Origin of the sequence: Mesorhizobium sp. M0047, from assembly GCF_040323315.1 — a bacterium.
GTDB lineage: Bacteria > Pseudomonadota > Alphaproteobacteria > Rhizobiales > Rhizobiaceae > Mesorhizobium.
Map to the genome: position 1 here is coordinate 1 of NZ_JAMYUW010000007.1, position 57,671 is coordinate 57,671.

A 57,671-nucleotide genomic window follows, 5' to 3' on the forward strand; every position below is an offset into this window, starting at 1 on the left:
TCCCGCTCAGCCACAAACGACTCAAGGCACGATGGGCCGATCAAAACCTGCTTAGCCTCTTTACTCATATGCGATAGCCCTGCCCTTGTGGGGAGGGTTAGGGTGGGGCCCTCTTCGCAAGAAATCCGTGTCCTACCCCGCTCTCAGTCCTTCCCATGCCGTGAATACCGAGACCGCAACCAGGAGCAGTCCGGCTGCCCGGCCGGCAAAGGCGGTCGCCTGGGGATTGGCGACCAGCAGATTTCGGCTGCGGCCGGCGGTGACGGCGAGCCCGCCATAGACGGTAAACTGCATGGTGATCGTCATCAATCCCATGATGGACGCCTGGATCCAGATCGGACCGTAGGCCGGCTTCAGAAATTGCGGATAGACCGCGAAGACGAAGAGATAGGCCTTTGGATTGATCAGGCAGATCACCAGCCCCTGGCGAAACGCCTTCCATGCGGAACGGCTGCCGGCAGGCCCCGCAGCGCCGACCTTGATCGAGCTGCGCATCAGCGACAGGCCTATGAAGGCCATGTAGGCGGCGCCGGCAATCAGCAGCGGATTGTAGAGGATCGGCACGAAATGCATCAGCAGGCCGACGCCGAGCGCGCCGTTCAGCGTGTGTACCATGCCGCCCAGCATGATACCGCCGGTCGCGGCAAGTCCCCTGTTGCCGCCACCGGTCAACGCATTGGCAAGCACGAAAAGCATGTCCATGCCCGGCACGATGATGATGCCGAACAGGAGGAGACAGAAGAGCCAGAGATTTGCCGCGTAATCCATGTCAGTTGCCTGTCGCTTCGCCGGCTAGGCCGCAGCGGAATGTGTTGATTCTCAACCCGATAGGCGCTCCTATAGAACAGCCCAACTGACGATGGTGTGTCAGTTGTCATCGGAAACCCGGGTGAAAAATGCGAAAGGCGTCACGCCTGTTCGAGATCATCCAGATCATGCGGTTGGCGCGGCAGCCGGTAACGGCGGCGACGATTGCCGAGCGGTTGGAAGTCGCGGTGCGCTCGATCTATCGCGATATCGCGGCACTTCAGGCGATGCGCGTGCCGATCGAGGGCGGGCGTGGCATCGGCTATATACTGCGCCCCGGCTTCGACCTGCCGCCGCTGATGTTCTCGATCGAGGAGATGGAGGCGATCGTCCTGTCGCTGGCGCTGCTGGAGCGAACAGGGGACAGCGAGCTCAAGCAGGCGGCCAAGCGTGTCAGTGCCAAGATCGCCGGTGCGGTGCCGCCACCCTTGCGCCAGGCGTTCGATGCCAATGCGCTGCATGCGTGGGGGTTCGCCGCGCCTTCGACCGGCGCGATCGATCTGGCCCTGGTGCGCCGCGCCATCCGCGACGAGGAGAAGCTCGACATCTCCTATCGAGACGAAATGGGCCGCGCCTCCGAGCGGCTCGTCCGCCCGATCGCCCTGATCTACTACGCCGAGACCGCCAATATCGTCGCCTGGTGCGAATTGCGCCAGGCGATCCGCAATTTCCGCAGCGACCGGATCGAGGATTGCCAGGCGACGGGGCTACGGTTCAAGGGCGAAGGCGACCGGTTGCGGCAGGTCTGGGTAGACGGGTGGGAGACGAATGCCTCGAACGCTGGCTAAAAGCGGCCAACGCAAAGCGAATGCCAGAAGCGGACCTACCTCACATCCACCCAGCGCTTTTCCTCGAACGAGCGCGCCATCGCGTGCACGGTGCGCTCGATCTCCAGTCCTTCGGCGAATTCGATGAGCCGCGCCGGCTTGCCGGCAAGCCGCGTCAGCAATTCGTGGCACTCGATGATCTTGAGATCGTTGAAGCCGAGGCCATGGCCTGGCGCCGGCAGGAAGGCGTCGTAGGGCTTGTGGTGCGGCGCCACAAGGATGGTGCGATAGCCTTGCTCGGTCGGGCGGTCGGCGGTGACATAAAGCTGGATTTCATTCATCCGCTCCTGATCGAACAGGATCGACCCCTTCGATCCGAATATCTGGATGGCGATGCGACCCTTGCGGCCCCAGGCCGATCGGTTGACCAGCAACGTGCCGGCGATGCCGTTCTCCAGATGCATCAGCACGCTGGCAATGTCGTAGGTCTCCACCACACGGCGGCCGCCGCTGGCCACCTTGCGATCGGCATAGGGTTTGGCCATGTCGCAAATGACGCTGGCGACACGGCCGAACAGGGCGGAAACTAGCGACAGTGGGTGCACGGCGAAATCGTCAAGCGCACCATAGCCGGAAGCCGCTTCGTGCTTCCAGAAAAACAGCGCTTCGGGATCGGCCATGAAATCCTCGTCCATCTCGATGCGCAGATGGTTGACCTCGCCGATGATCTTCTCGTCGAGCAGCGTGCCGATGTGGCGGATGGACGGGCTCTGGATGTAATTGTAGCCGAGGGCCGCGACCTTGCCGGACTTTTTCGCCGCCGCCGCCATCGCTTCGGCCTCGGCAAAACCTGGCGCCATCGGCTTCTCGCACCACAGATGTTTGCCGGCTTCCAGGATGGCGATGGCCATTTCCGGGTGGAACTGGTTGGGCGTGGTCAGCGAGACGATGTCGACCTCCGGGTCGTTGACGACGGCGCGCCAGTCGCCGGAGGCTTTGGCGAAGCCGAACTCGCCCGCCTTGCGCTGGGCAAGCTCTTCATTGACTTCGCCGAGATGGACCAGCCGCGGCTTGGCAACATCGGGAAAGACGGCGCCGACGGCGCTCCATGCGATGGCGTGACACTTGCCCATGAAACCCGTGCCGATGAGACCGACGCCGACCATTTTCCGTTTCTCCACTGCCTCAAGCGCTGCGTGGATGAATTAATCCATTTTCTCTTGGAATGGAATGTCTGCCTCATTTTTTATGGCATTCTTGCGCAGGCTCACTATGATGAGGCACAGAGGGACGCTTCACGCATGAGCTTGGACAGAGCGACGATGGACGAACGGGTACCTCGCGACTTCGAGACGCTACGCGCAACGATCCTCGATCGGCGCGAAAGCCTGCCCAGGCGCATCGCCCAGATCGCCGCCTATGCGCTCGACAATCCCGACGACATTGCCTTCGGCACCGCCGCAAGCATCGCCGCTTCGGCCGGCGTGCAGCCGTCTACCCTGATCCGCTTTGCCCAGCAGCTCGGCTTCGACGGGTTCACCAGCCTGCAGCAGGTATTCCGCGAGCGGCTGCGCGAGCGCAATTCGTCCTACGACGAAAGGCTGCAAGCCTTGCGCGCCAAGGCCGAAGGCGCCGCGGGCCACCGGGCGATCTTCGACGGCTTCGTCGCCGCCGCCAGCACCTCGCTCAACGACATCTCGCGCACGCTGGACGACACGCATCTGGAAGACGCAATTTCGCTGCTGGCAAGGGCGGAGACAATCTACGTGCTGGCCAAACGCCGCTCCTATCCGGTGGCGTCCTACATCGCCTATGCGCTGGGCAAACTGAAGATCCGCAACCAGCTGATCGAATCAGCCGCCGGCCTGAATGCCGAGATGATCGGTTTCGCCACGCCGGCGGATGCCGTCATCGCCATCTCCTTCTCGCCCTATGCGCCGGCCACCATCGAGGAGGCGCGCAGCATTTCGGAACGGGGCGTGCCTATCGTCGCCATCACCGATAGCTCGTTTTCGCCGCTCGCCCAGTTCGCCAAGGTCTGGTTCGAGGTTGCCGAGGCCGATTTCGCCGGCTTCCGCTCGCTGTCGGCGACGATGGCGCTGGCCATGGCGCTGACCGTCGGCGTCGGCGAGAAGCGACGCGACACGGGCCGCAAGCGCAAAGGTTAGAGGACCTCTACAGGCGCCTCGCCTGCCGCCAAAAGCCGGGCTGCGTCGCGCGCAGGCGGCGAGCCGAACTGGCGGACATACTCCCGGCTGAACTGGGAAGCACTCTCGTAGCCGACGGCGAAGGCGACGCTCGCAACGTTGCCTGGCTGGGCAGCCAGCAAATGGCGGGCTTCCAAGAGCCGGATTTGTTTTTGATACTGGATCGGGCTCATGGCCGTTGCCGCCTTGAAGTGGCGGTAAAATGCAGCGTTGCTCATATGGGCGATTTGGGCCAGGTCGCTGACCCGGACCGGCTGATGGCAATGTGACCGGATCCACGCAATCGCCTGGCCAATCCGGGATAGATGGCCGTCGGCGCGCGCAAGGTGGCGAAGCTTTGCGCCCTGGGGACCTTGCAGCAGCCGAAACAACATCTCGCGTTCGAGCATGACCGACAGCACGGGAATCTCACTTGGCCGGTCGAGCAGCCGCATTATTCGCCGCAATGCGTCGAGCAGATCCTCATTGACGGGCGAGGTGGAGAAATTGTCTCCGCCGAGTGCCGGCTCGTGCTCGACGAGAAGGGCGGCAATGGCCTGCAGATCGAGGGTAAAGCCGATTGCCAGGTAGGGATGTCTGGGGCTGGCTGCCACCAACTGGCTGATGGTGGGCGTGTCGACGGTGTAGATGAAATAGCTGGCGGGATTATAGCGGAGGGTCCGGTCTCCGATCAGAACCGTTTTCGCGCCCTGCAGCACGAACAGGATCCCCGACCCCCATACCCCCGCCATTGGTGCCGTAGCGACTTCGCTGCGGCCGATCGAAACGCGGGGAATCGCCGTTGTCGTTCGTCGCCCGCGCGCATGACGGCCGGCGATATCGATCAGCTCCTGCAGTGCCTCGCTCATGGCATCAGTTTCGCGCGTCCATCGTGGCCGCGCAACCCATATGAGAGGATTAGGCAAGAGCCGAAGAGTTTTCGGCGCGCGGCATTCCTCATAGGGCGCCATCTCTGGGTCTTCGACATGGAGAGATGGAGAACCCAAATGACGAAATCGAAAACCGCCGTGGTGACAGGCGCCAACAAGGGCATCGGCCGCGAGATTGCCCGGCGTTTGGCGACGATGGGCTTCAAGGTGTGGCTTGGCGCCAGGAATGCCGAGCGCGGCATGGCGGCAGCGCAGGAATTGTGCAGCGAAGGCCTGGATGTTCAATGGCTTGCGCTGGATGTCACACAGGACGAAAGCGTCGCGGCGGCCGCCAGAACTGTCGAGGCGGAAAGCCCTTGTCTCGACGTGCTGGTGAACAATGCCGGCGTCGCCATCAACTACGAGCTGCCGCCGAGCCAGCAGCAGCTTCCCGATGTCAGGGCGACCTATGACGTCAATGTCTTCGGGCCGATCCGCGTGACCCAGGCTTTCCTGCCGCTGCTGCTTGCAGCGCCGGCCGCCCGCATCGTGACGGTGAGCAGTTCCACGGGATCCATCGGGCGCGCGCTCGATTCGGGCACGCCGAACCAGTCGGTCAACCTGATGGGTTATGGCAGTTCCAAGACGGCCCTGAATGCCATCACCGTCGCCTTCGCCCGCGAACTTGCGCCACAAGGCATCAAGGTCAATGCAGCGGCGCCCGGCTATACCGCCACCGACCTGAATGGATTTAGAGGCCACCGCACCGTGCAGCAGGCGGCCGAGATCGTCATACACCTGGCGACCCTGGATGCCGATGGTCCGAACGCCGGGTACTTCAACGACGATGGCCCGCTGCCATGGTGAGCGGAGCCAGGCCGGCCAAAGTGTCTTCCCGAACGCGACACCTGGTGGCACTTTTCGCCGAAGGAACGCTCATTCCATATTGACTATGGATTGGAATTATTATTTCATATTCCCGGCACCACGCTGCCGCTCGCGCGTGTTACCCAACAATGTTGTTCATGACAACAAGGCCGACGGGAGGTTCCAATGAGCGAAGCCGTGGACGCGAAACAGGCGCCGCTCGACGTGATCACCATCGGTCGCGCGTCCGTCGACCTCTACGGCCAGCAGATCGGCTCGCGGCTGGAGGATATCACCTCCTTCGCCAAGTCGGTCGGCGGCTGCCCGGCCAACATTTCGGTCGGTACGGCCAGGCTCGGCCTGCGTTCTGCGCTGTTGACCCGCGTCGGCGACGAGCAGATGGGCCGCTTCATCCGCGAGCAGCTCAAACGTGAAGGTGTCAATGTCGACGGGCTGAAGACCGACAAGGAGCGGCTGACGGCGCTAGTGCTGCTCTCGGTCGAGGACGAAGGCGTCTCGCCGATGATCTTCTACCGCTCGGACTGCGCCGACATGGCGCTGGCGCCGGAAGACATCGACGAGGCCTTCATCACCTCGGCGCGGGCGATCGTCGTCACCGGCACGCATTTTTCCCGCCCCAACAGTGATGCCGCGCAGCGCAAGGCGATTCGCATCATGAAGGCCAAGGGCGGCAAGGTGGTGTTCGACATCGACTACCGGCCCAATCTCTGGGGTCTTGCCGGTCACGCCGAAGGCTTCGAGCGCTATGTCAAATCGGACCGCGTCTCGGCCCAGCTGAAGACGGTGCTGCCCGATTGCGACCTCATTGTCGGCACCGAGGAAGAGATCATGATCGCGTCGGGGGCCGATGATTGCCTGAGCGCGCTGAAGGCGATCCGCTCGCTGTCGTCCGCCACCATCGTATTGAAGCGCGGCGCCATGGGCTGCATCGTCTATGACGGACCGATCAGCGACGATCTCGAGGACGGCGTCGTCGGCAAGGGGTTCCCGATCGAGATCTACAATGTGCTCGGCGCCGGCGACGCGTTCATGTCCGGCTTCCTGCGCGGCTGGCTGGGGGGCGAAGACCATGCGACGGCGGCGACCTGGGCCAATGCCTGCGGCGCCTTCGCCGTGTCGCGGCTGCTCTGCGCGCCGGAGTATCCGACCTTCGAGGAGCTGCAGTTCTTCCTCAAGCACGGCAGCAAGCATCTGGCCTTGCGCAAGGACGAGGCGATCAACCACATCCATTGGGCGACGACGCGCCGGCGCGACATTCCCTCGCTGATGGCGCTCGCCTGCGACCACCGTGTGCAGCTCGAGGATGTGGCGGCGAAAGCTGGCGCCAATCCGGCGCGGATCGAAGAATTCAAGGTGCTGGCGGTCAAGGCGGCAGCGAAGGTCGCCGCCGGCCGCGACGGCTATGGCATGCTGATCGACGAGAAATACGGCCGCAAGGCGATGTTCGAATTCGCCCGCCATCCCTTCGCCTGGCTCGGGCGGCCGGTCGAACTGCCGGGATCGCGGCCGCTGCGCTTCGAATTCTCGCAGGACATCGGCTCGCAGCTCACCGAATGGCCGGTCGATCACTGTATCAAGTGCCTGTGCTTCTACCATCCCGACGATCCGGCAGCCTTGAAGGAAGAGCAGCAGCAGAAGCTGCGCGCACTGTTCGAAGGCGCGCGGAAAGTAGGCAGAGAACTTCTCATCGAGATCATCGCCGGCAAGCATGGCAAGCTGGACGACACGACGATCCCGCGCGCGCTGGAGGAACTCTATGCGCTCGGCATCAAGCCCGACTGGTGGAAGCTCGAGCCGCAGGCGTCGAGCGGTGCCTGGGCCAAGATCGAAGCCGTCATCCTGAAGCACGATCCGTGGTGCCGCGGCGTCGTGCTGCTTGGGCTGGAAGCGCCGCAGGACGAGCTGGAAGCGGCTTTCGCAGCCACCGCCAAGGCGCCGATCGTCAAGGGTTTTGCCGTCGGCCGCACCATCTTCGTCCATGCGGCCGAACAATGGCTGGCCGGCAAGATGTCGGATGACGAAGCTATCGCCGACATGGCGCAGCGCTTCGAACAGCTGACTGAAGCGTGGCTTGCCGCGCGCGGCCGCAAAGCGGCATAAGAAGCGCGGCACAACGACTGCGGAGGAGACACCATGAGCAAGACAATCCGCCTGACGATGGCGCAGGCGCTGACCCGCTTTCTCAGCAAGCAGATGACCGACATCGACGGCAGGCAAGTCCCGATCTTCGGCGGCGTCTGGGCGATCTTCGGCCACGGCAACGTCGCCGGCATGGGCGAGGCACTTTATCAGGTGCGCGACGAATTGCCGACCTTCCGCGCCCACAATGAGCAGGCGATGGCGCATGCGGCGATCGCCTACGCCAAGGCCAATTTCCGTCGCCGCTTCATGGCCGCGACGTCTTCGATCGGTCCCGGTGCGCTCAACATGGTGACGGCCGCGGCACTCGCCCATGTAAACAGGTTGCCCGTCCTGTTTCTGCCCGGCGATGTCTTCGCCAACCGCATTCCCGACCCCGTGCTGCAGCAGGCCGAGGATTTCTCCGACGGCACGGCGACGGTCAATGACTGCTTCCGTCCGGTGTCGCGCTATTTCGACCGCATCACCCGGCCGGAGCAGATCATCCCGGCGCTGAGCCGCGCCATGGCCGTGCTGACCGATCCGGCCGAATGCGGCCCGGTGACGCTGTCGCTTTGCCAGGACGTGCAGGCCGAGGCCTATGATTATCCCGAAAGCTTCTTTGCCGAGCGGGTCTGGCACCAGCGCCGGCCGCGCCCGGATCGTCACGAACTGGCCGCCGCGGTGGCGGCGCTGAACGGAGCAAAAAAGCCGCTGGTGATTGCCGGTGGCGGCGTCCTCTATTCCCAGGCTTCGGACGAGCTGGCGAAATTCGTGGAGAGCGCCGGCATTCCGGTCTGCGAGACGCAAGGCGGCAAATCCTCGTTGCCGGACGAGCATCCGCTCAACATGGCGGCGGTCGGCGTCACCGGCACCTCGGCCGCCAACCGGCTGGCCGAAGAAGCCGATGTCGTGCTTGCCATCGGCACACGCCTGCAGGATTTCACCACCGGCTCCTGGGCGCTGTTCAAGAACTCCGGCAAGACCATCATCGGGCTCAACGTGCAGCCTTTCGACGCCGGCAAGCACCGCGCGTTGCCGCTGGTCACCGATGCGGCGGAGGGTTTGGCTGAACTGGGTGCAGCGCTTAAAGGTTGGAAGGCGCCGGCGACCTGGACAGACAATGCGGCCACCGGCAAGACGGCCTGGCAGGCCGAGGCCGCCAAGGTGACCGCGTCGACCAATGCCGCCTTCCCGTCGGATGCGCAGGTGATCGGTGCAGTGCAGCGCGCGATGGGCTCAGGCGTGACGCTGTTGCATGCTGCCGGCGGTCTGCCGGGCGAATTGCACAAGCTCTGGCAGGCTGGCGCGCCCGGCTCCTATCACGCCGAATACGGCTTCTCGACCATGGGCTACGAGATTGCCGGCGGGCTGGGCACCAAGATGGCGAAGCCCGACGAGGAGGTCGTTGTCATGATCGGCGACGGCTCCTACCTGATGCTGAATTCCGAGATCGCCACCTCGGTGATGCTTGGCCTGAAGCTGACCATCGTGCTGCTCGACAACAGAGGTTATGGCTGCATCAACCGGCTGCAGATGGCGACCGGCGGCGCCAACTTCAACAACCTCCTGAAGGACGCGCGCCACGAAGTCCTGCCCGACATCGACTTCGCCGCACACGCGGCGAGCATGGGCGCGATCGCGGAGAAAGTGCCGTCCATTGCCGGGCTGGAAAACGCGCTGCAGAAGGCGAAGACAAACAGCCGCACCACTGTGCTGGTCATCGACACCGACCCGCTTGTCTCCACCGATGCCGGCGGCCATTGGTGGGATGTGGCGGTGCCGGAAGTGTCGGCACGGCCGCAGGTCAACGTGGCGCGCAAGGCCTATGACGAAAAGCGGCAGATGCAGAGTGTCGGCGATTGAATTTTTGCGCCGCCAAGCCCTACCTCCCCCTTGTGGGGAGGTCGGACCGAAGGTCCGGGTGGGGGTCCGGCGCCGCACCCCCACCCGCTGCTTCGCAGCGACTTGCCGGGGCGAGCCACGGGTCTCGCCCGTCCTTCGGACCCCCACAAGGGGGAGAGTGAATACGAACTGAAACTGGAGTGACGACTTGAAAGCCAAACTGGGCATGTCCCCCATTGCGTGGTGGAACGACGATCTTGCGGAACTCAGCGATGACGTGTCGCTGGAGGAGTGTTTGCGCCAATCGCGTTCGGCCGGCTTCACCGGCATGGAAATGGGCCGGCGTTTTCCCAATGATCCCGATGTCATGCTGCCGATCCTCAAGGCGGCCGACGTGACGCTGTGCGGCGGCTGGTTCTCCGGCACGCTGGTCGACGGGGAGATGGCCGACAACAAGGATCGCATCCAGCCGATGATCGACCTGTTCAAGGCCGTGAACGGGCCTTGCATCGTCTATGGCGAGGTCGGCCGCTCGATCCAGGGCGACCGTTCGAAGCCGCTGGCAACCAAGCCGAAGCTGTCGGACGACGAGATGAAGGCCTATGCGAAGCGCCTCACCGAATTCGGCGAATGGTGCGCCGAGCAAGGCATGCCGCTGTCCTATCATCACCACATGGCGGCGGTGGTCGAGACCGAGCCGGAGCTCGACGCGTTCATGCGCTATTCGGGCGATGGCATTCCATTGCTGCTCGATGCCGGCCATCTGGCATTCGCCGGCGGCGACGTGCTGCGCGCCATCGACAACCATCACAAGCGCATCAGCCATGTGCATGTGAAGGACGTGCGCATGGGCGTGATCGAGAAACTCGACCGCACGAAACAGTCCTTCCTCGACGCGGTGGCGCTGGGTGCCTTCACGGTACCGGGCGACGGCTCGCTGGATTTCGGCGCCATCGTGCAGCGCTTTGCCGACCATGGCTATGAGGGCTGGTTCGTGGTCGAGGCCGAGCAGGATCCGAAGAAGAACCCGCCGCTCAGGATGGCGCAGGTCGGCTACAAGGAATTGATGCGCGTCATGACCGCCGCCGGCTACACGGTCGAAACGCAAGGCTTTCCAAATGTCTGATCAAGGGAGGCCTGATGCGATGGGTTCCCGGCAAAGCCGATTGCTGTAGATTGGCCCGATGAAAGATTACGAACACCCCTTCTTCCGGCCTTTGTGGCGGCGTGTCGCCGTCGTCGCGGTCTGCGTCATCTGGTCGATCATCGAGTTCGCCACCGGCACGCCGTTCTGGGGCGTCATCGCGCTTGGTTTCGCCGGCTACGCCGTCTGGCAGTTTTTTTACCTCTACACGCCCGCGGACGAGGGCAAGGCCGAGGCCGAACCGAAGGAGTGACAGGGATGTCGAAGCTGCTGGTGAAGGCCGACAAGGGCCATGGCCGCGTCGCCCATGTGACGCCGGAGAACGCAAGCTGGAGCTATGTCGGTTTCGACCTGCATCGGCTGCGGCCCGGCGAGAGCGCTTCCGGAAAAACCGATGATCGCGAAGTCTGCCTGGTGTTCGTCACCGGCAAGGGCAAGGCGAGAGGCGGCGGCAAGGATCTCGGCCTGCTTGGCGAGCGCATGTCGCCCTTCGAGGGCAAGCCGTGGTCGGTCTATGTGCCTGAGGGATCCGACTGGTCGGTGACGGCGGACACCGAGCTGGAACTCGCCGTCTGCTCGGCGCCGGGCCTTGGCGGCGGCCTGCCGGTTCGCGTCATCGCGCCGAACGATCTCGGCCAGGAGGTGCGCGGCAAGGGCACCAACACGCGCTACGTCACCAACATATTGCCGGAGGGCAAGCCGGCCGATTCGCTGCTGGTGGTCGAGGTCATCACGCCCGGCGGCCATACGTCGAGCTATCCGCCGCACAAGCATGACCAGGACAATCTGCCTGAGGAATCCTATCTCGAGGAAACCTACTATCACCGCCTCAACCCGCCGCAGGGCTTTGCCTTTCAGCGCGTCTATACCGACGCCGACAAGCACGGCCATCGCGCGCTCGACGAAGCGATGGCGATCGAGGATGGCGATGTCGTGCTGGTGCCCAAGGGCTATCATCCCTGCGCCGCCTGCCACGGCTACGACCTCTATTATCTCAACGTGATGGCCGGACCGAAGCGGACGTGGAAATTCCACAATGCGCCTGAGCACGAATGGCTGATGAAGGCCTGATCGATCGTCTCTTCCGGGTAAAGCTGTTGGTCCAACCCGGAAAAAACGTCGGCTAAGGACCGGAAGGCTCGATTTGCCTTCGAAAACCCGTCAAAGCTTCGTCAATCCGTCATGGAAATCACCTATGGCAAGGGGCTGACGAGGACTCCTGATGCGCTACGCCCTCTATTTCACCCCACGGCAGGACGAGCCGCTGGCGCGGATCGCCGCCGACTGGCTTGGCCGCGACCCGTTTGGCGGCGCGACAAGGCCGGCCGAGGCAGTGGCCGACCTATCGGCGGCGGAAGTTGCTTTCCACACAGCTTCGGCGCGCCGCTATGGTTTTCACGCGACGCTGAAAGCCCCTTTCCGCCTGGCCGCCAGCGAAATCGAAGCGTCGCTGCGCGCCGCACTCGACCATTTCGCCGAGGCGACGCCGGCGGTGACCATCCCGCGTCTCGTCGTCAGCCAGATCGACGGCTTCTTCGCACTGGTGCCGGAAGGCCCGCTGCCGGTGCTCAACCGCTTCGCCGATGACGTGGTGCTCGGCTTCGACCGGTTTCGTGCGCCGTTGACCGAGGCGGAAATCGAGCGGCGCAGCCCGGATTCGCTGAAGCCGGCCGAGTTCCGCAATCTCTGCCAATGGGGCTATCCCTATGTCTTCGAAACCTTTCGCTTCCACATGACGCTGTCCGGCCGGGCGGGGTCACAGGAAAGCCCTCGTTTGCGCGCAGCAATCGACAGTCTGTTTGCGCAGGTGCTGCAACAGCCGCTGCTGGTGGATGCGCTGACGTTGTTCGTCGAAACCGAACCGGGTGCACCGTTCATGGTGCTTTCGCATCATGCGCTCGGGCGCCGCCCGGCCAGAAAAACTGCCTGACACCCAGCCGGAATAACCCCAGCCGGAATAACCAAGGACTGCCTGAAATGACCGCCGAGACTGTTCTCCACAACGCCCGCATCGTGCTTGCCGACGAGATCGTCGAAGGTTCGCTGGTGCTGCGCGACGGCCTTATCGCCGGCATCGACGTCGGCACCAGCCAAACCAGTGGGAGCATGGCCGGCGAGGATATGGGCGGCGACTACATCATTCCCGGGCTGGTCGAGCTTCACACCGACCATCTCGAAGGCCACTACGCGCCGCGGCCCAAGGTGCGCTGGAATCCGATCGCCGCCGTGCTCGCCCATGACGCGCAAGTGGCGACCGCCGGCATCACCACCGTGCTCGACGCCTTGCGCGTCGGCATGGACGAGGACGCCGACCTGACATCCGCCGATATCCGCAAGCTGGCCGATGCGATCGAGGACAGTGTGCAGCAGGACCGTCTGCGGGCCGACCATTTCATCCATCTGCGCTGCGAGGTTTCGGCGCCGGACTGCCTCAAGGCGTTTGCCAATTTCGACGGCGACGAACGGGTGAAGCTGGCATCGCTGATGGACCATGCGCCTGGCCAGCGCCAGTTCGTCAATCTCGAGACCTATGCCTATTATTACCAGCGCAAGCTGAAGCTGACCGATCGCGACTTCAAACTGTTCTGCGAAAAACGCATGGCGGAATCGGCGCGCAATTCGGTACCGAACCGGGCAGTGATCGCCGCCGCCTGCCACGAGCGCGGCATCGTTTTGGCAAGCCACGACGACGCTACGCTTGGCCATGTCGGCGAGGCGATCGAACAGGGCGTGCGCGTCGCCGAATTCCCCACCACGGAGGAAGCCGCCAGGGCCTCGAAAGAGGCCGGACTCGGCGTGCTGATGGGCGCGCCCAACGTCATGCGCGGCGCCTCGCATTCGGGCAATGTCTCGGCCCGCACGCTGGCCAGCGACGGCCTGCTCGACATCTTGTCGTCCGACTACATCCCCTTCAGCCTTATCCAGTCGGCGTTCTTCCTCGGCGACGTCGTCGACGGCATTTCATTGCCGCAGGCGGTCGCCATGGTCTCGAAAAACCCGGCCGAAGCGATTGGCCTGACCGACCGCGGCGTCATCGAGGAGGGCCGCCGCGCCGACCTCGTGCGCGTGCGCGTCGACGACCATGTCCCGGTGGTACGCACCGTCTGGCGCCAGGGACGCCGGGTCGCATGATGGTCTCGGCGTCGATCGAGCGTGAATTGTCGGCGGAGACGTTTCCGATCCGCGATGGCGTCTTCGTCGCCGTCGTCGGCCCAAGCGGCGCCGGCAAGGACACGGTGATCGGCTTCGCCCGCGCCTGCTTCACTGAAGAGACCCGGCTGGAGTTCATCCGCCGGGTCATCACCAGGCCGAGCGATGCCGCCAGCGAGGATCACGACACGCTGGCCGAGGCCGCTTTCGTGGAAGCCGAAGCCGATGGCGCCTTCGCCATTTCCTGGGAGGCGCACGGCTTGCGCTATGGCATCCCCGTCGATGTCGACTGGTCTGTCGCCAATGGCCGTGTCGCGGTGGCGAATGTGTCGCGCGCGATTATCCCGACGCTGCGCGAGCGCTATGCCAATCTGGCCATCGTCGAGATCACCGCCTCGCCTGAAGTGCTGGCCGAGCGGCTGGCGATGCGCGGCCGCGAGTCACGCGGCGAAGTGCTGGCGCGGCTGGCGCGAAGCGCCAATGTCACTCTGTCCGGCCCTGGCGTCACCTCGATCGACAATAGCGGCCCGCGCGACGCGGCGGGCGAGCGCTTCGCCGAGGTACTGCGCAAGGCGATGGCCTTTTCCGACATGTCGGGGCTGATCTAACCTGCTTCGAGCCGGCCTATTCCGCGGCCGCACCTGCGGCGCTTTTGCGAGTGGCGTCGACCATCAGCCGCCGTTCCCGGAACACGCCCCATTGCTGGTCGACCAGCACACCGATGAGGATGACGCCGCCCATCACCGCGAAGTTGAGCGAGGACGGGATGCCAAGCAGGTTGACGAGGTTCTGCAGCTCCTGCAGCAGCACCGTGCCAAGGATGACGCCGATCAGCGAGCCCTCGCCGCCGCGCAGCGAGAAGCCGCCGAGAACGGCGGCCGCGATGGCGTAGAGTTCGTAGAACTGGCCGTGGCTGGCCGGCGAGATCGAGCGCGTGTACATGGCGAAATAGATCGCCGACAGCGCCGTTAGCACGCCGCAGATGACGTAGGCGGCCATGACGATGCGGCCGGTGCGGATGCCCGAATATTTCGCCGCCTCCTCGTTCTTGCCGATAGCGTAGAGATAGCGGCCGAACACCGAGCGGTGCAGCACCACCCACATGACGATGGCGATGACGATCAGCGCGATGAAGCTGTTGGGAACGCCATATGAACGCCCGGCGGTGAGGAATTCGAGATCCGGAAAGTTCTGGCCGAAGGCAAAGCCGGCGGTGCCGTCGGCGGTATAGAAGCGGGCGACGCCGCGATAGATGAGCAAGCCGCACAGCGTGACGACGAAAGGCTGCAGCTTGAGCCGCGTGATCAGCCAGCCATGCACTAGGCCGATGATGGCACCGAGCAACAAGATCAGCACGAAGGCCAGCGGCCAGCCCACCTCGCGCACGGCGATGAAGTCGATGAACAACGTTCCCAGCAGCGCAACCACCGAGCCGACCGACAGTTCGATGCCGCCGGTGATGATGACGAAGGCCTGGCCGATCGACAGGATTCCGAACAGGCCGATCAGGTTGGAGGTGTTGGCGAGGTTGATCGGCAACAGGAAGCGCGGATTGATGATCGCCACGATGGCGCCGACCACCAGGATCAGGATCAGCAGGCCGAGATCTTTCTTGCTCATCGTCTTCTCCCCATGCTGAGCGGCCCGCGCTTGCGCGAGACCCCGGCAAAACCCTATTTCGGCTGCTTGCCCACCGCCAGCAGCAGCACGTTTTCCTGGCTGAACCGGTCCTTGTCGAGAATGCCCGAGATCTGGCCTTCATGCATGACGGCGATGCGGTCGGACACGCCGATCACCTCCTCCATGTCGGAGGAGATCATCAGCACGGCGACGCCGGCATCGGCCAAAGCGCGCATCAGCCCGTAGATTTCCGCCTTGGCGCCGATGTCGATGCCGCGCGTCGGCTCGTCGAGGATCATTACTTTCGGATTCATGGCCAGCCATTTGCCGAGCACGACCTTTTGCTGGTTACCGCCCGACAGCGTGCCGGTGCGCGTCTGCACGGACGGCGCCTTGATGCCGAGATCCTTCTTCTGCTTCTCGGCGGTGGCAATCTCGGCACTTGTGGACACCAGCGAGCGGCGCGCATGCGCCGGCAGATTGGGCAGCGAAATATTCTGGGCGATCGACAGGTCGAGCAGGATGCCGGTCAGCTTGCGGTCTTCCGGCACCAGGAAGATGCCATGCGCGACGGCGTCGGCCGCCGAGCCCAGCACGAGCGGCTTGCCGTCGAGCTCGAGCGCGCCACCAAGGCTTGAGTCGATGCCGAAAAACACCCGCGCCAGCTCGGTGCGGCCGGAGCCGACAAGGCCGGCAAGGCCGAGGATTTCGCCGCGCCTGACGTCGAGATCGACCGGCCGGCCGGGATAGGCAGGGGTGCGGATGGCCTTGGCCGAGAGGGCGGTGGCGCCGGGCGCGCGCGCGGCCTCGGAGGCCTTTTCGCGCTCCTTCAGCATGCGGCCGATCATCAGCTTGACCATCTGGTCATGGCCGATGTCGCTCTTCGGCAAGGTGCCGGCCAGCATGCCGTCGCGCAGCACGACGACGCGGTCGGCGACGCGCTCGACCTCGTGCAGGCGATGCGAAATGAAGATGACGCTGATGCCGTCTGCCTTCAGCGCCTTGATGACGTCGAGCAATTTGTCGGTCTCGGCGAGCGGCAGGCTCGATGTCGGCTCGTCGAGGATGACCAGCCGCGCCTCGATCGACAGCGCCTTGGCGATCTCGACCATTTGCTGCTGCGCCAGCGACAGGGTCGCAACCGGCGTGTCGGCGGAAAAATTGGCGCCGACGCGCTTCAACAGCGGCGCCACCATGGTGCGCAGTTTTGCGCGGTCGACGAGCTTGAACGGCCCGGCGCGCAACGGCTCGCGGCCGAAGAAAATGTTGGCGGCGACGTCGAGATTTTCGAACAGATTGAGTTCCTGATGGACGAAGGCGATGCCCGAGCCCAGGCTGGCTTCGACCGTCAAGCCCTTGTGGGCGGTGCCGTCGACCGTGATCGTGCCGGTGTCCGGCGTGGTGACGCCGCCGAGGATCTTCATCAATGTCGATTTGCCGGCGCCGTTCTCGCCGACGAGGCCGATGACCTCGCCCGGCCGGACCTCCATGGAGAAGCCATCGAGCGCCACGACGCCCGGATAGGTCTTGCGCACGTTCTCGAGGCTGAGGAACGGGGTGGTCGTAGCGATGGATGTATCGGAATAGTTCATCATGCCTGACAGCAGTTGGCGGGCTGACCTTGTGGCAGACTGACGATCCTCGCGCGGTTCGTCAATGCGAGCAGCCGGCCCAAGCGAAGTTGAGCCGGCTGAACTGCTTCAAGTTTTAGTTTCCAGACATTGCCTTCAGGTTGGCGGCATAGGCGTCGACATCATCCTTGCCGATGATCTTTGTGGGAACGATGATGAGGCCGCCTTCCGGGATGCCCGACTTGTCGCCCTTGAGATAGGAAGCCATCAGCTTCATGCCCTGATAGGCCCATTCGAAGGGCTGCTGCACGACGGTTGCGGCAACGGTGCCTTCCTTGACGCCGCCCAGCGTGATCGGATCGTCATCGAAGCCGACGACGGTGATCGAGCCGAGCTTGCCGGCGTCGCGCAGCGCTTCATAGATGCGCGGCGTGTTGTAGGAGTAGAAGCCGACCATGCAGGTGACGTCGGGGCTGGCGACCAGCGCGTCCTCGACGTTCTTCTTGGCGCGCGCCTGGTCGATATCGTCGCCGCGCACGTCGATCAGCTCGATCTTGGTGCCGGCCAGGCCGTCCTTCATGCCCTGGATGCGCTCCTTGGCATTGTCGGCGCCAAGCAGGCCAACGAAGCCGAGGCACTTGCCGCCATTGGGCATCGCCTTCTTGGCGATTTCAGCCGCCTGCTTGCCGGCATCGACGTTGGACGAGCCGATATAGGCGACGCGCTTGGTCTGCGGGGCGTCGCTGTCCGTGGTAAACAGAGCCGTTTCCGAAGCGATCTTGTTGAGCCCGTCGGTCGAGGTCTTGGGATCGACGGCCGAGACCATGATGCCCTTGACGCCAGCCGTCACCAGATCGTCCATCAGCCGCTGCTGGATGGCGACCGAGGACTGCTCGGGATATTTGAGTTCGAGATTGTAATCCGGCAGCTCGCCTTGCGCCTTCTTGACGCCGGCTTCGGCGGCCTTCCAGAAATCGGAAGCGCCGTTGACGACGAAGGCCAGCGTCGGCTTGTCGTCGGCGCGCGCGATTGCCGTGGCCGACAGGCCGAGCAGCAGCGCCGCGGTGGCCACGGATGCATTTCGTATCAAAGATTTCATGTTCAACCTCCCATTTGGTTTAGTCATCAGACAGACTGGTCTTAGTCACCTGAATTTGCCGTTTGCAGCTTGGACGCCCCTCCTCCTCAAAGGGTTTCCGGCAACGAAAGAATGGCGCCCTTCCAGCCACGATCATGGACCTTAGAGACTCATCTCTCGTTCGTAAATAGTCCGATTTGTCTGACATATCGTATGCCCGAGACAAGGCTCGCGGAGATGATATCCGCTCGCCATCGGCCATTTGCACACACTGCAGCCGGGCCCGGACCCAGGCGGCCCGGACGCGACAGATTGACGGTACAGCGCATTCTTGTATTAGTAAACAGTATTAGTTTCGAGGTGGCATCCGGGACGGGATTGCGGTTTCGCGGCGCATCTGGCGCGAGCAGTCGCCTGGCTGCAACAACGCCCGGACTTTGTGGCGCCTGAGTTGTGAGTTGTCCAGATTCGCATGGCGAGTGGACCTCAAGGTTGCTAATAGATATAAATGGCTTGTCGCGATTTCTATAAGCCGACAACGTCCACGCCATCTTGGCGGCCCGACAGGCCGTCGCCAGACGGGCTGAGGGAGCGACATGAGCGATAGTCCGGCCATCGACAAAGCGAGGCGCCGCAAGGCGCCGGCGAAGGGCGCCAGGGGTCGTGTCACCATGACCGATATCGCCAGGGCGGCCGGATGCTCGCAGGCGACCGTCTCCTTCGTGCTCAACAATTCGCCAGGGATCAAGCTGTCGCAGCAGACCCGCGAACGGGTGATCGAGGCCGCGCGGACCCTTGGCTATACGGCGCCCGCCTTCTCGGCGCTTCACCCGGCGTTGCCTGCCTTCAAGGAGCCCGCCTTCGAAGGACTCGACGGTGTGATCGGCTTCGTCGTTGACCAGCTCGCCACCAGCCCGGAAGCCGTCGTCGCCATCGAGGGCGCGCGGCAGGCCTCGTGGAATGCCGGAAACGTGCTCTTGGTGGCGCAGACGCTGGGCGATGCCGTCATGGAGCCGCGGGCCATCGCGGCACTCACCAAGCGGGGCATTTCGGCGCTGATCTACATGACTATCTTCACCCGGGAGATCACCGCGCCCGATTACCTCTACGGCCTCGATATCCCGGTGATCCTGCTCAACTGCTACACATCGGACTACGCCTTCCCGGCCGTGGTGCCGAGCGAGATCGCCGGCGGCCAGAACTCGACCCGCCATCTGATCAGCCACGGCCACCGCCGCATCGCAACCATCACCGGCGAGCCGTGGATGCAGGCGGCACAAGACCGGCTGAAGGGCTACCGCCGCGCACTCGCCACCGCCGACATCCCGTTCGATCCCGAGCTGGTGGTCGAGGGCGACTGGTCGGCCAGTGCCGGCTATGCCGCGACCGTCAAGCTGTTGGCGCTGAAGGACCGTCCGACCGCCATCTTCTGCCAGAACGATCGCACCGCGATCGGCTGTTACGAAGCGCTGAAGGAAGCCGGCCTGCACATCCCCCAGGACATCTCCGTCGTCGGCTACGACGACGAGGAAATCGCCCGGCACTTGTTCCCGCCGCTGACCACCTCGATCCTGCCGCACATGGCTATGGGCCAATGGGCGATCGAGCAGCTGGAGGCGCCGGCGGTGCCGGGGCGAGGACGGTATCCGATCACCAAGCTGGAGTGCCCGCTGGTGGAGCGGGAGAGCGTGCGGGCCGTGGTGGCGGTGTGATAGAAGATATCGCATCACCGCCGAACCGATCGTTGTTCAGCTGCCTCGCCTTGGCCTTGTCCTTGGTAGGTCGCATGGCTGCCCGCCAACGCGGCTTCTCGGACACGCTGACTACGTAGTTCGTTACCGGTTTGTCGGTCATCGCTTCCCTTGGTGAGTTGATAAAATAAAGCCCGCGCCTCTGGCGGAGAGCGCGGGCCGATCGGGGCTGTCGCCCCAATCTTCAGCAGGCGATGGAGGGCACCGCCTGCCGCACACATCAACATTTAGAAACTGCTAATGTTCCATCGAGGCTGTTTGATCGAAACGAAATCCGCTTCCAATCGCGGTTGTCGCTTCTCGGCATTGTAGCGGAACCCCACGGCCGTACGACCGTTTTTCCACCAGAGAAACGAAGGAGTTCGCCACCATGGACTGGAACCGCGTCGAAGGAAATTGGAAGCAGGTCAAAGGCAAGGTGAAGGAACAGTGGGGCAAGCTCACCGATGATGATCTCGATCGCATCGCCGGCAAGCGCGATCAGCTCGAAGGCAAGATCCAGGAACGCTACGGCTTGGCGAAGGATCGCGTACGCCGAGACATCGACGAATGGTACGGCCGACAAGGCTGGTAGACAGCTTTGAGCCAATCAATTTTGAGGCGTTATGGATTGCGCCGCTTTCGTTGGAGCGATCTCGACGATGCACGCGGTTCTCGACCGCCACGGGTTTGGTCGAGCGCCGTAAATTTTTGCCAGTCGCTGCCTGATTGCCTGCGAGCAGTCGACCACCAAGGGCGCTTCAACTTGCGCCGAGCTTCGCAAATCCACATCGTGGCTAGCGTTCGAAGGGTTCGCCAAGCGAGGCGACGCCGTTCAGCCTGAGCAGGCGGCGGTCCGCCGAGATGATACCGAGCACGACGATCGTAACGAGATAGGGAAGGCTGGAAAGCAGTTGCGACGGCACGTCCAGACCGGTCGCCTGGGCGGCGAGGCTCATCAACGAAACCGCGCCGAAGAGGCAGGCACCCAGGAAGATGCGGCCAGCAAGCCAGGTGCCAAAGACAACGAGTGCGATCGCGATCCAGCCACGTCCGGCAATCATGCCATCCGCCCAAAGGGGCGTGTACACCGCCGCCGCATAGGCGCCGGCAAAACCCGCCATCATGCCACCAAAGGCTATCGCCGCGACACGGATGGCGATGACCGGATAGCCGATGGCGTGGGCAGCCTTGGGATTCTCGCCGATCGCCCTCACGACAAGGCCGACCCTCGTATAGGCAAACATCGCCCAGATCGCGAACGTCGCGGCAAGGGAAAGCCATACGACGACGTCTTCGACAAACAGCCTGCCGATTACCGGGATTTCCGAGAGGCCGGGAAAGGCAAGCTTCGGCAGCCCCTTGACCGTCAGGCTCTCGTAGGTTTTGCCGAATAGCGCCGAAAGGCCCTGGCCGAGGATGCCGATCGCAAGGCCTGTGGCGACCTGGTTTGCCCTGAAACCGAGTGCCAGCACTGCAAAGACGAGGGACAGGACGGCGCTGCCGAGGCCGGCGGCGACGAAGCCTAGCAGGTGTCCACCGCCGTGGTAGACGACGATGAACGCGAGCACCGCGCCGAGGGCCATCAGGCCCTCCACGCCGAGGTTAAGGACGCCGGCGCGCTCGACCACCAGTTCGCCGAGTGCGGCAAGCAGAAAGGGGGTTGCGGCTGCGAGCATGCCCGAAATAATGAACTCGACGGCGTTCATGGCTGGCTCCGGAGATGGGGGCGGCGCCACTCGATGCGGTAGCGCACGAAGGCCACAGCGACGAGATAGGCGAGCAGCAAACTGCCTTGGAAGACGCGGACGGCGGCGATCGGCAGGTTCGCCGACACCATCGCATTGTCGCCGCCGATATAAAGGACGGCCATGAAGAGCCCAGAAAAGATGATGCCGACCGGATGCAAGCCGCCTAGATAGGCGACGATGATGGCCGCATAACCGTAGCCGGTCGAGATCGAGCGCTGCAACTGGCCGAGCGGCCCCGCGACTTCCGCGGCGCCTGCCAGTCCCGCCACGAAGCCGCCGATCAGAAGCGACAGCCAAATCGCACGCGCTTCGCTGAAGCCGGCGTAGCCGGCCGCGCGCGGGGCAAGGCCGCCGACCTGGAGCTTATAACCCATGAAGCTTCGCTGCATGAAAACCCAGGCCGCCAGCGAGAGCGCGAGTGCGATGAGCAGCGAGACGTTGACGCGGGTACCCGCGATCAGGGTCGGCAGCATCGCGTCGTTCTGAAACATCACGGATTGTGGGAAATTGAAGCCGGCCGGGTCCTTCCAGGGGCCGAGCAGCAGGTAGTTGAGGACTTGCGCGGCAACGAGGCTCAGCATCAGGGAGACCAGGATCTCGTTCGCATTGAACCTGACGCGCCAGAAGGCGGTGATAGATGCCCAAAGCGCACCTCCGAGGGCCCCGAGAAGCAGCATCAGCGGCCAGATCCACTGCCCGGTCGCCTGCGGAAACCAGACAGGGATCGCCGAGGCGAAAATAGCGCCGAGGATGAACTGGCCCTCCGCGCCGATGTTGACCACTTTTGCTCGAAAACCGATCGCCAGCCCCTGCGCGATGAGGAGAAGAGGCCCGGCCTTGAGCAGCACCTCCGCGAACGATGTCCAGGAGAGGAACGGCTCGAGAAGCATCGCGTACAGCACGGCCGCCGGATCGCGGCCTATGAGCGCATAAAGGCCCAGATTGAGGATGATCGCCATGCCAAGCGCGGCAACCGGGGCCAGCATGGCCGCGACGAGCGAGGCATGCTCCCGGCGGACGAGCGCGGGGAGGAACGTCGCGGCCGAAATGTTCATGCAGGAACCTTCTCTGGCGAGGCATGAGCGCCGATCATGTATCGGCCGATGTCTTCGGGGCGCGTGTCCCGCGTGACCAGAGGCGGACTGAGCATCCCATGATGCAGCACCTGGATGAAATCGCAGAGTTCGAAAAGTTCCTCGAGTTCCTCGGAAATGACGAGGATAGCCATGCCCTCGTTGCGCAGCGCAATGAGCCGCCTTCTGATGGCGGACGCAGCGCCGATGTCTACGCCCCAGGTCGGCTGCGCCACGAAGAGCAGTTTTGGCGAGAGCATCATCTCGCGACCGACGATGAATTTCTGCAAGTTGCCGCCGGACAGCGAGCCCGCTTCGGCAGCCGGGCCGGAGGCGCGGACGTCGTGCTGGCGGATGCATTCGCTGGTGAAAGCCGTCGCTCCGGCGTTGTCGATGAGGCCGTGCCTCACGAGATCGAAAGGATGGGCGGTAAGAACGGTGTTGAGCACGAGCGACATTTCAGGGACCGCGCCGCGTCCGAGCCGGTCTTCGGGCACGAAGGCGAACCCTACTCTCCTGCGCGCCGCCGCGTCGAGTGTGCCTACGTCGCGGCCCATCATGTAGATCCGGTCGCGCTGTTCCTTCAGCATCGCTTCGCCTGAGATGAGCGCGGCAAGTTCGCCTTGGCCATTGCCCGAGATTCCGGCAATGCCAAGGATCTCGCCTGATCGTACCGTGAGGCTGATACCAGAGAGCGGCGTGGCAAAGGGGTCATCGGGCGTGTAATCCATGCCGATTATTTCCAGCCGCTTCTCCCCCTCGGGCATGGCCAATGCCGGCATCACCTCCGGCATGTCGCGGCCGATCATCATGCGGGCGAGGTCGTGCGTATCGTGGTCGCGCGGGTCGACGGTGCCAGTAACGCGCCCTCCACGCAGGATGGTCGCCCGGTCGCAGATCGTGCGAATTTCCTCCAGCTTGTGGGAGATGAAGAGGATGGACACGCCGCGGTCGCGAAGGCGCCTGAGCGTTTCGAACAGCTTCTTCACCGCCTGCGGCGGCAGCACCGAGGTCGGCTCGTCGAGAATGAGCAGCTTCGGATCCGTCATCAGGCAGCGGATGATCTCCACCCGCTGCCGCTCGCCGACCGAGAGCGCGTGCACATCGGCGAGAGGATCTACTTCTAGGCCAAAATCTTTGCCGAGGGTGCGGATGCGCCCCGCCAGCTCCGCTTTGCTGCCGAGCACGACGAGCTGGATGTTCTCGACAACGGTCAGCGTCTCGAACAGCGAGAAATGCTGAAAGACCATGCCGATGCCCCTGCGCCTTGCCTCGGCCGGCGAGGCAAGGCTCAGGAGCTCTCCGTTCCAGACGACGGTGCCCTCGTCCGGCTGTTCAACGCCATAGATGAGTTTCATCAGCGTCGATTTGCCCGCCCCATTCTCCCCTAGAATCGCATGGATCGATTGGGGCGCCACGTCCAGATCGATGGCCTGGTTGGCCCGGACTTGGCCGTAGCTCTTCGAGATGCCGCGGAGCGACAGAAGGGGCGGGGTCATGACTTACTTGGGCAGCGGTGTGGTGACACCCTTGACGTGCCAGTCCATCGCGACGATCTCGGGATCCGCTATCGTCGCCCCGGCGGCGGCGGCTGCGCTGCCGTCGGCCTTGGAGATTGGACCCGTGAAGGGCGAGAAGCTGCCGTCGGCGATCTTCGCCGCCACTTCCTTGATCTTCGCCATCGTGTCGGCCGGGATATCCGAGTTCCAGTCCACGACCTCTACCACCTTTTCGGCGACGCCGAGGAAGGCGTTGGCGCCCTTGAAGGTTCCGGCGATATGGGCATCCACGGAAGCCTTGAAGAAGGGCGACCAGTCCGTCGCGATGCAGCCGAGATATTTCTTCGGCGCATATTTCTTCATCGACGAATTGAGGTTGAACGCATAGACGCCGGCCTCCTCGCAGGCCGAGATGACCGAGGGCGTATCCTGCGCGTTCGAGAAGATCACGTCGCAGTTCTGTGCCATCAGCGCCTTGGCGGCTTCCTGTTCCTTGGCCGGGTCGAACCAGGAGTTCACCCAGACGACCGAAACCTCGATAGCGGGATTTACGGTCTGCGCGCCGAGCGTAAATGCGTTGATCGAGGTGATCAGCTCCGGAATGGCGAAGGCCGAGACCGAGCCCAGCTTGCCGGTTTTGGAAAGAGCTGCGGCGGCCATGCCGAGCAGGTAAGTGCCCTGGAAATATTTCGCCGCGAAGGGCGAGAAATTCGGCGCGGTCTGGAAGCCGGAGGCATGCAGCACAGTGACCGAAGGATCGCGGCGGGCGATCTGCAGTGCGCCATTCTGGTAGCCGAACGAGCCGGCGATCAGGAACTTGTTCCCGTCGGCGACGGTCTTGTTCATGATCCGGTCGGCGTCCGGCCCCTCGGCGATGTTCTCGATGACGGTGATTTTCACCTTGTCGCCGTATGCGGCCTTGACCGGCTCGAGGCCGGCGGCGAGCGCATGGCCCCAGCCGACATCGCCGACCGGCGACGGGAGCACGAGCGTGATACCCAGCGGCTCGTCGGCCGCAAAGGCGGGACGGCCGCCAAGCGCGCCGGCAAGCCCCGTCGCGGCAAGGCCCTTCATTAGAGTTCTGCGGGTCAGGTAGTTCAGCATGTCAGTTCCCCTTTTTTAAGTTGTCAGAATTCCACCGTAGCAAGCGCGGCTTCCGCGTCCGCGGCAAGCCGGGCCTCGTCCAGCCCGGCAAACGCACCCTTTTCCCAGACGATGCGGCCGTTGATCATGGTCATGTCGGTTGGCATGCCGATGCCGACCTTGGCAATCAGGCTCAACGGATCGTGGCGCGTGCCGACATAATCCATGCGGCGCGTGTCGATCGCGAAGAGATCGGCGGCCATGCCGGGCGACAGTCGGCCGATGTCCTTGCGACCGAGAAGCGCGGCGCCGCCAGTTGTCGCATAGCCGAGGAAATCGGCCGGCGCGGGCACCGGATGAGCGCGCGTCGAGGCCGCCAGGCATTGCAGCATGTAGGCGGAATGGATGCAGTGCATGAGGTTGGAATTGTCGTTCGAGGCGGCACCGTCGCAGCCGAGACCGACGCGCAGGCCGAAGGCGGACATGGCGGGAATATCGGTCACCTGCGCACCCACCAGATAGACCGGCTCCGGGCAGTGCGAAACGCCGGTGCCGCTCGCCGCCATCACCCGCAGTTCGTCATGCGTCAGCTCCCAGCAATGGGCATAGAAAGTGTCTTGGCCGGCAAATCCGAGTTCCTCGAGATAGTCCACCGTGCGCATGCCATGGCGGGCTTCGATGACCGGGCTTTCGCCCTCGCCGACATGGGTGTGCATCTGCAACCCGCGATCGCGCGCCAGCGAAACCGATTCCACGAAGGTTTCGCGGTAGCAATTGACCGGCTGGCAGGGAGCGACGACGACCTGGCGCATGCTGAAGGGGCTGGTGTCGTGATAAGTGTCGATGAGGCGAGCGCAGTCGGCGATGAATTCGTCCGTGGTCTCCAGCATCTCGTCCGGAATGGTCGAGCCTTCCGACTTCGGCAGCGTGTTGCCGCCGCGGCCCGCGTGGAAACGCATGCCGAGAAGATCGGCCGCTTCGAACTGCCGGTCGATGAGCCGCTTTCCGGCATGGCGGGGAAAATTGTACTGGTGGTCGAAGGCCGTGGTGCAACCGTGCTTGATCATCTCCGCCATCGCCGTGACCGAGGCGTGATAGAAACAATCCTCGTTAAGCCGGGAGAAGATCGGATAGATCCGGTCGAGCCATTCGATGACCGACAGCTTCGTCCAGTCGAGCTCGGCACGGTTGCGCACGAAGCATTGGAAGAAATGATGGTGCGTGTTGACGAGGCCGGGATAGACGAACCAGCCGTCGGCGTCCTGCACGATGGTGCCGGCCGGCAGCTCGCCCCTGTGCAGGCCTTCCCCGATTGCCTCGATCCGCGGCCCAATCGTCAGCACATCGACATTGCGCCGGACGCTCGGACCCTTGCCCTCATCGGTGATGACCGCCGCGCAATTCTTCAGGAGATAGCCGGTCATCTCACGCCTCGTCCGGGCATGGTCGCGGTTCGGGCTTCAACTCGTGCAGCCGGTGGATACCGGGCATCTCGATGAAGTTGTCGAGGCTGCGGAGCGCTCGCGACCAGAGCCGGATCGTGGGATACGGGTCGAGGGAAACGCCTCCGTCGGGCGCCAGCGCGACATAGGGAAAGCAGGCAATGTCGGCAATTGTCGGGCGGTCGGACGCGAGAAACCGATTGCCACGCATTTTTTGTTCGAAGAGGCCGGCTTCCAGTTCACGCAGTGCCGCTATGCCATTGGCCTGGAGCGCACCGATGTCACCGGGGCGCAGCAGCATCTCGTGCAGGCGCGCGCCGCCGAGGCTGGCGGTCAGCCTGTGCGAGAAGGAAAGCCATTGCTGGATGCGCGCCGTCTCCTCGGGGGCGCCGCTGCCGAGCCAGGCCGGTGCTGCCTTCGCGGCGAGATAGCCAAGCATGGCGGAAGATTCGGTCAGGATCAGGTCGCCGTCTTCAAGGATCGGGATGGAGCCTCCCGGATTAAGCGCCATAAGCTCGGGGCCGCGATGCTCGGCGCCGGGATGGAAGTCGACCGGACGGATTTCGAGCTTCACGCCTGACAGCGCCGCCATCAGGCGCACCTTGTAGCAACTTGGGGAGAGGACGTAGTCGTAAAGCCTCATTGTGCCACCAGCTGCGCGCCGTAGGTAAAATTGTGGCGTTTCAGCCAGCGGCGATAGGCGACCGAAGTCAGGTCGGCGCGCGTCGGGATTTCCATGCCGGGATCGAGCGGCAGAAGCCGCGGGATCTGGTTTTCGAGGATCGAGCGGTCCTGCAGGAAAATCGTCTGCTGGAAATGGATGAGGTCGGTCAGTGGGGTCTCGTCGTCGAAGAGCGCCATCCACGGCCAGACGTCGCAGAGGTCCTCCGCAAGCGGCTGGACGAACAGCGCGATGACATCCCATTCGCCCGGGCGCGGCGGGCAGGTCTTGTAAAGGACCGAGCAGGTCGGTGCCGGCACGCGGTACATATATTCCGTCGTGATACCCCCGCTCGCCGATTTCGCCGCCTGCGGCTGGTAGAACTTCACCTGGGTTGCCCAGACCTCGTCCTCTTCCTCGCGGATCTCGACCTTGTAGTCTTCGACCTCGGTATGCGGCTCCGAGCCGAGGATATCGGTATGGACGAAGGGGAAGTGTGCGATGTCGAGAAAGTTCTCGACGGCGCGGAGCGGCGAGCAGCGCACCCGCACCACACCGACATCGACGAAGCGGCGCCCGGGCTGGTCCGCCTCGGGAATCGGAAACACCGGTTTCCTGGGTTCGCCGAGCGACGACCAGACATGGCCATAGCGCACCGAGACCGGCAGCACGCGCCCGTTTTCGCCTGTCACTTTCGCCGCGCCATTGGCGTCGAGCGCAACCTTGATCGGCGCGCCCATCAGGGTGGTCTCGCGCCCACCGCGGTCGAGCTGGCTGAAAAGCCCGACCGGATACCATTCGTCGCGCATCGCATCGTCGTTCATGACACGGCCTCTTTCGCCTCGATCCGTTCGGCCATGCGCCGAAGGCTCTCGGCGGCTCGGGAGGCGGCAATGCGCTCGGACGCACCGCAATCGGCTGGAACAAGGACATGGACCAGCGTCTCGCCGGTCTCCTGCGGGACGGGCAGCAGGCGGATTGCCGGCGCGCCGGGCGCCTGCCAGACGAATCCTTCAACGGCGACCTTCGTTCCGGCAGCCGCAGAGAGCGCCGAACCTCCGGCACGGACCGTCAATGAACGGAGCGGGACGTAACTCTCGAAAAGCGGTGGCTTGCCGTCGGGCTCTCCATCAGCAACCCAGACGATGCCGCCTGCCTCTTCGACCGACCGGGTCGCAACGCGAATCGTCTCCGGCGGCGTGAGGCTGGGATGGGCGGGAATGCGCAGACACCGACCGGCCTGCGAATAGGTCCAGCCGTGATAGATGCAGGAGAGCGCCTCGCCGCGCACGAAGCCATGGGAGAGGCGCATGCCGCGATGCGGACAGCGATCCGCCGATGCCGCCAAGCGCCCCGATTGGCTTCGCCAGAGGGCAATGGGACCGGCGGGCGTCCGCGCCGGCATTACCTGTCCTGTCGGCAGATCCTGGGAAAGGGCGACCGGCACCCAGGTGTCCGTCTTGTCGGACAGCATGACCTTACTTTCCGTACTGATACCACTGTTTGCCGGCCAGAGATGCCAGCGCAAGGAGTTGGCGAACCGCTCGGTAGTCTGACGTATGCATAATTATTTCGCAACTGCAACATTGATTAAATTAAGTGCAAACGGACGGTAACCACGCGCAAAGCCATGTGTTTTTTGCTCGACAGGCGCGCGGTCGATCGTCTCGACCCAGACCTCGATGGGCCCGAGCGAACATCCCATCTCCATCATGTCGATCAGTTCCGCCGCACCGGCAATATCGAGCTCGATGCGATCGGTACTTGCATGAGTGACATGGTGCGCGAGACCGAGTTTGGTCGCATGGCGCATGATCCAGGGCACGAAGGACGCGGGTTGGAGCTGGCCGCGAATGGTCATCCGCTCATGGTGCTCACCTTGCTTCATCATGACGGACCTCGCGGCTTTGGTATCATGGTCAGCAGCATAGCGTCTGACTGAACGGGCGGAAGTGGTAATCGACGCGTGCGATTGCAGCGACCCCATACGCGAACGGCTGCGAGGGGCGAAAGGGCATAAAAAGCCAAAGCCGAATGGTTAGAGCCGCGCCTGGCCGGACTGGCGTGGCTGGCGCCGCGTCTTAGCTCGCGGTGCGAATCCCGCCTTTTCGGGCATCGCTGATGGCGAGCCAGATGGCCGAGACGGCGAAATAGAAGGCGCCGAACGCCGCATAGGGGGCGATGTTGGCGATGCCGACCGGATCTGGTCCGCGGGCCATCAAGATCATGAAGACGCCTGCAAGGGCGGACTGGGCGCCGCTCAGGATCATCGCCCACTGGGCGCCGAAGGATTTCCAGCGGCCAACGGCGGTGGCGAGTTGAAAGATGCCGGAGAAGCCGGCCCAGATGCCGAAGACGACCAGCACGCTGTGCATGCTGCTGCGAAGTGCGACAGCGACGGCGATCGCGGTGAGAATGCTGAAGATGAAGTTGAGCAGCTGCGATTTGTTGCGGCCGAGGCCGCCGCTGCGCTGGGCATCGATGAAGTTGGCGAGCGCGTCCCAGGCCGGATAGCCGACGAGCATGATCGCGGCGAGCGGTGGCACGCTCTTGGCGACCGAGAAGGCAATCACGACCCACGCCGCCGAGAAGGCGAACCGGGTGAAATAATAGCGCTTGAGCCAGCCCGAGGCGGACGGGGCGGGTCGGTGTTCGACCGTCTGCGTAACCATGTCGAGTCTCCTATTCATTGCCTACCAGCTAGAAGACGGATCGTCGGCACGGAAATCGTTTGTTCAAATACCAGCAATCCAGCTCGGATATTCCTCGCAGGAATCCCTTGATCATCAGTCCCTTGCCGCGAGGGCGCCGAGTTAATCTGTAATCTGCGAACCCCCCACGACATCGGCAGAGAAGGCTCCGCGCTAACCAGGTGGTTTATTTGCATTGGTGCTCGAACGGACCTAAAAAGCCAGAAACCCTCGCTCTTATCGGCACATATTGGAGGAGCGGATGCATCTTCGAGGGCTCGATCTCAATCTTCTGGTTGCGCTCGATGCGCTCCTCACCGAAAGGAATGTCACCCGCGCCGTGGAGCGCATTCACATCTCTCAGCCCGGGATGAGGGCGGCGCTGCGGAAGTTGCGCCACCATTTCGCCGATCCGCTGCTAGAGCAAATCGGCCGCAATCTCGAGTTGACCGCCAGGGGCCGCGCGCTCGCCGACCCTGTCAAGACTATTCTCTCTCAGGTCAGCGAGCTTAACGATCAGTCGACCAGCTTCGATGCGTCGGCCGCGCGACGTGTTTTTCGGATTTCTGCGACAACCTACTGCTGCGAGCTTCTGGCCACGCATTTGATATCTCGGCTGCGGGAGATCGCTCCGCTGATCAGCGTGCAGTTCGAGGAGCTGTCGGCGGATACCGCAGACCGCATTGTGGACGGCCAGATCGACTTCGCGATCACAATCTCAGCCAGACTGCTCGACAAGATGCAGGCCTATGACGAGTTCATACGGTCGGAGAAACTATTCACCGACAAGTTCGTTGTGGCGATCTCCAAAGATAATGCGCACACCGCCGAGACCATCACTTTCGACGAGCTATGTGTGATGGGATATATCGAGACTCGGTTTGGCGGGGTGATCGCTGGCGTCGCTGAGCAGCTTTGGCGCCAGCAGCCTAAGCAACCGCACACATGCGGGTGGCTGCCGAACTTCCATCTCACTTTGAATACGGTCGGCAGGACTGATATGGCGACGATCCTGCCGTCGCTGCTGGTTGCGATGCAGAGCGACCGCTACAATGTGAGGGCGCTTCCAGTGCCCTTCGAGATGCCGATCATCGAGGAACGGCTCTACTGGCACAGGCGGAACGACAGTGATCCCGGCCATCTATGGATGGAACGGACGCTCGAAGAGGTCGCTGCCAGTTTCATAACTTGAGAACTGACGATCACGCGACGCCTCAGCGTGATCTTCCAGAGATCATCGCGCCAAGCGAAAGCTTGTGCGATTTTGCCGCCGACTGCCGCATCACCACCGTGGCGAAAACCGCCAATTCGCCAACAACGGTCAAAGTGGCCAGTAGTCCGGGAAGCTGAGTTATAGCAGTGTATAATCGCCACAGGCCGGTGGATTTGGACAACAACTCTGGAAGCCGAGCCGGGGGGCTAGCCGACAACAACTCGCCATCGGACGTGCGCGCACTCGCGTCTATCAGTCGCCAAGTCTCCCCCCGCGGTGGCCCGTCATCATCCGGGAAGCATACATCGTGGGCGAGCGCTTACCCGGCATATTGGCTTCGAGAACGATCTGCTCGACGAACCCCTGGTTCGTTTCGAATTCAATGCACTCATCAAGCTTGTCGACTATCCAAAGCATGTATCTGTCCCCCACACTCGGCTTTTTCTTGTCATAGCCGCAATCGTCGAGTGGAATTTCTTGAGGAAAGGCTGAGATCAGCATGATTTTCGGTTTTGGTAAATCATAGCACTGTCCTTCATAGGAATAACCAACAATAATGCCACAGGAAAGAAATTTCCCTTCCCTTGCTGCCTCTTCGAGTGTTACTAATGTTGATAAAGCAATTTTTCCAAACTTTCGCGTGTCGAGTACAATTTGGTACGACATTCCTGTAGGCAATGGAAACGGCGGTAATGTAATAAGCTTCTTGAATATTTCTTCATCAGATAATATATTTCTTCATTTACCTCTTAATTCTTCTACAATTTTCTTAACTTCTGCGTTTGCTTTTTCATCTTTTTTGGGATCACCCGTCGACATGTTTGACGAAATACTTGTGTTTTTTGTGCCGACGGCCTTTGAGCTCCCTGGGAAAACGAGACCGCCACTCCCGGGGATGCCGTAGAGCCTTACTTGGCTGGCGTTATATGCGCCATCGGGAAAGGTCAGTGTCGGTCGGTGAAAATCGTCGCTCATGTCGTTACCCTCCGTTGCAATCACCAATTCATAAAATTTCCCGCCATCTGAAGTTCTCTTCGAAGCTTGCCGCTATCGCCGGGCGGATGCGGTCGGACACTTCGATGATGGTGGAGGCTGCGATTGCGAATGTGAGATGGTCGGCATCGAGGCGCGTCCACGCGCGCGCGAGCGAAAGCGCGACATCGTCGCGCGCCTTGATTAGCTCGGTCTTGAAAAGGAACGGACTGGCCCGGAATGCATCGCCCGTGAAGTTAGAGATGCGCCGCATGTCGGCTTCACTAACCTGCCTGATGTCGAAGCGAAGCAGGCGCTCGTCGGCCAGGCCCTGCCGCACCAGGCCGGCATGGTAGAGATCGACCAGGGTATCGAACACCGCTCCCGTGAATGGGCGGGACCGGTCATGAATCTCTTCGGTGACTTCCGTCATCTTGCGCGAGTTACTGGCGAGGCGGATCTGTCGGTCGCCCGTCAGTTCGGCGATGCGGTTGAGCTCGTTGAGGACAAGCAGGTTTGCCTGGCTGTGCCGTAACAATCGATCCATCCCGCTGTCGAAATGCAGGAACGAAAGCAGCGAAATAAGATCGGCGTTGGCTTCGTGGAACGGCCCGAAGTCGCCGTCCTGCAGGCCTTGCGCGGGCACTCCGAAGAGAGAAAAGAGTATGGAGTGACCCATTTCATGCGCGATCACATCGAAGTTGAGGGCGTACGGATGGCCGCGCCCGTCGGCTCCACGCTCGCGGCCAAGCTCCAGATAGCCATACCCCGATTGCGCATTCTCCCAGTCAACCCAGGGAATGATCTCAAGCCGCTCGTATGTTTCGGCGAAGTACCAGACAATCGGTTTGCTCAGATAGCTTTCCCAGATGTCCAGCACCCGGCTCGCAGCCGCGAACGCATGCGCTGCCAGGAACTGGCGCGACTGAAGAGCGAGGTGGTCGAAATGACCATCAACGCCGGGCTCGGCGGGTGTGAAATACGCGCCAACGAAGGGCGGCAGGTAGGGATACCCGTACGGCTGCTTGTCCAGCAAGGGATCACGCACGTATATGCGATGATCCTCCGGGCCCGGATGGATCAAACCAGGCGATGTTGAAATCCAGACCGCCTCGGGTTGCTCGTACCCAGAAACGTGAGGCGCTTGTGGGTATAGCAGGAAGCGTGTTCCAGCCGACATCCCCGCCCGACCGGCCACATCGAGCGCGTTCACCTGCGCGGCCCCTCTCATGGTCGGACACTAGCACGAAGCCTGCACTTCGTAAATTGCACCAGGTATCACCGGCAACTCTGTCGTCAGATTGCTAAGCCGGCGTCCTCCAGATCTTGGGCAAACGCGACCGTCATTCTGAAATTCCTCAATTCCGCCGCCACCAATGCATTTTCTCGCACAAGTTGCAGAGCTGACAGTGCATCGCGTTTCTTTTGCTGAACGAAAGCTCCTGCGAGAATTTGCCGGCAGGCTTCGATATCATGGTCACTGGCTTCCCGTAATGCCTCGCGGACCATTCGCGACAGCGTACGTTCCCTAAAATTGAGGTTCCGCGCCGCATTCTCAAGCCTTCCTGACAAATCGGTGGAGATCAGGTTCCGCCTCCAAGCAGCGCGAACGGTCATTCGCAAATCAACCAAAGCGTGCGTCAGGGGCGAAAAATTCACCGCCTTCGGACCGTACAGCACTGCCACTGCGTCATCAGGCAGGAAAGCAAAGCGGCGGTACCATCGATAGATAAGGCCAACGCCGTACATGTATGGGTAAAGCTCGGCGGCTCGCAAGGCTCCCATGCTTCCAGCACCAATCACCGGGATGGCCTGGCTGATCGCCCACAGTATCTCCTTGTGCCTCACTGCCGGCTCAGCCTGGAAGGCGCCGTCTATGATGACAATTGCAGCCGGGTCATAACGCTGCACAGCAGCTATGATCGAGCCTTGCACCGCGGGCGCCAGGCAGATCACGTCGGCCACTTGCTGTGCCTCTGGGTGCGATAGCGTGGGGCCGGTGAAAACGAGCCGAGGTCGCATCCGCTCACTCCACCAAAGGGTACAATTGGGGGATAACTATCCTGACGGCCGACAGTCGGTTCCAAGGGCTGGTGTTGAGGCGGATCAGATACACGGCGTTGATTCCGCTTTCCTCCAGTCTCGCGAGAAGGCTACCAAGCAAGGTCTGCCCGCCCGCCACTCGATAGGCAGGCTGACGGGTGAAGCTCACATCCTTGCGGCCGCCGGTGATCAGCTGGCGGTGCGCCTCGATAAGCTGCCAGTCGGGATATTTCGGATAAGACGTCCGTGTCATGTCATCGCGTGCACCCGAGATTGCCGCAAGCCGCGCCTGCGCCGCCTCGTGGATCGCTTGGACGGCGGCTGCCGCCGGATCGAATGCAGCGGCCGAGCCGTCGGCTGGCAGATGGAGCAATGCCGTCTCGCGAGGATTGCTTTCCATCAGATGGCACCAAATCACAGGCAGGCCAACAGGCGACGGCGCAAGCCAAAGGCCGACGATCATGTCCTTTCGTGCAAGTTCATCCAATAGGGCCAAGACCCTTGCGTCATCGATGGTCGCTGGATCGATTCGCTGGTGTTGCAGAAAACCATGTGTCTTGAGAGCGCGGGCGATGGCATCGCGTTCGACGCATTCCAATATTCCGTGTGTGATGGCGTCTGCTTCATCAAGCGCGGCCGCCAGTCCGGTTGTCGTTGGCGTGAAAATTCCGTCACGGGGGCTGGGCGGTACGAGATAGGCCGTGTGCACCAATTCCAGCGGAACGAAGTCGCGGCCGCCGCCCAGCAGGTTCTCCGCCTCTACCCAAGCGTTTTCTCGGCCGCGCCAATCAGCAGGTGCGGGCTCTCGCAGCCACGTCTCAAATCGCCCGTAGGGTATTCCGAGTAACTTGGCCGAAGCGTAAGCTGCATCAAGATGTTCGATGCGCTCGGCGAAAAAGCTCTCAGCGGATTCCAAAATGGCCGATATGGCAGCGCGAGCCAGGCTGGCACCCTTTCCCTGCGCGACCGCATTTGAAAACGAGAACGGCCTCGTTGCCTGCACGACCGGGATGCCGACACGGTCCAGGCCGGTAATGTCCGCAATACGGGTGATGCCCAACGTTTGTCGCATCGACATCAGATAGGTCAGCGCTTCGTCTGCCGGAGGACCAACGCGCTCATATTGTTCCACTATCGGCTGGCCCGCAGTTCCGGCTCAGGGTTCATGACCAGCGGTTCGCCGGGCTCAACCGACTTCCTTGCCGCTTCGACACGGTCGTTGTAGCTCCGAAGCAGTACGGGCGAGAGATTTGACGCGCTGAGCGTCTCGTAGGCCGCGATGAGAATGGGCACGGCATTCTGCTCGGCTGCAGTATTGAGGCTCTTCTCAAGGGCGGCCGCCACCCGGCTGGCCGCCGCCCTGTCAAGGACGAGCAGTTGTGCAATTCGCCGGTGTAGTTCCGCCAGCCAATATCGGCTGCCACCCGCCTCGGCCTGCGCCACCGCCGAATGAAGCAGCGCAAGCGCATGACCGATCTCACCCGAGCGTGCGAGAAGTTCTGCCAGCATGCCGCAATAGACGGGCTCGTCCTCGGGTGTCTGCACTTGTCCATGGAGGCCGAGGCCCTCACGCATCTTGTCCTTGCCCCGCTGAAGTTGGCCAGCATTGCCATCGCACCAGCCCTCGAAGATCTGTGCCGAGACGGCTATCGAAGGCAGGTGATGAAGCGCGGTCAGCTGTCGCAGATCCTCAATCACGTCACGCAAAGAAGCGAAGTCGCGGCGATAGCAACTCAGCATCGCGTCGTTGATACAGGCATGCGCAATGCTGCTGACATGGCCAGTCTGCTGCGCCCAACGGCGGGCCTCCGACATGGAGCGGAGAGCGCTCGTTGCACGTCCCGAGAACCACAGCGACAGTGCACGATGCGCCAAGCCACACACGCGCGCGTCGTGCCCCCCAAAACGCGTGGCATTCTCGTGCCCCTGGCTCACGTCATAGAGCGGCAATCCAGCATCAATCGCAGCTATGCATCCACCATGGTCTCCGCGATTGAAATCGACTGCCCACAAGCAGTGCCTAGCCTGAAGCTGAATCTCGGGGTCGTTAACCTCCTTCAAATCATTGACGACGGCCTGCGCCCGCTCGCCATCAACGACCGAACCCGTGAACCACCAACCCCAATAGATCGGGAACCACTTGGCGCGCTCCGCTATCGGCCGACGCCGGGTGATCATTACGCCGTCGTCATAGAGCCTGCGGGCGTGTTCGGAATTTGGCCCTTCGACGGCGGTCAGTATCGGCCCGAGCACCACCATCGCCGAGAGCCGCAGCGCATCCCGTTTGTCATGATCGGAAACCTGCCCGCAAAGCGCGATGGCATGCTCGAGCAGCTGCCTTGCCTCAGCCATGGCCGAGCGGGACGAGCTTTCCATGCCGGCATTGACGAACTCGCCGATCGCTTCGTCAAGCAGGCCGCCTCGCTCAGCATGATCGGCAAGAGCTGCCGTTGTTAGCCAGCCAACGAGGCTGCGGTTGCCGCTAGCCACCGCGTAAAGACGCTGATGCAGAGTCTGCCGCCGTTTCCGCAGTGTTCCATTGTAGATCGTCTCTTGGATGAGCGTATGCCGAAACACGTACACTGTCGCCGCTGCGTGCCTGGCACGTACGAAGCCTGCCTCGGCCAGGGCATCGAGCGCCGTAGAGATCGTGCCCCGGTCAAATTCCGGCAAGAGCGCCGACAGCAAGTCCAGGCTGAATCTGTTGCCGGCGACGGCGGCCGCTCGCGCCACCTCGCGGGCGCGGCCGAGAGGCTCCAGCCGGGCATCTATCACTGTTTCCAACACCGCCGCGCGGCCGAGCGAAACGCCCTGTGGCAGCTGCTCCGTACCGCTAGCGGCATTCTCCGCCATCCATTGGCAAACCTCCTCGATGAACAGGGGTACACCGCCGGTGACGCGCTCGACCAACTCTATCAACTCAGGCGCAGGCGCTCGCTTGCCTTGAGGCCACATCGTTGCGATTGCCCGCAAGGTGTCGGCATGCTCAAGGGGTGCGAGCAGGACATGCTTGCTTTTTTCGTCCAGCCAGTCGCCATATCCCGGCCTCGTCGTTGCGATCAAGAGCACGGGGGAACTAGGAACCAGCTTTGCAAGTTCACCCAGCAGTTGCTTCGACGTCAGGTCGATCCAATGAATATCTTCAACGATCAACACCACTGGGCCACGGGCGCACGTTGCTTGTAACGCATGGCGCGCGGCCCAATCGGCCTTCTCCCGGGTCACTTCCGGGCCCATCTCATGGAAACCGGACCTCGCGCCTTCCACGCCGAGCAGAAAAGAAAAGATGTCGACGACTTCGGCGTCGTGAACGTCATGTGCGGCGAACACCTCGGCTAGAAGCGCAGGGGTGAGTGCACGCTCGCCGTCGTCGAAATTGCCCAGCATCGCCTGCCGCAGTGGATACAGCGTCGAACGCGAGTCGCCTGGCATACATTGGAAGAGGAGCAACCTGTTGCGTTGGAAACGCGTTCGCCGGCGCACCTCGTGCAGGATGCGCGACTTGCCAATGCCGGCTTCGCCCTCGATCACGATGACTTGGCCACGTCCCGAAACAGCTTCATTCCAACATTCATGGATCAGCTCGGCCTCATCCGTGCGGTCGATCAAGGGGCTGGTGAGGCGTCCGAACGCGAAGAAACGGTCTACCCCCCGTTTGTGGCTCACCGCCTGCCAGACCTGCTCGGGTTGCGCGAAGCCTTTGATGACGTGAGAACCGCAGAAGCTAAATACGTGTGAGCGCCGTGTCAGATTGCGCGTCTCGTTGCACACGACGACGGTATCTGGCCGGGCGATTGCCTGCAGCCTGGTTGCCAGCGCAAATGCAGGACCGGTTACCGTGTCTTGCCCTACAGCGGTGTCGCCCTTCAGGATTAGCGTCATCGAGGTCGCCACGCCGACCCTTACATGCAGGTCGCTCCTCCCTTTCTCCGCGGCAAGGAGCTTGCACGCCCTGACGATCTCAAGTCCGGCGCTGATTGTCAGCGACGCCGCATCCTTCGCACCCAGATCGACTGGGAACACGGCGACGCCGCCGTCGCCGACCTCGACCCTCACGGTTCCGGAGCACGATACGATTGCTTTCTTGGCGGCCATTTGAAACGCCAAGATAAGTTCCTCAAAATCTTCGATGCCGAGCAGGCCGAGCAACTCGGTGGAGCCTACAAGATCGTAGCAAAGGGCGGTTAATACGCGCCGCTCGTGACGGGACTCGACGCCGTCGTCCATCAACCCCCTGCCGATCGGAAGGCGCGAGCCAGTCCCCGCCTTCGGAACATCAACTCGGCTCTTATGCGACATGTCACCCTCGCTGACAGGGCATACTATCAAAAGTATGACAGAGCACAAATTACAGAGCGGCGATCGCCGCAACCTGCGACGGCTGCTCGGGACCTCTCGCTTGCCTTCAGCTCGCGGCCCATGTTTTTCATCGCCGTCATGCGCTCGGCGATGGTACCCGTCGCCTCTTTGTGCGCCAGCGCAGCGCCTGCAATAAGCACGGCTGCTAACGTCATGGCCGCGAGCTTGAACACCCAAACCTCCCGTCCACGAGGGTGACCTGCCACTGCGTTAAGCGGCAGGTCTTGCTTGGACTACTTCACTGGAATCATCAGGTGCGCGTAGGGCGTGTCGGGGAACATGACATATGGCTGTGTCTGGTTTGGTTCGTGGGGATATAACGCCATGATTTCCGGTGCGTTCATGATCATGACATGGGGACCGTCATGTAGCCATTCGGCCCCTTCCGCCGGCTTGGTTGCAAAGGGGTCGGTATTGCTGGCTGCGTCGCCGCCCTTCAGCATGTAGGCGAAAGCGACCTTGCCTTTCGGCGGCTCGCTCTTTGACATGATCGCGTGCATCCACGCCATCCCGTTCTCATCTGTGCACATCGGATCGTCGGCGGGAGTTCCAGGGTCGTCCGGGATGCAAGTGAAGCCGTTCGTGCCCTTCCTCAACGTCTTCATCTCCCAATTCACGACGGCGGCATTTTTGCCGACAGCGTCCGGTGCTGCCGTAATCGCATTCTCAATCAACTGCTCATCGCTTTTATCAGCCGCAGGTGCGGGGAATGCCCAAGCGGCGGCAATAGCTGCCAGGACCACAGGGCTTGAATGGATGCGCATTTCCTCCTCCTTAGCGAGCGCAGATTTTGCCGGCGCGTTCGCAACGAGCACAGCTCCCGCTCTTTGGAGTTGGCTGCTGCCCAAGGATCTGGAACGCGCCGAATACATAAGATACTCCTCATATTACCGGGGGTCACTCAGGATGTGACGCCGGTCCGCCTGACGAGCGGCCGCCCGTCAGGCAGCCGGCCGGATGTTTTGGTTCACCCGGAAAAGGTTGTTCGGGTCGTATGTCTTCTTCAGCGCAGCCAGGCGCTCGTAGTTGTCTCCATAAGCAGCCTTGAGCCTTGCATCGCCCTCGTCATCCATCATGAAGTTCAGGTAGGCGCCACCCAGGTCGAACGGATGCACCGCCTCCCAATAGGACTTGGTCCAGCGCGTCACCGGCCCCGCTTTCTGTGGGTCCGGATCGATCCCTGCGATAACCATCGACCAGGTCGCATCACGGCAATTCCAAGCTGTCTCGTCTTTGCCGATGCGATGGACGGCGCCATCGATCGGATAGAGATGCATGAGCGATAGCTCGCTCGGCGTCTTCGCCGCCTGCTTGAGATGAGCGTCAATCGCCGCGTCAGACAGTGTCTTGACGAAATCGCCCCGCCAATACCACTGCATCCCCTTCGGGTAGAGCCCGTCGAACATGCTCTGCACGGCGGGATAGGGCATCGTTCCCATCCAGTTGAACCAAGGCGCAGGGAGCGCATCGATGAGCGGGGCCAGCGCCTCTCTACCCTTTTCCTCCGGACCGCTATAGCAACACATCAGGAGACACATCCGCTTTCCCCAAAACTCTTCCGGAAACGGCGCGCTCGAGAGGATCGTCTTGAGCCCGAGGAAGATCCCGAGTTCCTCGGGCGCGTCCGGCAGGAACTCGCGATAACGCTGCATGATGGTACGGGCGTGTTGTTGATCAAATGCGATCGGCCCCGCAAAGACCATGTTGACCCGGTGAAGCTGGAACACAAAGCTGGTGACGACGCCGAAATTGCCGCCACCGCCACGCAGCGCCCAGAACAGGTTGGGGTCCCGTTCCTTGCTGGCGGTGACGAAGCTTCCGTCGGCAAGCACGACATCGGCCTCGATCAGATTGTCGATGGTCAGACCGTATTTGCGCGTCAGATAGCCGTGGCCGCCACTCAGCGTCAGTCCGGCGATCCCAGTGGTCGAGATGATGCCCGCCGGGACAGCCAACCCAAAGGCATGGGTGGCGTGGTCGACGTCGCCCTGAGTGCAGCCCGCGCCTACCCGCGCCGTACAGACGTCCGGATCGACGCGCACGCCTTTCATCGCCGACAGGTCGATCACCAGACCGTCGTCGCAGCTCCCTAACCCCGGTCCGTTATGGCCGCCGCCACGTACCGCAACCAGCAACTTGTTGTCGCGACCGAAATTCACCGCTGTGATCACGTCGGCGACGTCAAGCAGCGGGCGATGACCAACGGTCGCTTGTCGATCATGCCGTTGTAGAGCTTGCGGGCCTCGTCATAGTTCGCGTCGCCGGTGCGGATGACTTCGCCCCGCAGGCTTGCTGCGAATTTGGTGATGTCTTCGTCGTTCATGGCATTCCTCCCTACCGAACCTGTCGGCCGGTCGATGGACGCTAGCCCATCCGGTGCTCGCGAAAATGTCACATCGTCCAATTCTGTTGCCCGATCGTTCAGAGTAGGATCGCGCATATGCGCGCTTGCTCATATGGCCGTATTGCTGGATAGTTCGGATGTCCGGCCGAAAAATTCGTCATTCAGGGGGTAGTCGATCGTTTCCGGAGGTGTAGTGCATGGATGTCCTTTCCGATGTGCTCCGAGCCGTTCGCCTGACGGGTGCGATCTATTTCGATATCGACGCCAGTTCTCCCTGGGTCGGCGAGTCGCCGGGTACCGCCCAGATTGCCGCCGCCATCATGCCGGAGGCCGAGCACGTCATTTCATTTCATGCCGTGATGTCTGGATCGTGCTGGGCCGCGCTGGGAGACGATTCTATGCCTCCGGTACGGGTTAACGCCGGCGATATCGTCGTCTTCCCCGGAGGTGCCCCGAATGTCATGAGTTCCTCGCCGGGGACGCGGGGCAAAGCCAACATGGCAATGTACTATCGGCCGGTAGACGAGAACCTGCCGTTCGCGGTGATTCATGGCGGTGGTGGAGACGAGCGGACCCGGTTTATTTGCGGGTACCTTGGCTGCGATGCGCGTCCCTTCAATCCGCTGCTCGCCGCGTTGCCGGCCATACTGTGCGCCCACAAACCTGCCGACGGCAGCAGCTGGGTTACTGACCTGTTTCGCCAGGCGCTGGCTGAGGGTGGCAGCGGGCGCGCCGGTGGCGAAACGGTTCTCGCCAAGTTGAGCGAATTGATGTTTGTCGAGGTCATCCGCGGCTATCTTGAGACCCTGCCAGAGGACTCGCGTGGATGGCTGTCCGGCCTTCGCGATCCGCACGTCGGCGAGGCGCTCCGACTCATTCACGCACGCCCTACGGAGGAATGGACATTGGACCGTCTCGCCCGCGCCGTAGGGCTCTCGCGCACTGCTTTTGCGGGCCGCTTTAGCCACTACGTCGAGGTCTCGCCCATGCAGTATCTTGCTCGCTGGCGTCTGCAGTTGGCGGGACGCCTGCTCGAACGGCCCGATGTCAGCATCGCGCAGGTGGGAGCTGAGGTCGGCTACGAGTCGGAGGCAGCGTTCAATCGCGCCTTCAAAAAGTTCGTCGGCATTCCACCTGGTACCTGGCGCAAGGGACGTTCGGGTTTGCTGAAAGCCCAAAAGTTGGCCTCTGTCGTCGTTCAGTAGGCAAAAATGGCGCGTGTTCACGGCTCGGGCTGCGTGCCAAGCCGACGTCGACGCAGAGCTCGAATGCCCGTTTCTGCCGGCAACCGCGACAACCTTTAGTCGTCCGTGATCACGGGCAATGTTCGCTCTCGTGCGGGGTAAAGTTGACCTCAACGGCCGACATCAGGCGCGAAGCATAGTGGAAGCCCTCGGGTGCGCTCAGCACCAGCGCCTCGACGCCGGCGCGGTCCATCAGGTGCGCCGCGATCTTAACGGGTCGGACCGTATGCGAGGGGCTTCGGCGCATTGGCGGACAGGCAGACGGCGCGCCAACCGGCCGTCAGCGGACAGCCCAATTACTTGATCGATTCCAGCTTGGCGACGGCGGCCGTGAAGCCGGCCAGCGACACCGGAATGGTGACCGGCTTGCGAGTGACCGATTCCATGGCGATGTTCAGATTTGTGCCGGACTTCATGGCCTTGACGAGGTCCGCCGACAGCGGCGTGGCGGCATAGGCGCCGTTCTGGTCGCTGGTCTGGATCGCGAGGGTCGTCTTCTGGGCCTGGTCGATCTGGAAGGAGGCGCCGGACGGCAGGAACAGCCCGTGCGGCAAGGCAAGCAGCATGGCGAGGCCACCGTTGCCGCTGTCGCGGCGCACGGTCACGGTCAGCACGCGCTGTCCAGTCTTGGCTTCGGTCAGGTTCTGCGACACCTGGCATTGAAGCTCGGCGTTCGCAGAGCCGCTGGAGCAGTTCACCGCCCACGGATTGGCATCGGAAGGTTTCGGCTGGCCCGGCTTGGCGTCTTCGGGAAGGGCCGGTCCCGCTGCCGCCAAGGCCAGCCACAGGGCGCCGCATCCCGCCGCCACGCCAAGTAGATTAGCTTGCGCTAAAATAAATACCATGATCTTTTGTCGGATGCCTTGCATGTTTCCTCGCCCCACCAGGTATTCGCCTCGGTAGGGCTTGATACAACAGTCGGGACGGTTCCGAAAGCTGGGCCGGAGACAAGAAAGCCGACTAAGATACTGTGACCTTTCGGGCACACCACGCGACTTTGCAGGAAACTTCTAGAAATTGAAGGGCCAGAGACTCGCTATACAATAGAATTCGAGTAAGAATTTACACGGGGCACGTGTAGTCCCGGAAGGACTCGCCAGGGATGGGAACTACCGAGAATTCTCGGCAAGTTGGTGGGGCGGCGGCGCATGGGGAGGATTTCCACGTGCGCGCCGGCTATCGCAGTTCACGAATTGCAAGGCATCTGTGGAAGACGACGGCGCTTACGACATTGGCGATCGGCCTTTCCGGCATGGCCGCCCATGGCGACCCGAACGGGCTGTGGCAGCCGCAGATCCGCGCCATCATCGGCGCCGACAACAATGGCGGCAACGCCGCGCTCGAAGGCTTCATCCCGCTCAAGCAGACGGCCGAATCAGTGCTGTTCCTGGATGTCCGGGCCAAGCATGATTTCAAGGACAGTTTCGGCCAGGATGTCGGCCTCGGCATTCGCCGCATCGTCAACCCTGACCTGATGATCGGCGGCTACGCCTATCTCAACGTCGAGAACTATAACTCCAACCAGTTCACATCAGCCACGCTGGGCGCCGAGGCGATCACGCCGCATTTCGACGCGCATGTGAACGTCTATCTGCCAATCAAGGGCGACCACACCGATCACTCGTCGAGTTCGACGCTGTCGATGGTCGGCAACCAGCTGTTGGAGCAGATTTCGGTCCTCGACCATCGCGACTACGCGGCATGGGGTATCGAAGGCGAGATCGGCGCGCAGGTGCCGGTCAACCTACCCGACAAGCATTCGCTGCGGCTGGACATCGGCGGCTATCGTTTCGAGGATCCGCACGACAACGACCACAGCGTCACCGGCGCCAAGGCGGGGTTCGAATACACGATCGGCGATGTCTTCGGCAGCGGCACCGAACTGGTGCTCGCCGGCGAGGTCCGCAACGACAATCGCGACGACACCCAGTTCGCCGGCAGTGTGCGGCTGAACATCCCGTTCAATCCAGGCCACGGTTCGGACAATGCCGACAGCGGCGTCGACAATGGGGCCGGCAGCGGGCCGGAGCCGGTCTATCCGGTCAGCGAAGGCCTGCGCAAACGCGTCAACGAGCGGGTGCGCGGCGATATCGGCGTCAGGATCCAGTCGCAGGAACTGAACGGCGGATCGACGACGCGCGTCGCCATCAACGCCGCCTCCAATGCGGCCTTCGGAAAATTCTACTTTGCCGATGGCGGCTTGGCGGGCGCAGGCACCCAAGCCGATCCGACAACATTGGACGATGCCGTCACCAAGGCCGGCGGCGGCGGGTTTGTGGTAGCGCTCGGCGGCAGCGGCAATTTGACAACCGACGGTGTGACGCCCGCCGATGGCCAGACCGTCATCGGCGGCGGCGAAAGCGTCACCGCCAAGCTTTTTGGCGGCGGCACCAGCACCTTCAACCTGGGCGGCAGCGACGGCACGATCCAGGGCACCAACGTCGCCAACCCGGTCATAACGCTGGGCAATGGCAACACGCTCAACGGCATCACCATCACCGGCGGCGGCGATGGCATCCTGGGCGACAACATCACCGGCGCGACGCTGACCAATGTCACGGTCACTGGCGCAGGCGGCAACGGCGCCGACTTCACGGGCAGCTCGACCGGCATCACCGGTTCCAATTTCACCGCGACCGGCAACGGCCTCGACGGCCTGCACATCGAAGGCGACGGCACCTACAATTTTACCGGCACGACATTGCTGCAGGGCAATCTCGACGACGGCCTCGATATCACCGGCAAGGGCACCTACACCTTCGCCACCGTCAATGCGAAGGACAACGCCGACCGCGGCATCACCGTGCAGGGCACGTCAACAGGCGGCACGGTCACCACCACCGGCGGCGCCATCTCCGGCAATGGCGGTATGGCTGTCTTCATCGATCCGATCACCGCGCATGTGGTGCTGGATTCGATCGACCAGAACGGCGGTCCGGCGGGCGTGGTGCTCGATCAGGTCTCGGGCAAGTTCACCGTCACCGGCACGACCACGACCAAGAACACGACCGGAGTGGCGATCCAGATCACCAATTCGCCGGCTGAGATCCGCTTCGGCGGCGATGTGACGATCCAGGCGCCGAATGCGGGCGGCATCGACGTCTCGGGGATCAACGGCAAGATCGGCTTCGGCAACGTCTACATATCGGAGCTTGTCAGCGGCAATACCGGGCTCGACCTGTCGGGCAGCACATCGACATTCACCGCCCTGCTGCTCGACATCACCGGCGCCGGCACATCGACGGGCATCGACCTTTCGGGCGCCACCGGCGGATCGGTGGCCATCGGCAGCGGCACCATCGCCGTCGGCACCGGCGTGCAATTGGGCACGCATGGCGCGGCGGGTGCGAGTGCGAACACATCGTTCTCCTTCGGCGGCGGCACGATCACGGGCACGGTCGCATCACTCGACGCGCGCGGGCTGAACCAGACGCTTGGGCTCTATGCGTTCGGCCCGACCGACCTTGTCGGCCCACAGCTGTTCGACGTGCAGAACGTCATCTTCGTCGGCGCCGCGGCGACCGGCAGCGGCGATGGGTCATCGCTGTCAAATCTCGCATCGGCGATCACCGCCAACAACAATCACGACAGCGACGCGATCTTCGTGCTGGTCAACAATCCGGCCAACACGCCGATCGACGCTGGCAGTGGTTTCACGCTGGACGACGGCCAGACACTGGGCTCGTTCGGCAACGGACGTAGCTTCTCGCTCGGCGGCATTCCGATCAACGTCACCGGCGACAATGTCGAGCACGACCAGATCGTCTCGGACCCCGGCGGCGGCGCGGCGACGCTGACCGCTTCCAGCGGCAACGTCGTGACGCTGGCCAACAATACGGCGGTGCTCGACCTCAACATTTCCGGCGGCGCCGGCTACGGCATCTACGGCAACGGCGTCAGTACGGTAACGATCTCCGGCGTGGATGTTTCCGGCGCAGGCATGAGCGGCGTGCTGTTCGACGGCACCAACACCGTTTCCGGCACCAACCTCGGCTCCAGCGGCAATGGCGGCGCGGGCCTGTCGATCCAGGGCGACGGCACCTACGCTTTCGGTGGCACGACGACCCTGTCGAGCAACGCTGGCGACGGCCTGCTGATCAACGGCAACGGAACCTATGGGTTCGGCGCGCTCAATTCGGACGGCAATGGCGGCAGCGGCGTCAGCGCGACGTCGACCGGCGCCGGCACACTGTCGACGACGGGCGGGAGCCTGTTCAACAACACCACATCCGCCTTCTCGGCGGCAAATATCGGGCTTGGCGTCACTCTTGGGGGTATCGGCCAGGTCGGCGGCACCACCGGCGTCAGCCTTTCGGGCGTCACCGGCAGCTTCAGCGTTACCGGCCCGACGACAATCGACAGCACCACGGGCGATGGAATCTCGGTCAGCGGCAGCGCTGCAACGGTCGGGTTCAGCGGCGACGTGTTCGTCACCCAGGTGCTCGGCAATGGCATCGCGCTCAGCGCCAACAGCGGCGCCGTCAGCTTTGGCTATACGGAAATCGGTCTCCCGGGCCTCAACGGCATCGACGTCCAGGGTGTCAACGGCACGATCAGCTTTGGCAATACCAACATTGGCGGCGTCGAGGCCACCGGGCTCGACCTGTCGGGCAGTCAGTCGACCTTCACCGCCACTTCGCTCAACATTTTCGGCGGCGCCACGTCGACAGGCATCGATCTTTCCGGCACCACCGGCGGCTCGGTGACAATCGGCACCGGCGCCATTTCGGCCGACACCGGCGTGCAGATGGGCACGCATGGCGCGTCCGGAACCACCGCCAACACGACCTTCTCGTTCGGCGCCGCCGGCGGCGCGATCATCACCGGCACGACGGCATCGCTCGACATGCGCGGCCTGTCGCCAGGCAGCGGCACCTATGCCTTCAACACCACGGTGCTCAACGGTCCGCAGCTGTTCGACATCGCCAATGTCATCTACGTCGGCGCCGCCAACACGGGCCTAGGCGATGGCTCGACCGTCAACGACCTGATCAACGCCACCGCGGCGGACGCGCTGGCGGCCCCGGCCAACACCATCTTCGTTCTGGTCAACAACGGGGCCGGAAACATCGACACCGATGCCGACGGCTTTACGCTGGCCGACGGCCAATCGATCGTGTCCTTCGCCAATGGCGCTTCCGTGAGCCTTGGCTCGCCGCCCGCCAATGTCACCGGTGCGAATGTCATCAGCGGCACGCAGGTGCAGGACGACCCCTTCGGCAATGGCGGTGCGACGCTCAACAATGCGGCCGGCAAGACCATCGACCTGGCCAACGGCAACGTCGTCGAGAACCTCACCGTCAGCAGCGCCGGCTTTGCCATCTACGGATTGGGCGTCAACGGCGCAACGATCAACGGCGTGACGGTCAGCAGTGCCGGGATAGGTCTTTTCCTCAATAGCGTGACGGGCACGGTCTCCGTCGACGATCTTGACATCCAGAACGCAAGCCAAACCGGCATCGCGCTAGCCAATTCGAGCGCGACGGTCAATTTCACCGGCAGCACGACGATCGCCAATGCCGCCAATGTCGGGCTGTTCGCCAATGATTTCGACGGCACGGCCACCTTCGACGACCTCGACATCAGTGGCGGCGGCGGGGGCGTCGCTATCTGGACCGGCTCGAGTGGCACGCTGACTTTCGGGGCCGCGAGTTCCATCACCAATACGGGCGATGTAGCCTTCAACATCAACGTCGCGACGCCCAACGTCACCTATAACGGTACGATCAACCAGGCGACGGCGGCCAACGCAGTCAAGATCTCCGGCCTGACCGGCGGCAGCGCCACTTTCGCCGGCAAGATCACCGCGAGCACCGGTGCGGCCAACGCGATCGACTTGAGCGGCAATGGCAGCGCAATCAATTTCACCGGCGGGCTCGACCTCACCACCGCCGGCGGCGATGGCATAAACATCAGCAACAATGCCGGCCCGGTGACGTTCTCGGGCGTGACCACCGTGACGCTGGGCGCGTCCGCCAACACGGCCGGCATCAATTTCAGCGGCACCAATGCCAACGTCCTGTTCGGTACCACGACTATCAGCAATGTCGGCGCCAACCAGACCGGCATCGACTTCAGCGGATCGTCCACGACCGCCGGTTTCGGCCTGACCACGATCACCGGCACCGGCGACTTGACCTCACGCGGTATCGACCTGTCGTCGACGACGGGCAATAAGACTATCACCTTCCTGCAAGGTTCCAAGATCGACAATGTCGGCATCGGCGTCGACCTGTCGTCGGGCCTCAGCACCGCGACCACTGCCAATGCCACCTTTACCTTCGGCGACGGCGATTCGACCGACGGGCTTGAATCCTTCATCATCGCGGCATCCGGCGGCTACACCGTCAACACCGTCGGGCTCGATCCGACGAAGGGCAGCTATGATTTCGACGACGTGTCCTTCACCGGCAGCGCCAATCTGGCCACGGCGCCCGGTTCGGTCACCCTGGTTTCGCAATCGGGCGGCTTCATCGCGGCCGGCACGACGGGCAATCTCAGCACGGGCGTCAACTCCATCTCGCTCGCCGCAGCCGATGCGCTGACCGGCGCGCAGAACTTCGTCTTCGTCGGCACGATCGATCTCGGCGCCACCGCCTTCACGCTCGACTCAGGACAGACCATTGCCGGCTTCGGCAATAGCAGCGTCGTTTCGACCGGCACGATCCAGCCGGCCAATGTCCAGGGTAATCTCGGCGCCACCGGGGGCAATATCACCGGCGGCGAGGCCGTGGTCAGCGGCACGGCCAATCTCATGGAGCTGCTCGGCGACAATGCCGTGCGTAACACCGCCTTCGACTTCAGCGGCGCCACCGGCGCTGCCTTCCTCATCGACCAGGGCGCGGTCGGCTTCAGCAATGCCAGCGGCATCACCATCGAAGGCGTGACGATCAGCAATGTCTCGGTGGGCCAGAGGGCCGTCCAGGTTGCCGGCCTTGATGGCAATCTGTCGGTCATCAACAACAACATCAACGTCGCCGGTGCCCTGCTCGACGTGAATGGCGGCACCGGCACCATCTCGGTCTCGCGCGGCTTCCTGCCCAACGCCGGACCGGCAGGCACGCTGACCGGTGGCGGCATCACCATCGCCAACCGCACCGGCGGTTCGGTGACTTTCACCGACCAGGTCACCATCAATGGCGGCGGCGTGGCGATTTCGAGCGGTAGCGGGGCGGCGGCGGTCAATTTCGACGGCGGCCTCGCCATCGCGGCATCGACCGCCACCGGCCTCAGCCTTGCCGGGCTGAACAGCCTGACCGTTGCCGATGCCGGCACGACGACGATCGACGGGACCGGCCAGACGGCATTGTCGCTGCAGGGCACACTCGGCGCTGGCGGTGTCCATTTCGACAGTGTCGCTTCGACCAACGCGGGCACACAGGGCGTGCTGATCAGCGGCGCCAGCGGCGGCGCGGTCGACCTCGACGCAGTCACCGTGACAACTTCCAACGGCGCCGGCATCGAAATCCTCAATTCGGCCGGCACCTACACGTTCGGCAACACGACGATCGACAATTCCCAGTCGTTCGGCCGCGGCGTCAACATCGAGAACGCAACCGGCGCCACGTCAGCCACCTTCGATGGCACGCTGGCGATCACCACCGGCACCGGCACCGGTTTGCGTGCTGTCGGTGGCGCCACGCCCGCCAATACGAGCTTGAGCTTCACGGGTGGCGGCACAAAGACCATCACCGCGCAGGCCGGCGAGGCCGTCGACATCACTTCGGCAAACGTCAACGGCACCTTGACCTCGACCAGCGCCTCCTTCGGCGCCGGCCACGGCATCAATCTGCAGAATCTGACCGGCTCGCTCGATCTCGGCACCGGCACGCTGAACAACCTGGGCGCGGGCGCCGCCTTCAATGTCGGCTCGGGCACCGATCTCAGCGGCGGCAACGCTGATATTTCCTACGCCGGCACCATCGTCAGCGCCGGATTGGGTGCAGCCGTCTCGATCCAGGAACTGACCGGCGGCTCGGTGACACTGTCAGGCAATCTGAGCGATACGAACGCTGCCGGCGGCGGCAATATCGTCGTGGCCAACATCAACAACGGCACCGCGGCAACTGTCGCCTTCTCCGGCCTCAGCAAGCAGATCCAGTCGGGTGCGACCGCCGGCGTCAACCTGGTCGGCAACACCAATGGCACCATCGATTTCAGCAATGGTGGCCTGGCCATCAACACGACCAGCGGCGTCGGCTTCGCCGCCCAGGCCGGCGGCACGATCAGCGTGGCCGGCACCACCAACACGATCACGTCGACCGAGAACGCGCTCAGCCTCAACGCCGTGACCGTTGGCAGCGGCATCAACTTCAACTCGGTTTCAACCAGCGGCGGCGTGACCACCGGCATCGCGCTCACAAACGTCGCTTCATCCGGCGGTGCCATCAATCTCGGCACGGTCGACCTGCAAGGCATCAGTTCACGTGGTGTGGACGTCACCGGCACACTCGGCGCGGGGCTCAATTTCAACTCGCTGAGCATCGGCCTGACCAGCACTACGGCCGTGGCCTTCGACCTCAACGGCGCCGCCATCAACGCGCCGATCACGGCCAATGATTTCGATGTCACCAACACGATTGGCGCCGGCACCTCGATCGGCGTCGACCTGCGCGGTGCCACCGGCGCCCAGGTCGTGCGCCTCGGCGACGCCGTTGCGGGCGGCGCCAGCTCGAGCATCTCCGGCGTCAACACCGGCGTGTACCTCGACAGCGCCACCAACCTTGCCTTCACCTATGGCGACGGCGAATCGGCGACCGACCAGAATTCGACCATCGCCGCCACTGTCGGCATCGACGCCTCCAGCGCGCCAGCCGCCGGGACTTATAACTTCCAGGATGTCAACTTTGCCGCCAGCCCCGGCCTCGGCTTCGGCGTCGGCAAGATCTATTTCGTCGGCGCCAGCGCCACCGGCGACGGAACCGGCCGCGACCAGAACAATCTGACGACGCTGTCGACGGCGGAAGCGGCGGCGGTAACGAGCGATGTCCTGGTGCTGGTCAACGACGGCGGGACCATCACCGCGACAAGCAGCGGTGCGGACAACACGCTGGTGCTGGCCACCGGCGAGCAGGTGCGCGGCTTTGGCAATGGCAACATCAATCTGGCGATGACGGTGCCATCCACTATCCAGCTTGCCAACAACAACATCTCGATCGTCGATGCCACGGCCGATGGCGCCGCCACGCTGACGACGAGTGCCGGCAGCAATGCCATCACGCTCGGCGCCAGCGGCAACTTCATCGACGGCTTCACTCTCGACGGCAGCCCCGCAGGCGCGGCGCGGGGCATCAAGGACAATGGCGGCGGCGCTTCCGGCAACATCATCAGCCACATGACGATCCGGAACTTCGCCACCGCCGGCGTCGAGATCACGCCGTCGACCAGCACGGCGATCGACCATGTGACATTCGCCGGTAACGCCACCGACGTCATCGTCAACGCGCTCAACACCACCATCACCAATGTCAGCAGCACCGGCGCTACCGGGATCGCCTTCGATATCCGCAACACGACCGGCACCACGACGCTGGCCAACCTCAACGTCACCACGGCGTCGACCGGCACCGGCATCGTCTTCGGCGGGGGGACCGGCCCGCAAGGCACGATCACCGGCGCCAATGTCGATGTCACGGGCGGCGCCGGCGGCGGCATCAAGGTTACCGGCGGCAACGCTGCCATCGCGTTCGATGCGGCGAGCTTCGTTGCCAGCACGTCGGGTGGCACGGCGGTCACCATCGCGAACCGCAGTGGCGGCAGCTTCGCCTTTGCCGGCGCGGTCGTGGCGAATGGCGCGGCGAGCGGCATCAGCGTTTCCGGCGCGACGGCGGCCAACACGGTCAGCTTCACCGGCGGCGTTGATTTCGGCAGCAGCTTGGTGCTGACCGGCACCGCCGTTTCGATCGACAACAATGCCACCGCCTCGACGGTCAGCTTCTCCAACCTCGCCATCGCCACCAACGGCACGACTGGCTTCAGCGCCAGCAATGGTGGCACGGTCAACGTCACCACCGGAACCGTGAGTTCCACGGCTGCACAGGCCGTCGCACTGAACGGTGTTGCCGCAGGGGTCACGTTCAGCGCGACCAATTCGAGCGGCGGCGCCAATAGTGTCAACCTGACCAACGTGACCGGCACCGTCGCCCTCGGCTCGGGCACGCTGACAGGCGCGACGGGCACGGCATTCGTGGTTTCGGGTGGCTCGGCCAATGTCGACTACAACGGCACGATCAACCACAGCGCCAATGCTGTCGCGATCAATGTCCTGAACCACACCGGCACCGCCGGCGGCGCCAGCACGATCTCCTTTGACGCCGCCATAACGTCGAACGGCTCCAGCGACGGCATCAGCCTGACGAGCAATGGCGGCACCAACGGCACCAATATCAACTTCACCAGCGTGCTGACCATCAACACGTCGGCCAGCAACACCATCGGGTTCAACGCGACCGGTGGCGGCACGATCAGCGCCACCGGGTCGGGCAGCACGATCAATTCGGGCAACGCTACGGCGCTGAATGTCGCCAACACGACGATTGGGGCCAGCGATGTGACCTTCCAGAGCATCACGTCGAATGGTGGCAGCGCGACCGGCATCATCCTCGACAACACCGGATCTAGCGGCGGCCTGCATGTGACAGGTGTCGGCACGACGGTCGGGAGTGGCGGCAGCATTGCTAACAAGACGGGCGCCGACGGCTCCACCTCACAAGGCGTCGGTATCTATCTCAACAACACGACAGACGTGCAGCTTGCCAACGTGCAGATGAACGACTTCCAGAATTTCGGCATTTTTGGCAACAACGTGGCCGGGATGACGCTCAATCAGGTGGTCATCAACGGCACCAACGGCACGCTGCAGGGTGGCGTCGGCGAAGGTGATGCCTACTTCACGGGCCTGACCGGTTCTGCGACCGTTACGAACTCCACCTTTACCGGTGCGGCCTATGACGCCTTCCACGTCTTCAACAATGCCGGACAGACCCTCAACAGGATAACCATCACGGGCTCGACGTTTGGGACGCTGACGGGCGCAGGAAATCTCTCCAACGACGCGCTGGTCTTCCAGGCGACGGACGGTGTGTTCAACGCGACCATCCAGGGCTCGACATTTACTTCAGCGCGTGGCGACCTGTTCCAGATGGACCTCCACGGTGGTGTCAGTTCGGATCTTGTGTTTGGCGGCGGAACGGCATTGCTCGGCAATAAGCTGACCAACAACAATGGCAACATAGTTTCCGGCGGCGGCGGCATCACGATCAGCTCTGGCGGCGCCGGCGACCACGCCAACCTGACCTTCAACATCGCCCACAACACGATGCGCGACGCCCTTGGTTCCGCTCTCGGTATTAGCTCGGGCTCGGGAACCGGTTCGTTCACCGGTACAATCGATTCCAACACGATCGGTGTCGCAGGGGTAACGGACAGTGGGTCGGCACAAGGGTCCGGCATCGGATTCGTCACCGACGGCGGGGCCGCGTCGAGCGTGACGATCACCAACAATGCAGTCTATCAATATAACAATTCCGGTATTTTCATACAGACCGGCGACGCCGCGAATGGCGGCAACGCCCAACTCACCGCCGTCGTACAGGGCAATACGGTCAGCAATCCCGGCACGTTTGGCACCAATGGCTTCTTGCTCAACGCCGGCACAGTCACAAACGATGCACAGACGGTTTCGCTGACCCTTGGCGGCCCAGGGGCTTTGACCAACAACTTTACCGGGTCCGGTGCAAACGGAGGCACGGATATTCGTCTTCGCCAGCGTTTCAACGTGCATGTCGGGTTGCATGCGGGCGGAGGCTTCAGCTACGGCGGTGCGCCAACGGATACGGCAGCAATTACAAGTTTCGTCCAGACGTACAACGCTGGTTCTCCGACGGTCAGCGTGGTCACCGGTCTTGCGGGCAGCGGATTCTTCTCGGCGCCGTAGCGCAGGGCTGTCGATGGCATGCAACGAATCGGACCGGCTGGCGCCAGCTCGATTTTTGAGCTGATCGGTCAAAAAACATAGTGACGTTTTGTTGAATACTAACTGTTTGTTGAGTGTCACGTAGAATAATATCTATATAGCATTTATGAGACAGTATTACTGATAGATTTCTACATTGGCTCGTGTATAGTCATGAATGGAAATGAGGGACGCTGAATGTCAGAGCCGTTTCTGTCTGAAATCCGCATGCTGTCGTTCGTTTTCGCGCCCAAGGGTTGGGCGTTATGCAACGGCCAGCTTCTTCCGATCAATCAGAACCAGGCGCTGTTTTCGTTGCTCGGCACTACGTTCGGCGGCGACGGGAGAGTGAATTTCGCGTTGCCGGATCTGCGAAGCCGTGCGCCGATACATGTTGGCCAAGGACACACACTGGGAGAACGAGGAGGCGAACAAGAGCATACCTTGTCGATTTCGGAGTTGCCGACACATCCTCACCTGGCAAACGCCACCAACGGTAACGGGACTACCCCCACGAATTTTGGAAATTTCCTCGGCGCCTTCAACAATGGCTACCGTCAGCCAGCCAACTTGACGTCGCTGCATCCAGCTAGCATCGCCAATGTTGGCGGATCGCAGGCGCATTTGAATATGCAGCCATTCCTAACGCTCAGCTTCTGCATTGCCCTGCAGGGCATATTCCCATCGCCGAACTAAAGGAAGCGCGACCATGGCACAACCCTATGTTGGCGAGATCCGCATGTTCGCTGGCAACTTTGCTCCGGCCGGCTGGATGTTCTGCGAAGGCCAACTTTTACCGATCTCGGAAAACGAGACCTTGTTCCAGTTGATCGGCACCACATATGGCGGAGATGGCGAAGCGACCTTCGCATTACCCGACCTGCGCGGCCGCCTACCCATCCATCAGGGCAATGGTTTCATTCTGGCTGAAACCGGTGGCGCGGAATCGATCACACTTACAACCAATCAAATTCCAGCGCACTCACACGGGTTGTTGGCATCAACACAGACTGGCACGTCGGCCAACCCGGGAGGAAACGTTCTCGATCAAACCACCGGGACGATCTTCATGTACATCGATGGCCAAAGCCCCGATGGCGCAATGGCGGCAACCATGGTGTCGCCAGTCGGCGGCAGCCAACCACACGACAATTTCCAGCCCTATCTCTGCGTCGATTTCATCATCTCGCTGTTCGGAATTTTCCCGTCGCCGACTTAAGAGGACCGCCATGGCCGACCCGTTCATCGCCGAAATCCGCATCTTTCCGTTCAATTTTGCGCCCAAGGGCTGGGCATTGTGCGATGGGCAGTTGCTGCCACTGTCGCAGAACACGGCGCTGTTTTCTTTGCTCGGCACCACCTATGGTGGCAACGGCAAGTCCACCTTTGCCTTGCCCGATCTGCAGGGCCGCTCGCCGATGCATCCGGGCCAGGGACCGGGCTTGTCGCTGCATGACCTAGGCGAGACAGGCGGCTCGGAGACGGTCACGCTGCTCGAGAGCGAAATGCCGGCGCACTCGCACAATGTCATGGTAGGAACCCAGGACACGGCCGATGTTCAAGTTCCAAGCCCCTCGAGAATTCTTGGCAAGTCCGGCGGCGCGTTTGCTTATGTTCCCGGATCGCCAACACCGGCGCTGACACCGATGAGCGACGGTATGTTGACAACGGCCGGCGGCGCCCAGCCGCACAACAATATGATGCCGTATCTGACATTCTATTTTTGCATCGCGCTGCAGGGCGTTTTCCCACCGAGAAGCTGAATTCCGAGCCAACAGGGCAGGACCAATATGATGGCCAAGAAAGCAGAACCAAAGTCGGAAGCCCCCGCCGCGAAGATGCCGGCGGCGCCGAGAGCGGCTTCCAAAGCCAGGGCAGGCGGCGGCCGGCCCAGCCTACCGCTCGCCTATCAGCACATGCCGGCCGGCGCGGCGTTCTTCGAGCTGTCGCGGCTGATGGTGGTGGGCATCGATTCCGCGGCCGGGCGACTGATCCAGAAGGCTCAAGATGCGCCGAACGGCGCATGGCCGGCGACCTGGTCGATCATCGCTCCAGGAGCCTGGGTGATCATGACCGCCGGCCTGACCAAGGACGGTCGGGTGGCGGTGATCGCGCAGCCGTCTGGTACCACCAAGCTGTCCTTCATCACCGAGGACGCAAACCAGATCGGCCCGATCGACAAATGGACCGCGCCGATGGACATCGGCGCGCCACCCGGCGCCACTTCCTACCAGAAGCTTTCGATGGCCAACGATGCCGACGGTCGCATCGAGGTGTTCCTCACCGACAATCAGGGCCGTATCTGGTGGATCTACCAGAATCCGGACCAGATCGTGCAGGTGCAGAAAACCATCATGCCGCCCGGCTCGACGACGCCGATCGTCGTCACCGTCGACGTGCTCGCGCCGCCCGCCAAGATGTGGAGCGATTGGATCCAACTGACCGGGCAGCTGGTAGCGATCACGGCGATCCGCCAGGCCGACGGCCGCATTGCGCTGTTCGGCATCAATTCGGGCCTCCATCTCTATCGCTGCCAGCAGGCGAAGCCGCAGGCACTGAAGGTCGCCGACTGGACGCAATGGGTGCAGATCGACACCGGGCAAACCGGTGGGTTCATCGAAATGGCGCCGGTGGTCGGCCCGCTCGGCGCCACCAATCTGTTCGCCTTGACCCAGAATGGCCAGGTCTTGCACACGCGCCAGAAGCCTGCCGGATCGGACAGCTGGACGCAGTGGGCAACGCCCGGCTACAGCAGGGTGTCCAAATACACACTTGCCGCGGGCATCCAGGGCGACGGCGACATCGTACTGGTCGCATCCGACCAGCAGCTTGTCCACTCATTCAACGCCCAATATGATGCCGTCACCCAGAATTGGTCGGGATGGCGCGACTTCAGCATGTCTTCGCTGCGGACACGGCTCTCGCTCGACTACAATGCCGATGGCCGGCTCGCTTTGTTCAGCCTGCTGCTCATGCCGGACGGTACGAACGGGCTGTGGACGATCTCGCAGATGGGCATCGACAGCTCCGAATGGGAGTATGGCTGGACGACGCTTGCCGACAACAATCTCAAGCAGATTGTCGTGGTACGCGACCTGACGCCGCCGGTCTGAAGGTTGATTTCCGGCAGCGTGACAGAAGCGAAGCAGGCACAGCCCCGTCCAGTCTGGCCCCGGTCTGATAAGGCCGGGCTCGGCTTCCGTGCGGCGACGGCGGCGGATCTGCCGTTCCTGTCGCGGCTCTACGCCTCGACGCGCATGGAAGAACTTGCCGTGACATCGTGGACCGACGCACAGAAGACGGCGTTCCTCGACATGCAGTTCCAGGCGCAGCACGCGCATTACCAAAAACACTATCCCGGGGCCGACTGGCTGGTGGTGGAGCGAGCCGGACAGGACATCGGCCGGCTCTATATCGAGCGCTGGCCGAGCCAGCACCGCATCATCGACATTGCGTTCCTGCCGGCGCATCGGCGCAAGGGCTACGGCGCGGCGCTGCTGCGCGACCTGATCGACGAGGCATGGTTAGCCGGCAAATCAGCCTCGATCCACGTCGAGAAAAACAATCCGGC

49 protein-coding genes (1 of these 49 running past the window's edge) are annotated in these 57,671 nt (G+C 62.7%); 21 read left to right on the forward strand and 28 right to left on the reverse strand.

The window, feature by feature from the left end; translation table 11 throughout:
- Positions 1–132: 132 nt before the first annotated feature.
- Positions 133–768, reverse strand: a complete 636-nt coding sequence (locus NKJ89_RS08445; protein ID WP_352601527.1) for a LysE family translocator — start codon at positions 766–768, stop codon at positions 133–135.
- A 128-nt stretch (positions 769–896) separates the two neighbouring features.
- On the opposite strand from NKJ89_RS08445, the gene NKJ89_RS08450 reads away from it, so the two are divergent.
- Positions 897–1,595 carry a helix-turn-helix transcriptional regulator gene (locus NKJ89_RS08450; RefSeq protein ID WP_352601529.1) on the forward strand — a complete coding sequence of 233 codons (699 nt, stop codon included), beginning with the start codon at positions 897–899 and terminating at the stop codon, positions 1,593–1,595.
- A 35-nt stretch (positions 1,596–1,630) separates the two neighbouring features.
- Here NKJ89_RS08450 and NKJ89_RS08455 read toward each other — a convergent pair whose 3' ends face one another.
- Positions 1,631–2,740, reverse strand: a complete 1,110-nt coding sequence (locus NKJ89_RS08455) for a Gfo/Idh/MocA family protein (protein WP_352601531.1) — start codon at positions 2,738–2,740, stop codon at positions 1,631–1,633.
- Positions 2,741–2,896: 156 nt separating this feature from the next.
- On the opposite strand from NKJ89_RS08455, the gene NKJ89_RS08460 reads away from it, so the two are divergent.
- Positions 2,897–3,742, forward strand: a complete 846-nt coding sequence (locus NKJ89_RS08460; protein ID WP_352601842.1) for a MurR/RpiR family transcriptional regulator — start codon at positions 2,897–2,899, stop codon at positions 3,740–3,742.
- On the opposite strand, the gene NKJ89_RS08465 is transcribed toward NKJ89_RS08460, so the two are convergent.
- Positions 3,739–4,629 (reverse strand): AraC family transcriptional regulator, encoded by an 891-nt coding sequence (locus tag NKJ89_RS08465; protein WP_352601533.1) that lies wholly within the window; start codon positions 4,627–4,629, stop codon positions 3,739–3,741. The genes NKJ89_RS08460 and NKJ89_RS08465 overlap by 4 nt on opposite strands.
- A 138-nt stretch (positions 4,630–4,767) precedes the next feature.
- Between NKJ89_RS08465 and NKJ89_RS08470 the strand changes: the two genes are divergently transcribed.
- From NKJ89_RS08470 to phnN, 9 genes are all read left to right on the forward strand, one after another.
- The gene (locus tag NKJ89_RS08470) at positions 4,768–5,496 is read left to right on the forward strand and encodes an SDR family oxidoreductase (RefSeq protein ID WP_352601535.1); all 729 of its coding nucleotides are present in this window, start codon (positions 4,768–4,770) and stop codon (positions 5,494–5,496) included.
- A gap of 186 nt (positions 5,497–5,682) precedes the next feature.
- Entirely contained in the window at positions 5,683–7,617 is a 1,935-nt protein-coding gene (locus NKJ89_RS08475; RefSeq protein WP_352601537.1) for a bifunctional 5-dehydro-2-deoxygluconokinase/5-dehydro-2-deoxyphosphogluconate aldolase, read from the forward strand.
- Between the two features lie 33 nt (positions 7,618–7,650).
- Positions 7,651–9,501 (forward strand): 3D-(3,5/4)-trihydroxycyclohexane-1,2-dione acylhydrolase (decyclizing), encoded by a 1,851-nt coding sequence (iolD, locus tag NKJ89_RS08480; protein ID WP_352601539.1) that lies wholly within the window; start codon positions 7,651–7,653, stop codon positions 9,499–9,501.
- 187 nt (positions 9,502–9,688) lie between these two features.
- Positions 9,689–10,606: a myo-inosose-2 dehydratase gene (gene iolE / locus NKJ89_RS08485; protein WP_352601541.1), complete on the forward strand. Its 918-nt coding sequence runs from the start codon at positions 9,689–9,691 to the stop codon at positions 10,604–10,606.
- Between the two features lie 58 nt (positions 10,607–10,664).
- Entirely contained in the window at positions 10,665–10,877 is a 213-nt protein-coding gene (locus NKJ89_RS08490) for a DUF3329 domain-containing protein (protein ID WP_352601543.1), read from the forward strand.
- A 5-nt stretch (positions 10,878–10,882) separates the two neighbouring features.
- On the forward strand, positions 10,883–11,695 hold the full coding sequence (gene iolB, locus NKJ89_RS08495) for a 5-deoxy-glucuronate isomerase (RefSeq protein ID WP_352601545.1): 813 nt from the start codon (positions 10,883–10,885) through the stop codon (positions 11,693–11,695).
- A 151-nt stretch (positions 11,696–11,846) separates the two neighbouring features.
- Entirely contained in the window at positions 11,847–12,554 is a 708-nt protein-coding gene (locus NKJ89_RS08500) for a DUF1045 domain-containing protein (RefSeq protein WP_352601547.1), read from the forward strand.
- 47 nt (positions 12,555–12,601) lie between these two features.
- On the forward strand, positions 12,602–13,756 hold the full coding sequence (locus NKJ89_RS08505) for an alpha-D-ribose 1-methylphosphonate 5-triphosphate diphosphatase (protein ID WP_352601549.1): 1,155 nt from the start codon (positions 12,602–12,604) through the stop codon (positions 13,754–13,756).
- Positions 13,753–14,382 (forward strand): phosphonate metabolism protein/1,5-bisphosphokinase (PRPP-forming) PhnN, encoded by a 630-nt coding sequence (gene phnN, locus NKJ89_RS08510; protein WP_352601551.1) that lies wholly within the window; start codon positions 13,753–13,755, stop codon positions 14,380–14,382. Before NKJ89_RS08505 ends, phnN begins: the two co-directional genes overlap by 4 nt.
- A gap of 16 nt (positions 14,383–14,398) precedes the next feature.
- Here phnN and NKJ89_RS08515 read toward each other — a convergent pair whose 3' ends face one another.
- From NKJ89_RS08515 to NKJ89_RS08525, 3 genes are all read right to left on the reverse strand, one after another.
- Positions 14,399–15,394, reverse strand: a complete 996-nt coding sequence (locus NKJ89_RS08515; RefSeq protein ID WP_352601553.1) for an ABC transporter permease — start codon at positions 15,392–15,394, stop codon at positions 14,399–14,401.
- 53 nt (positions 15,395–15,447) lie between these two features.
- A complete protein-coding gene (locus tag NKJ89_RS08520; RefSeq protein WP_352601844.1) occupies positions 15,448–16,986 on the reverse strand; it encodes a sugar ABC transporter ATP-binding protein in 1,539 nt (512 codons plus the stop codon).
- A 115-nt stretch (positions 16,987–17,101) separates the two neighbouring features.
- Positions 17,102–18,064 (reverse strand): sugar-binding protein, encoded by a 963-nt coding sequence (locus NKJ89_RS08525; RefSeq protein WP_031260946.1) that lies wholly within the window; start codon positions 18,062–18,064, stop codon positions 17,102–17,104.
- A gap of 650 nt (positions 18,065–18,714) precedes the next feature.
- Here NKJ89_RS08525 and NKJ89_RS08530 point away from each other — a divergent pair.
- Positions 18,715–19,755, forward strand: a complete 1,041-nt coding sequence (locus tag NKJ89_RS08530) for a LacI family DNA-binding transcriptional regulator (RefSeq protein ID WP_502904119.1) — start codon at positions 18,715–18,717, stop codon at positions 19,753–19,755.
- Positions 19,756–20,164: 409 nt separating this feature from the next.
- Positions 20,165–20,368, forward strand: a complete 204-nt coding sequence (locus tag NKJ89_RS08535; protein ID WP_352601557.1) for a CsbD family protein — start codon at positions 20,165–20,167, stop codon at positions 20,366–20,368.
- A gap of 202 nt (positions 20,369–20,570) precedes the next feature.
- Here NKJ89_RS08535 and NKJ89_RS08540 read toward each other — a convergent pair whose 3' ends face one another.
- The 10 genes from NKJ89_RS08540 to NKJ89_RS08585 all read right to left on the reverse strand — a co-directional run bounded on the left by NKJ89_RS08540 (position 20,571) and on the right by NKJ89_RS08585 (position 29,954).
- Positions 20,571–21,482, reverse strand: coding sequence for an ABC transporter permease (locus tag NKJ89_RS08540; protein ID WP_352601559.1), 912 nt, complete (start codon positions 21,480–21,482; stop codon positions 20,571–20,573).
- Positions 21,479–22,579: an ABC transporter permease gene (locus NKJ89_RS08545; protein ID WP_352601561.1), complete on the reverse strand. Its 1,101-nt coding sequence runs from the start codon at positions 22,577–22,579 to the stop codon at positions 21,479–21,481. The genes NKJ89_RS08540 and NKJ89_RS08545 overlap by 4 nt, the downstream gene beginning before the upstream one ends.
- On the reverse strand, positions 22,576–24,096 hold the full coding sequence (locus NKJ89_RS08550; protein WP_352601563.1) for an ABC transporter ATP-binding protein: 1,521 nt from the start codon (positions 24,094–24,096) through the stop codon (positions 22,576–22,578). The genes NKJ89_RS08545 and NKJ89_RS08550 overlap by 4 nt, the downstream gene beginning before the upstream one ends.
- Before the next feature lie 3 nt (positions 24,097–24,099).
- Complete coding sequence (locus NKJ89_RS08555) at positions 24,100–25,197, reverse strand: BMP family ABC transporter substrate-binding protein (RefSeq protein WP_352601846.1); 1,098 nt, start codon at positions 25,195–25,197, stop codon at positions 24,100–24,102.
- Between the two features lie 26 nt (positions 25,198–25,223).
- Positions 25,224–26,603 carry an amidohydrolase gene (locus tag NKJ89_RS08560; protein ID WP_352601565.1) on the reverse strand — a complete coding sequence of 460 codons (1,380 nt, stop codon included), beginning with the start codon at positions 26,601–26,603 and terminating at the stop codon, positions 25,224–25,226.
- A gap of 1 nt (position 26,604) precedes the next feature.
- Entirely contained in the window at positions 26,605–27,264 is a 660-nt protein-coding gene (locus tag NKJ89_RS08565; protein ID WP_352601567.1) for a glutathione S-transferase family protein, read from the reverse strand.
- Positions 27,261–28,106, reverse strand: a complete 846-nt coding sequence (locus tag NKJ89_RS08570; protein ID WP_352601569.1) for an aromatic ring-hydroxylating dioxygenase subunit alpha — start codon at positions 28,104–28,106, stop codon at positions 27,261–27,263. Before NKJ89_RS08570 ends, NKJ89_RS08565 begins: the two co-directional genes overlap by 4 nt.
- On the reverse strand, positions 28,103–28,756 hold the full coding sequence (locus tag NKJ89_RS08575; RefSeq protein ID WP_352601571.1) for a Rieske 2Fe-2S domain-containing protein: 654 nt from the start codon (positions 28,754–28,756) through the stop codon (positions 28,103–28,105). The genes NKJ89_RS08570 and NKJ89_RS08575 overlap by 4 nt, the downstream gene beginning before the upstream one ends.
- Positions 28,757–28,849: 93 nt before the next feature.
- Positions 28,850–29,173, reverse strand: a complete 324-nt coding sequence (locus tag NKJ89_RS08580; RefSeq protein ID WP_352601573.1) for an acylphosphatase — start codon at positions 29,171–29,173, stop codon at positions 28,850–28,852.
- Between the two features lie 190 nt (positions 29,174–29,363).
- Complete coding sequence (locus NKJ89_RS08585) at positions 29,364–29,954, reverse strand: DUF308 domain-containing protein (RefSeq protein ID WP_352601575.1); 591 nt, start codon at positions 29,952–29,954, stop codon at positions 29,364–29,366.
- A 280-nt stretch (positions 29,955–30,234) separates the two neighbouring features.
- On the opposite strand from NKJ89_RS08585, the gene NKJ89_RS08590 reads away from it, so the two are divergent.
- The gene (locus tag NKJ89_RS08590) at positions 30,235–31,164 is read left to right on the forward strand and encodes a LysR family transcriptional regulator (RefSeq protein WP_352601578.1); all 930 of its coding nucleotides are present in this window, start codon (positions 30,235–30,237) and stop codon (positions 31,162–31,164) included.
- Positions 31,165–31,437: 273 nt separating this feature from the next.
- Here the strand turns inward: NKJ89_RS08590 and NKJ89_RS08595 are convergent, their stop codons facing one another.
- From NKJ89_RS08595 to NKJ89_RS08640, 10 genes are all read right to left on the reverse strand, one after another.
- Entirely contained in the window at positions 31,438–31,851 is a 414-nt protein-coding gene (locus NKJ89_RS08595; protein ID WP_352601580.1) for a hypothetical protein, read from the reverse strand.
- A 72-nt stretch (positions 31,852–31,923) separates the two neighbouring features.
- On the reverse strand, positions 31,924–32,160 hold the full coding sequence (locus tag NKJ89_RS08600; protein ID WP_352601582.1) for a hypothetical protein: 237 nt from the start codon (positions 32,158–32,160) through the stop codon (positions 31,924–31,926).
- A 28-nt stretch (positions 32,161–32,188) separates the two neighbouring features.
- The gene (locus NKJ89_RS08605) at positions 32,189–33,370 is read right to left on the reverse strand and encodes a gluzincin family metallopeptidase (RefSeq protein WP_352601584.1); all 1,182 of its coding nucleotides are present in this window, start codon (positions 33,368–33,370) and stop codon (positions 32,189–32,191) included.
- 83 nt (positions 33,371–33,453) lie between these two features.
- Positions 33,454–34,122, reverse strand: coding sequence for a TfuA-like protein (locus tag NKJ89_RS08610; RefSeq protein WP_352601586.1), 669 nt, complete (start codon positions 34,120–34,122; stop codon positions 33,454–33,456).
- A gap of 61 nt (positions 34,123–34,183) precedes the next feature.
- Complete coding sequence (locus NKJ89_RS08615) at positions 34,184–35,332, reverse strand: YcaO-like family protein (RefSeq protein WP_023761884.1); 1,149 nt, start codon at positions 35,330–35,332, stop codon at positions 34,184–34,186.
- The gene (locus NKJ89_RS08620; protein WP_352601588.1) at positions 35,332–38,427 is read right to left on the reverse strand and encodes an ATP-binding protein; all 3,096 of its coding nucleotides are present in this window, start codon (positions 38,425–38,427) and stop codon (positions 35,332–35,334) included. The genes NKJ89_RS08615 and NKJ89_RS08620 overlap by 1 nt, the downstream gene beginning before the upstream one ends.
- A 98-nt stretch (positions 38,428–38,525) precedes the next feature.
- Positions 38,526–38,732, reverse strand: a complete 207-nt coding sequence (locus NKJ89_RS08625; protein WP_352601590.1) for a hypothetical protein — start codon at positions 38,730–38,732, stop codon at positions 38,526–38,528.
- A gap of 60 nt (positions 38,733–38,792) precedes the next feature.
- Complete coding sequence (locus NKJ89_RS08630; protein WP_352601592.1) at positions 38,793–39,323, reverse strand: hypothetical protein; 531 nt, start codon at positions 39,321–39,323, stop codon at positions 38,793–38,795.
- A 177-nt stretch (positions 39,324–39,500) separates the two neighbouring features.
- Complete coding sequence (locus tag NKJ89_RS08635; protein WP_352601594.1) at positions 39,501–40,730, reverse strand: FAD-binding oxidoreductase; 1,230 nt, start codon at positions 40,728–40,730, stop codon at positions 39,501–39,503.
- Positions 40,727–40,882, reverse strand: a complete 156-nt coding sequence (locus tag NKJ89_RS08640; RefSeq protein WP_352601596.1) for a hypothetical protein — start codon at positions 40,880–40,882, stop codon at positions 40,727–40,729. The genes NKJ89_RS08635 and NKJ89_RS08640 overlap by 4 nt, the downstream gene beginning before the upstream one ends.
- Positions 40,883–41,100: 218 nt before the next feature.
- On the opposite strand from NKJ89_RS08640, the gene NKJ89_RS08645 reads away from it, so the two are divergent.
- A complete protein-coding gene (locus tag NKJ89_RS08645) occupies positions 41,101–42,108 on the forward strand; it encodes an AraC family transcriptional regulator (protein ID WP_023761879.1) in 1,008 nt (335 codons plus the stop codon).
- A 109-nt stretch (positions 42,109–42,217) separates the two neighbouring features.
- Here NKJ89_RS08645 and NKJ89_RS08650 read toward each other — a convergent pair whose 3' ends face one another.
- Both NKJ89_RS08650 and NKJ89_RS08655 read right to left on the reverse strand, forming a co-directional pair.
- Positions 42,218–42,340, reverse strand: coding sequence for a hypothetical protein (locus NKJ89_RS08650; protein ID WP_352601598.1), 123 nt, complete (start codon positions 42,338–42,340; stop codon positions 42,218–42,220).
- A gap of 103 nt (positions 42,341–42,443) precedes the next feature.
- Complete coding sequence (locus NKJ89_RS08655) at positions 42,444–42,992, reverse strand: invasion associated locus B family protein (protein ID WP_352601600.1); 549 nt, start codon at positions 42,990–42,992, stop codon at positions 42,444–42,446.
- A gap of 257 nt (positions 42,993–43,249) precedes the next feature.
- Here NKJ89_RS08655 and NKJ89_RS08660 point away from each other — a divergent pair, with 257 nt between their 5' ends.
- The 6 genes from NKJ89_RS08660 to NKJ89_RS08685 form a co-directional block, all read left to right on the forward strand.
- On the forward strand, positions 43,250–54,082 hold the full coding sequence (locus tag NKJ89_RS08660) for an inverse autotransporter beta domain-containing protein (protein ID WP_352601603.1): 10,833 nt from the start codon (positions 43,250–43,252) through the stop codon (positions 54,080–54,082).
- A gap of 216 nt (positions 54,083–54,298) precedes the next feature.
- Positions 54,299–54,796: a phage tail protein gene (locus NKJ89_RS08665; RefSeq protein ID WP_352601605.1), complete on the forward strand. Its 498-nt coding sequence runs from the start codon at positions 54,299–54,301 to the stop codon at positions 54,794–54,796.
- Between the two features lie 13 nt (positions 54,797–54,809).
- Entirely contained in the window at positions 54,810–55,319 is a 510-nt protein-coding gene (locus NKJ89_RS08670) for a phage tail protein (RefSeq protein WP_352601607.1), read from the forward strand.
- Between the two features lie 10 nt (positions 55,320–55,329).
- On the forward strand, positions 55,330–55,863 hold the full coding sequence (locus tag NKJ89_RS08675; RefSeq protein WP_352601609.1) for a phage tail protein: 534 nt from the start codon (positions 55,330–55,332) through the stop codon (positions 55,861–55,863).
- A 30-nt stretch (positions 55,864–55,893) separates the two neighbouring features.
- Entirely contained in the window at positions 55,894–57,213 is a 1,320-nt protein-coding gene (locus NKJ89_RS08680) for a DUF8189 domain-containing protein (RefSeq protein ID WP_352601611.1), read from the forward strand.
- 18 nt (positions 57,214–57,231) lie between these two features.
- Positions 57,232–57,671, forward strand: the 5' portion of a protein-coding gene (locus NKJ89_RS08685) for a GNAT family N-acetyltransferase (RefSeq protein ID WP_352601613.1). The gene runs 103 nt beyond the window's last position; only the first 440 of its 543 coding nucleotides appear in the window; the start codon lies at positions 57,232–57,234; its stop codon lies beyond the right edge, outside the window.

Excerpts from the sequence above, each read along its gene's own strand:
- NKJ89_RS08445 (WP_352601527.1), bottom strand. The coding sequence starts at position 768 with ATGGATTACGCGGCAAATCTCTGGCTCTTCTGTCTCCTCCTGTTCGGC.
- NKJ89_RS08450 (WP_352601529.1), top strand. The coding sequence starts at position 897 with ATGCGAAAGGCGTCACGCCTGTTCGAGATCATCCAGATCATGCGGTTG.
- NKJ89_RS08455 (WP_352601531.1), bottom strand. The coding sequence starts at position 2,740 with ATGGTCGGCGTCGGTCTCATCGGCACGGGTTTCATGGGCAAGTGTCAC.
- NKJ89_RS08460 (WP_352601842.1), top strand. The coding sequence starts at position 2,897 with ATGGACGAACGGGTACCTCGCGACTTCGAGACGCTACGCGCAACGATC.
- NKJ89_RS08465 (WP_352601533.1), bottom strand. The coding sequence starts at position 4,629 with ATGAGCGAGGCACTGCAGGAGCTGATCGATATCGCCGGCCGTCATGCG.
- NKJ89_RS08470 (WP_352601535.1), top strand. The coding sequence starts at position 4,768 with ATGACGAAATCGAAAACCGCCGTGGTGACAGGCGCCAACAAGGGCATC.
- NKJ89_RS08475 (WP_352601537.1), top strand. The coding sequence starts at position 5,683 with ATGAGCGAAGCCGTGGACGCGAAACAGGCGCCGCTCGACGTGATCACC.
- iolD (WP_352601539.1), top strand. The coding sequence starts at position 7,651 with ATGAGCAAGACAATCCGCCTGACGATGGCGCAGGCGCTGACCCGCTTT.
- NKJ89_RS08490 (WP_352601543.1), top strand. The coding sequence starts at position 10,665 with ATGAAAGATTACGAACACCCCTTCTTCCGGCCTTTGTGGCGGCGTGTC.
- iolB (WP_352601545.1), top strand. The coding sequence starts at position 10,883 with ATGTCGAAGCTGCTGGTGAAGGCCGACAAGGGCCATGGCCGCGTCGCC.
- NKJ89_RS08500 (WP_352601547.1), top strand. The coding sequence starts at position 11,847 with ATGCGCTACGCCCTCTATTTCACCCCACGGCAGGACGAGCCGCTGGCG.
- NKJ89_RS08505 (WP_352601549.1), top strand. The coding sequence starts at position 12,602 with ATGACCGCCGAGACTGTTCTCCACAACGCCCGCATCGTGCTTGCCGAC.
- phnN (WP_352601551.1), top strand. The coding sequence starts at position 13,753 with ATGATGGTCTCGGCGTCGATCGAGCGTGAATTGTCGGCGGAGACGTTT.
- NKJ89_RS08515 (WP_352601553.1), bottom strand. The coding sequence starts at position 15,394 with ATGAGCAAGAAAGATCTCGGCCTGCTGATCCTGATCCTGGTGGTCGGC.
- NKJ89_RS08520 (WP_352601844.1), bottom strand. The coding sequence starts at position 16,986 with ATGAACTATTCCGATACATCCATCGCTACGACCACCCCGTTCCTCAGC.
- NKJ89_RS08525 (WP_031260946.1), bottom strand. The coding sequence starts at position 18,064 with ATGAAATCTTTGATACGAAATGCATCCGTGGCCACCGCGGCGCTGCTG.
- NKJ89_RS08530 (WP_502904119.1), top strand. The coding sequence starts at position 18,715 with ATGACCGATATCGCCAGGGCGGCCGGATGCTCGCAGGCGACCGTCTCC.
- NKJ89_RS08535 (WP_352601557.1), top strand. The coding sequence starts at position 20,165 with ATGGACTGGAACCGCGTCGAAGGAAATTGGAAGCAGGTCAAAGGCAAG.
- NKJ89_RS08540 (WP_352601559.1), bottom strand. The coding sequence starts at position 21,482 with ATGAACGCCGTCGAGTTCATTATTTCGGGCATGCTCGCAGCCGCAACC.
- NKJ89_RS08545 (WP_352601561.1), bottom strand. The coding sequence starts at position 22,579 with ATGAACATTTCGGCCGCGACGTTCCTCCCCGCGCTCGTCCGCCGGGAG.
- NKJ89_RS08550 (WP_352601563.1), bottom strand. The coding sequence starts at position 24,096 with ATGACCCCGCCCCTTCTGTCGCTCCGCGGCATCTCGAAGAGCTACGGC.
- NKJ89_RS08560 (WP_352601565.1), bottom strand. The coding sequence starts at position 26,603 with ATGACCGGCTATCTCCTGAAGAATTGCGCGGCGGTCATCACCGATGAG.
- NKJ89_RS08565 (WP_352601567.1), bottom strand. The coding sequence starts at position 27,264 with ATGAGGCTTTACGACTACGTCCTCTCCCCAAGTTGCTACAAGGTGCGC.
- NKJ89_RS08570 (WP_352601569.1), bottom strand. The coding sequence starts at position 28,106 with ATGAACGACGATGCGATGCGCGACGAATGGTATCCGGTCGGGCTTTTC.
- NKJ89_RS08575 (WP_352601571.1), bottom strand. The coding sequence starts at position 28,756 with ATGCTGTCCGACAAGACGGACACCTGGGTGCCGGTCGCCCTTTCCCAG.
- NKJ89_RS08580 (WP_352601573.1), bottom strand. The coding sequence starts at position 29,173 with ATGATGAAGCAAGGTGAGCACCATGAGCGGATGACCATTCGCGGCCAG.
- NKJ89_RS08585 (WP_352601575.1), bottom strand. The coding sequence starts at position 29,954 with ATGGTTACGCAGACGGTCGAACACCGACCCGCCCCGTCCGCCTCGGGC.
- NKJ89_RS08590 (WP_352601578.1), top strand. The coding sequence starts at position 30,235 with ATGCATCTTCGAGGGCTCGATCTCAATCTTCTGGTTGCGCTCGATGCG.
- NKJ89_RS08595 (WP_352601580.1), bottom strand. The coding sequence starts at position 31,851 with ATGTCGTACCAAATTGTACTCGACACGCGAAAGTTTGGAAAAATTGCT.
- NKJ89_RS08600 (WP_352601582.1), bottom strand. The coding sequence starts at position 32,160 with ATGAGCGACGATTTTCACCGACCGACACTGACCTTTCCCGATGGCGCA.
- NKJ89_RS08620 (WP_352601588.1), bottom strand. The coding sequence starts at position 38,427 with ATGGACGACGGCGTCGAGTCCCGTCACGAGCGGCGCGTATTAACCGCC.
- NKJ89_RS08630 (WP_352601592.1), bottom strand. The coding sequence starts at position 39,323 with ATGCGCATCCATTCAAGCCCTGTGGTCCTGGCAGCTATTGCCGCCGCT.
- NKJ89_RS08640 (WP_352601596.1), bottom strand. The coding sequence starts at position 40,882 with ATGAACGACGAAGACATCACCAAATTCGCAGCAAGCCTGCGGGGCGAA.
- NKJ89_RS08645 (WP_023761879.1), top strand. The coding sequence starts at position 41,101 with ATGGATGTCCTTTCCGATGTGCTCCGAGCCGTTCGCCTGACGGGTGCG.
- NKJ89_RS08650 (WP_352601598.1), bottom strand. The coding sequence starts at position 42,340 with ATGGACCGCGCCGGCGTCGAGGCGCTGGTGCTGAGCGCACCCGAGGGC.
- NKJ89_RS08655 (WP_352601600.1), bottom strand. The coding sequence starts at position 42,992 with ATGGTATTTATTTTAGCGCAAGCTAATCTACTTGGCGTGGCGGCGGGA.
- NKJ89_RS08660 (WP_352601603.1), top strand. The coding sequence starts at position 43,250 with ATGGGAACTACCGAGAATTCTCGGCAAGTTGGTGGGGCGGCGGCGCAT.
- NKJ89_RS08665 (WP_352601605.1), top strand. The coding sequence starts at position 54,299 with ATGTCAGAGCCGTTTCTGTCTGAAATCCGCATGCTGTCGTTCGTTTTC.
- NKJ89_RS08670 (WP_352601607.1), top strand. The coding sequence starts at position 54,810 with ATGGCACAACCCTATGTTGGCGAGATCCGCATGTTCGCTGGCAACTTT.
- NKJ89_RS08675 (WP_352601609.1), top strand. The coding sequence starts at position 55,330 with ATGGCCGACCCGTTCATCGCCGAAATCCGCATCTTTCCGTTCAATTTT.
- NKJ89_RS08680 (WP_352601611.1), top strand. The coding sequence starts at position 55,894 with ATGGCCAAGAAAGCAGAACCAAAGTCGGAAGCCCCCGCCGCGAAGATG.